Genomic DNA, 56,186 nt, shown 5'->3' with positions numbered 1-56,186 from the left:
CGAGATCGCCCGTCACGGCGTGGTCGCGCTGCTGACCTTCGGCACCGGCATCGGCAGCGCGGTCTTCCACGACGGCAAGCTCGTGCCGAACACCGAGTTCGGCCACCTCGAGGTCGACGGTCACGATGCGGAGAAGAAAGCGGCCGCCTCGGTCAAGGACAACGAGGGCCTCTCGTACCCGCAGTGGGCCAAGCGCGTCGAGCGCTACCTCGGCGTGCTGGAGAACCTGATCTGGCCGGACCTGTTCATCGTGGGCGGCGGCGTCAGCAAGAAGGCCGAGAAGTGGGTGCCGCTGCTGGACATCCGCACCAAGGTCATCGCGGCCTCGCTGCAGAACAACGCGGGCATCGTGGGCGCGGCGGCGGCCGCCGCGGAGGGCATCGAACACTGATCCGCGGCGCGCCTGAGGTGATCGCTTCGCGACGCATCGGCGCATCGTCGTTACAATGGAACACGGCCCACGGCTGCGGCGGAGAAAACCGCAGGCCCAGGGCGTGTTCCCCGAATTTGAGGCAGCTGAGGCCGTCAGGCTTTTGCTCGTCATGATCGACCGCTGCGAAAGGGCGTAAGTGGCAGCCGCAAGAACCGCAACCCGAAGCGGTACGAAGACAACGAGCGCCGCCGGCGAATCCGCTGAGGAGGCCACCGAGACGGCCAAGCCAGCGGCACGCAAACCCGCCGCGGGCGCGAAGAAGGCACCTGCCAAGAAGGCTCCGGCCAAGAAGACCGCCAAGGATGACGCCAAGGGCGATCCCGACGGTCCCGGTGAGCTCGACGAAGCCGACCTGGAAACCCCGGATCTTTCAGATCTGGAGGAAGTCGAGGTCGACGTCATCGATGAATCGGTGAACGACGAGCCGGAAGAGGCCGACGAAGCCGACGACGAGGAGGAGGCCGAGGAGCCTGCCGCCCGCGGCAAGCGCACGGCCGCCACCAGCTCGGCGCAGAAGGACGTCAAGGCGGGTGACAACCCCGACTTCGTCTGGGACGAGGAGGAGTCGGAGGCACTGCGCCAGGCGCGCAAGGACGCCGAGCTCACCGCCTCCGCCGACTCGGTCCGCGCGTACCTGAAGCAGATCGGCAAGGTCGCGCTGCTCAACGCCGAGGAGGAGGTGGAGCTCGCCAAGCGCATCGAGGCCGGGCTCTACGCCGCCGAGCGCGTGCGCAACGCCGAGGAGGAGGGCGAGAAGCTCGCCACCCAGATGCGCCGCGATCTCAAGTGGATCGTGCGTGACGGTGAGCGTGCCAAGAACCACCTGCTCGAGGCGAACCTCCGGCTCGTGGTCTCGCTGGCCAAGCGCTACACCGGCCGCGGCATGGCGTTCCTGGACCTGATCCAGGAGGGCAACCTCGGCCTGATCCGCGCGGTGGAGAAGTTCGACTACACCAAGGGCTACAAGTTCTCCACGTACGCCACCTGGTGGATCCGTCAGGCGATCACCCGCGCGATGGCCGACCAGGCCCGCACCATCCGTATCCCGGTGCACATGGTCGAGGTCATCAACAAGCTCGGCCGCATCCAGCGTGAGCTCCTGCAGGACCTCGGCCGCGAGCCGACTCCCGAAGAGCTGGCGAAGGAAATGGACATCTCCCCGGAGAAGGTCCTGGAGATCCAGCAGTACGCCCGTGAGCCGATCTCGCTCGACCAGACCATCGGCGACGAAGGCGACTCGCAGCTCGGTGACTTCATCGAAGACTCCGAGGCGGTCGTCGCGGTCGACGCGGTGTCGTTCACGCTGCTGCAGGACCAGCTCCAGTCGGTGCTGCAGACGCTGTCCGAGCGTGAGGCGGGCGTGGTCCGGCTGCGCTTCGGCCTCACCGACGGCCAGCCGCGCACGCTCGACGAGATCGGCCAGGTGTACGGGGTCACCCGTGAGCGCATCCGGCAGATCGAGTCGAAGACGATGTCCAAGCTGCGCCACCCGTCGCGCTCGCAGGTACTGCGCGACTATCTCGACTAAAGGTTCCACCGGCGAAAGCCCCGCTCGGCCCCTGGCCAGGCGGGGCTTCGCTCTTTGGGGGTCGTGAGTGTTCCGGCCGGTTCTAACCGGCGATACCACTCACGACTCCTCGCCCAGCAGCTTGTCCAGGAGCCCGGCGTTGTCGAGGATCAGCATCACGTTCTCGACCACGTCGTCCACGACGCGGGTCTCGGTCAGGATCTTCTCGACCATCGCGAGACTCTGCGGGGTGTCGACCGCGTTCGGGCACTCGTCGCCGTCGTAGACCCGGCCGTCGAACGCCGCCAGGCGCCGGTCGATCGCGATGATCAGCCGGTAGTACCGCGAGGTTTCCGGGCCGAGTTCGGCGCAGCCCTCACAGTCGCAGTAGCGCGCGAGCAGACCGGCCACCCGCAGGCAGAGCGGCTCGCAGCCGTCGAGCAAGCGCTTACTTCCGGCGAAGGCTTGGCATTTGCGGAGCCAGTAAGCCGCACGTGGCCCGCCCGCGAGTGAACAGGCCGGGCAGGCACACGTACGTTCCAAAGGATCGATGACAGCGATCCGGCGAAGCGTGGTGCGCCGGTTGCGCGGACCGCGGTTCCTGGGGTGGGCGATGCTCTTGCGCAACGGTCCGCTCCTCGCTTCCGGTGTTTCTTCTTTGAAATCCCGGTTTTTGCAAGTCGCAGCTGAGAGCCGGCTTGTTACGGCCTGCCGGTCAGCGTCGTCCAGGGCACGTGCACGGTGACCCGTTCGCGGAGTTGTTCGTTGATGAGCCACAGTTCGCCGGTCGCGGGCCAGTACGACAGGTTCTGGCTGTTCACCGGCGCCTGGCCGGTCAGCCGCGACGTCGACGCGCCGCCCACTCCCCCGTGCAGGCAAGACGGATGATCATGCGTCGGGTCGGCCGCGTACTCGGGGCAGACGCCGGTGAACACGAAGTATCCGTTGCGCGCGACGGCGCCCTGCACTCCCCAGACCGGGGACAGGAAGCCTTCCGAAGCGTGGGCCAGGCCGTCGGTGCCGGTCTTCAGGCGGGCCGCGGCGCGGTCGAACGGCCAGCGGAGGACGCGGCCGCCTTCCTTGGCCGCGTGTTCGGCGGTGATGAAGGAACTCGAGGACGCGTCGAAGGACAGCGTCGAGATGCACGGGCGGTCGCCGACGGCCGTGGTGCAGCCGCCGCCGGGATACCAGAACGCGCCGATCTGCGGCAGCGCGTAGTCGTAGAACGCGGCGTGGTACTTGCCGTCGGAGCCGAGGCCGACGGTGCCCAGGCTGTCGTCGACCTTCCAGAAGTGGCTGGTGTCGAACACCCGGATCACGCCGCCGGCGGTGGCCACGTAAAGCCGGTTGTCCACCCAGGTCATGCCGTGCCCATGCCCGGTGACGACGGCGAAGTCCGTGTTCGAGGTCGGCTCGACGAGCAGGACGTGGCGGTAGGTCAACGCCGTCGCGTCGGCGAACGACAGCCGGACCATGGTGTCGCCCGGGGTGTGCCAGGACGCGGCGACGACGCGCTTGCCGTCGACCTTGCCGGTCGGCGAGGCGTCGCCGGAGCCGGTGAGCCCCTGCGGGATCCAGTCGTTGGTCTTGTCGTCGTTGGCGTCTTCCCAGCAGAATCCGGCGGGCTTCAGCGCGGAGGCCAGGTACGTGCCGTGGCACAGCGGCCTGGCCTTGCGGTTGGCCGTCTGCAGGATCTCGGACAGGCCGCGCGGTTTCAGCTGGGCGTTGCGCTCGAGCTGCGCGAGGCGGGCGCCGTAGTTCTCGAAGGTCTGCCCGGCGGTCATCTTGAACCCGTCGACGGTGGCCGCGTCGATCCGGGGGAAGCTCGCGGCGGCCGCCGCGGTCCCGGTCGTGAAGAGGCAGGCGACGAGTGCGCACGCCAGCCCGAGTACCCGAAGTCTCATGCGCGCAGTGTCGGTTCCACGCGCACAAGAACCGTACATTTCTCCGGTATATTCGCGGGTTGTGATCACCGAGACCTACCGCTACCCGGACACCGGCGACCGCGTCACGGCCTCGTTCATCGCGCAGCACGAGCCGTACGAAGGTTATTGGAGCGCGAGCGAGGACGCCGCGCTCGCCAGGCTCGCTGAAAAGCTCGAGGCGCTGGGCGGCCGCGACCAGGTCCACGCGCTCGACGCCGGCTGCGGCGAGGGCAGGCTGCTGCCGTGGATCGCGCGCTTCGCCGCCCGGATCACGGCGGTGGACCCGGATCCCGAACGGCTCGGCACCGCGAAGACCGCGAAGCTGCCGGAAGGCACCGAGGTCACGTTTCAAGTCTCGCCGGTCACCGGCGTCCGGGGCGGGCCGTTCGGCCTGATCGTGTGCAGCCACGTCATCCAGCACGTGCCGACGGCTGATCTGCAGCCGCTGCTTGACGGCCTGCGCGCGGTCGCCGCGCCGGGCGCGTCGCTCGTGCTGTCGTTCAGCCGCGCGCCGTTCGGGCGAGGCGGCTACAGCATCGACCGGATCGCGCCCGAAGGCGTGCGCTCGGAGCACGTCGGCCAGACCCGGTTCGACGAGGCGCTGGCCAGCGGTGAGGCGCTGCCGGTGCGGCTCGTCGATCCCGAGCAGCTCACCGCGATGGCGGCGGAGGCGGGCTGGGAGCCGGTGTGGGACTGGACGTATCACGTGCTCGACGACCTCGGCGTGGTCGACGAGCACACCGACCGCGACGAGCTCGTCAACGCCGCGCCCGCGTTGCGGCGGCAGCTCGGGCGGGACATGGTAACGCTCTGGCGGGCAGCTCCGACTAGCACCGAGTGAGCACGCTGCTGCTTTCCTTCGCCTGGGCCGTGCCGCTCTCGCGGGAACAGTCCATTTCGGTCTTCGACCGTGGCATCGAGTCCGGTTTGCTGTCCACAATGGACGGCAAGTTCGGCGAAGACTGGGCCAGCGCGGAGGATTTCCTGGCTCACTACACCGAAAAGCCGAGGCGTTGCGTCCTTTCCGGCGATCCGCTCTCGCTCGAATTCGGCGAGTCGACGCTGCCGTGCCGGGTGATCGTCACCTGGCATCCGGCGTACCACTCGATGACGTTCATCGTCACCACCCCGATCACCGGCGGGCCCGATCTGGCGATCGCGGTGCTGCAGAGCCTGCAGGGCCGCGTCTCCTCCGGCGCGCTGCGCGGGCGCTACCGCGACGAGACGCACTCCTCGGCCAAGGAGTCGGTCACCGCCGCGTTCGCCGAGCTCACCGCGGGCAGCGAGACCGAAGAACTCCACCGCAAGGGGTGGTGTGTCGAGGTGCGCGGCTACGACGGTCATCCCCCAGGAAGAACCGTTGAAGCCGACCCCCGGCCGTTCTACGGCCTCGCCACCAGCGACGAGGGCTGGCGGTTCGTGCCGCGGGATGTCGCCCGCGAGGCACTGGGCCAGCAGTGGGGCACGCGGACGTTCGTCGCCGCGTACGCGATGGCCAACAGCATCGTCTGCCTGAACAGCAAAGGCAGCGAGTACACCGACCACCAGCGCGAACTCGCGCTCACCCTGTTCGGCGAGACCGAGCCCTACTTCGAGATCGACAGCCCGGTCGGCGGGCTCGACCACGGCATGCTGTTCATCCTCGAACGCGTGCTGATCCGGATGGCGCTGGCCGACCAGTGGCTGCACCGCGCGCAGGAGGAGCTCGCACGGTCCCTGTCGAATCCGGACGGCAAGAAGGCCGCGAACCGCAAGCGCCGCCTGCTGCGCGGCTCGCTCGACGATCTGCTCGAAATGCTGAACTCCGTGCTGCCGCCCGAAATCGACTCACTCGAACGCAGGCTGGTCACCACCATGGGCGTCGAGCGGATCATCCAGCAGCTCGACCGGCAGGCCGAGGCGATGGACGACGAGACCAGGTACTCCTACGAAAGCGTGGTCAGCGCCCGCGTCACCCGGCTGACCGTGGTGACCGTCATCCTCACGGTCGTCACGATCATCCTCGGCGTGCTGCAGGTGCTGGTCTCGCTTTAGGCCTTGTTCTTGCGTTTGCGGGCCATGTCGGTGAGCACGAGTGCCGCCCCGAGCACCGCCATCGCGATGCTCGCCGCGATGTGGAACGACGGCGGCAGCACGTGGAGCTGCACGAACCAGCTGTACGACTTGCTCTCGCCGACGCGGTTGATGAACCCGCCGACCCCCTGCACCACCAGCACGATCCCGATGAGTTCGATCATGATCCGACCTTTTCTTCCTTCGGTGAAAGCAGTTGCCACAACGGGCCGAACACGAACCAGAACGCGGTGACGACTCCCATCCGCGGCAACCAGCCCTGCAACGGCTTGGTCTGCTCCGGCGAGCCGACGACGAAGATCAGCAGCACCAGCACCCCGGCCGCGATCCCGCAGGCCAGCACGCATTTGCCCCACTCACGCCACTCGTACCGCTCCTTCTCCGCCTGGGTGCGCCGCGGCTTGACCGGTTTCGGCCCGCCGGCGAAGCGATACGCGAACCGGACGTCGGCCCAGCGGATCATGGCCGGGCCGAAGACCACGCTGAACCCGAGATAGACGGCCGCGAGACCGTGCAGCATCCCGCCCTTGCCGCCGTGCGACAGATCGAGCACGGTCGCGACGAGCACGACCACGTCGATCACCGGGGTCATGGCCAGCAGCACCAGGCTGGTTCGCCGCAGCTTCAGCAGATAGCGGGCGAGCAGCCCCGCCGCGATGAACACCCAGAACCCGATCTCCCCTGCCGCGATCACCGCGGCCATCGGGTTCCCCCTCAGAAACTCCCAGAAGTTCTCCACAGGTAAGACTCTGCGGCCTGTGGGCCGGCCGCCGCGTCGGCGGACCGCAGGAGACGGGCGTCATCAGTTAGGAGGACGCCGATCTTGGTCCGGTGTGCTGGGATGGGGGCGTGCGTGTGAGCCTCCCCCGCTTGTCCCGGCTGCCGGTGTGGCAGCAGGACCTGGTGATCGCGGTCGGGACCTGGCTCTTCGGGCTGTTCTTCTACCTGACCGGCCTGTACCTGATCGCGGGCGGGCCCGACCCGGTGCCGCTGTGGAAGCGGCTGATCGAGCTGACCGCGATCGCCGGGCTGGAGGTCATCCGCCGCAAGGTCCCGCTGGCGCTGATCCTCGGCACGGCCGTGCTCGCGGTGGACATCTCGCTGGGACTGTCGCTGCCGATCATCGTGGTGTACACCGATTTCCTGTACGCGGCGACACTGTACGGGTCGAAGCGGGTGAGCCGCGCGATGATCAGCGTGGCCGCGGTGAGCACGGTCGCGGTCATCACCGCCGCGCTGGTGCTGGCCTCGGACTGGCGCGCGGGCGTCATCGCCGCGGTCGCCGCGCTGCCGTTCCTGATCACGCCGGTGTGGTGGGCGACGAACGTCCGCCAGCACCGCGACATCGCCCAGGCCGAGCGGGCGAACTCCCACCAGCTCGCCAGGATCGCCGAACTCGACCTGGCCGCGGCCGTCGCGGAGGAACGCGCCAGGATGGCCCGCGACCTGCACGACGTCATCGCCGGGCACCTGTCGGCGATCGCCATCCAGTCGGAGGCCGCACTGTCCATGAAGGACCCGACGCTGGCGCAGACGGTGCTGCGCTCGGTGCGGGAGAACAGCGTGCACGCGCTGGAGGAGATGCGGACGATGGTCGTGCTCCTGAAGTCGGCCGACGGCAGCGTCGACGAGACCACGGCGCCCGCGCGCCTCGCGCAGCTGTCCAAACTGATCGATTCGGCACGGGCGAGCGGCATCAGCGTCGACGTCCGGTCCGAAGTGGACTCGGCGGCGCTGCCCGCGGCCGTCGACCTGACCGCGTACCGCATCGCGCAGGAAGCGTTGACCAACGCGGCGAAACACGCGCCGGGCACGCGCGCGGTGGTGGAGATCCGGCACGCCGCCGGAAGACTGATCCTCGAGATCGGCAACGAACTGGCCACACGCCCGAAGCAACCGGGCGGGACGGGAACGGGATTGGTGAACATGCGCGAACGCGCGGCGGCCGTCGGCGGCTCGCTGACGGCGGGCCCCTCGGACGGCGGCTGGCTGGTCCGCGCCGAGCTTCCGGTGCCTGGCGCATGACGATCAAGGTCCTCGTCGCCGACGACCACGGCGCCATCAGGGCCGGCCTGGTGCTGATCCTGTCCAACGCCGACGGCATCGAGGTGGTCGGCGAGGCAGCCGACGGCGCCGCCGCCATCCGCCAGGCCCGCGCCTTGAAGCCGGACGTGGTCCTGATGGACGTCCGCATGCCCGGCGTCGACGGCATCGCCGCCACCCGTGAGCTCACCGCCGAAGGCCTCTGCCAGGTCCTCGTGCTGACCACCTTCGACCTCGACGAGTACGTCCACGGGGCACTGCGCGCCGGCGCGGCGGGCTTCCTCCTCAAGTCGGTCGAAGCCGCCCGCCTGGTCGAAGCCGTCCGCCTGGTCGCGGCGGGCGAAGGCGTCCTCGCACCCCAGGTGACCCGCAAGCTGATCTCGGCCTTCGCGAACTCGGCCCCCGCGCCGGTGGCCGCGCCCGCAGGCCTCTCGGACCTCACCGACCGCGAGCGCGAAGTCCTGAGCTGCCTAGGCGAAGGCCTCTCCAACGCCGAGATCGGCACCCGCCTCTACATCGGCGAAACCACGGTCAAAACCCACGTCTCCCGCGTCCTGACCAAGCTGAACCTGCGCTCCCGCGTCCAAGCGGCCATCCTCGCCCAAGAGGCCGGAATCTAGCGAAAAAATCCCAATGTGGCATTGGTCGGTTTTGAGCTGACGAATGCCACATTGGCTGCCCCGAACCTGACGAATGCCACATTGGGATTTTTTGGCTGGGCTACTTCCAGGTGACGGGCTTGGCCTGGTAGTCGATGTCGGGGGTCGCGGTGCCGGGGTGCCCGTGGTAATCGGCGCCGACGATGGCGTCGCCCCCGGTACGGGAGGCGGCCACGATGCACGAGGTGTAGGTCTTGCCGACCCTCGCGAAGTCGGACGGCGGCTGGGCCCTGTCGCACTTGGCGAAGTCACCGAAGATCGTGACCGGCGCAGCGCGCTTGCCGTTCGGGAGCAGGCCGCCGATCTCGCCGACGAGCGTGTAGAGGTCCGCGTTGCTCTCGTTGGTGATCAGCAGCTTGATGTAGTACGGCGTCAGGCCCTCGAGCTTGCTGCCGTACCGCGCGAAGTCGGCCGGGTCGCCCTTGTCGATACCGGTGACGGTGATCCCGAGCGGGCCGACGTTGCCATTCGCGCTGAACGGGACGATCGCCTTGGCGCCGATCGCCAGCCCGGCGCCCGCCTGCGTGTACTCGACCGGCGGCGCGGGCGGAAGCTCCGAGGACGAAGGGGCCGCCGCCTGCGGGGTCGGCTTCGAGGAACAAGCGGTCAGCAGCAGCGCGGCGACAACGATCGGGACAGCGGCACGGATACGCACAGGAACTTTCTCCTCACCGGGGGATTCGTGCCTCCGACGGACACCGGCCGCGTCCGGTTCCCTCCATACTGCGATCCGCCTGGAGATCTTCTAACGTCTGCGCATGGGCGTACGGCGCATTCTCGATGTGGACAAGGTCCTGGAACGCCAGGACTCCGGTGAGCTCAAGCGGCGGCTGCGCGGCAGGGACCTGATCGGGTTCGGGGTCGGGATCATCATCGGTACAGGCATCTTCACGCTCGCGGGCGTCGAGGCGAAGACCCACGCCGGGCCCGCCGTGACGCTCTCGTTCGTCATCGGCGCGGTCGTCGCCGGGCTCGCCGCGCTGTGTTACGCCGAGCTGGCGTCGAGCGTGCCTACCGCGGGCAGCGCGTACACGTACGCCTTCGCGACGCTGGGCGAGGTGTTCGCCTGGATCATCGGGTGGGACCTGCTGCTGGAGTTCGCGCTCGGCGCCGCGGTCGTCTCACGCGGCTGGTCCGGCTACCTGGCGAACCTGCTCGGGCTGTCGCCGAGCCTGTTCGGGGAAGAGGCGCCGGTCAACATCGGCGCCGTGCTGATCATCGCGGTGCTGACCGTGGTCGCCGTGGTCGGCATCAAGGAGTCCGCGTTCCTGACCAACATCCTCGTGCTCGTGAAGGTCGCCGTCTGCGTGCTGATCCTCGCGGTCGGCGCGTTCTACGTGAAGAGCACGAACCTGACGCCGTTCATCCCGCCGTCACAGCCGTCCGGCAGCGAGGCGGCGACGCTGCACCAGCCGATCATCCAGGCCGCGCTCGGCCTCGAGCAGTCCGTGTACGGCATCGGCGGCGTGCTCACCGCGGCCGCCGTGGTGTTCTTCGCCTACACCGGGTTCGAGGCGCTGGCGAACCTCGGCGAGGAGACGGTCAACCCGAAGAAGGACCTCAAGGTCGGCATCCTCGGCGCGTTGTTCGTGTGCGCCGTGCTGTACCTCGGCGTCTCGCTCGTGCTGACCGGCATGGTCGAGTACACGACGATCGACGTCAGCGCCCCGCTCGCGTCGGCGTTCGACGCGGTCGGCGAGCACTGGGTGAGCGCGCTCATCTCGCTCGGCGCGGTCACCGGGCTGACCTCGGTGATGATGGTCGAGCTGGTCACCATCGGCCGGATCGGCTTCGCCATGGGCCGCGACGGCCTGCTGCCGAAGGCGCTCGGCACCACGCATCCGAAGTGGGGCACGCCGCACCGGATGACGATCGGCGGCGCGGTGCTCATCGCGATCCTCGCCGCGCTGGTGCCGATCTCGGAGCTGTCGGACATGGTCAGCATCGGCGCGCTGTCGGCGATGATCATCGTCGCGCTCGCGGTGCCGGTGCTGCGCCGCAAGCGCCCCGACCTCAACCGCTCGTTCACCGTCCCGTTCTCGCCGGTGCTGCCGGTCGTCGCCGCGCTCGCCTGCCTGTACCTGATGCTCAACCTGGACGTCCTGACCTGGATCCGGTTCGCCGTCTGGCTCGCCGTTGGCCTGGCCATCTACTTCGCTTACGGGCGCAAGCACTCCAAGTTCGCTGAGTAGTTCACCCTGTCGAATGGATGCGCACCGGCCGCGCATCCGTCACCCTGAAGTCATGACGACGCTCACCGCCCTGCCACAGATCAGTTCCGAGCTGCTGCACGACGCGGTGGCCGGCCGTCCGACGGCCGTGCTGCTGGAGACGCCGGAGGAGTACGTCTTCCTCATGCACTGGCGGCCGGTCCAGGAAGCCGTCGCCGAGTACGCGGCGCGCAGCCACTCGATCGATTTCACCCTGCTCGACCTGGTCGACGACAGCACCGACGCCATCCCGGCGCAGCGCGTGCTCAGCCCGATGGGCCGCCACGGCCTCCACTTCGACCGGCCGGCGCGCTGCCGCCGCGGCATGCCGGGCGTGCCGGACATCGCGCTGCGCCCGCACGCGGTGCCCTGGCTGCTCAGCGACGACGGGATGACCGCGATCGCGTTCCCCCGCTAGACGCGCCACGCTTCGGCGCGCAACCCGGCCGCGAGCACGATCGCGCGGGCGGCCGCGGCGTCTTCGACGACCAGCCACAGCCCACGCCCGCGCAGCGCGGCGGCGACCCAGTCGACCGGCTGCGCCTGCTCGCCGAGGTCGGGCAGCTCGGGGTCCACAAGGGACACCAGCATGCCCTCGATTCCCTTGAGGTTGCCCGAAATCCCGACGAACCGTCCGTCACGCCACCGCGACGTCCACAGTGGAGGGACGCCGGTGTCGAGGTAGTCGGTCAGCGCGCGCACCGGCGTGTCGCTCGCGCCGAGCTCGGCCGTGTCGAGGTCCGCGACGATCGTGACCGCCACCGCGTGCAGGCGCTCCAGCAGCGCGGCGAGCGTTTCGGGCTCCCACTCCCCCGTGACGGGCAATGCCGCGCCAGGCCAGGCGGGCATGCGGAAACGGCGGAAGTCCACCCGCACAGTATCGATCACGGCGGTTCGGTGGAGACAGCGTCGTCACGGGTACGCGCGGCGACCCCGGCGACCACCGCCAGCGTCCCGAGCGCCTCCGGCAGGCTCGGCACCTGCCGGAGCATCACCAGCCCGATCACCGTGGCGGTCAGCGGCAGCATCGCGAGCAGCAGCGCGAACGCCGACTGGCCCACCCGGCGCAGCACCACCTGGTCGAGCCCGTACGGCACGACGGTCCCCAGCACGCCGACGCCGATGCCGAGCAACAGCAGCTTCGGAGAGCCCCAGACGGCCTTGGTGCCCAGCGCGAGTGGCGAGAGCAACACCGTCGCGACCACGAACCCGACCGCGAGGCTGTCGAGGCCGTTCCCGCCGAGCGCGACCCGCTTGCCGAGCACGATGTAGGCGGCCCAGGCGACGGCCGCGCCCAGCGCGAACGCGACGCCCGCCGCGCTGCCGTCGAGTTTCACGTCGGCGATGGCCACCACACCGGCCACGACCAGCGCCAACGCGATGAAGTCGCGGAACGTGCGCGATCCGAACGCGGCGACGAGCACCGGGCCCGCGAACTCCAGCGCGACCGCGGTGCCCAGCGGCAGCCGGGCGACCGCCTCGTAGAACACCACGTTCATCCCGGCCGTGACCAGGCCGAACACCGCCGCGAGCAGCAGCTGACGGCCGCGCCACGCCTGCCTGCCCGGCCGCCGCCAGGCGAGCAGCACGATCGCGGCGCCGAGGCAGCGCAGCCAGGCCACCCCCGCGGGGGATGCGACGGGGAAAAGCCCGACCGCGAGCGCCGCGCCGACGTACATCGAAATTCCGCTGAGAACGAACAAGACCGGGGCGGGCAGGCTCCCGAGCCTGGCCTTCGACGTCAACACTCCCACCCCCGCATAGTGCCTTACCAGGGAAAACGTCCTCGCCCCGCACCCTCTGTCACGATCAGGATGGTTGATCTACGACATACGGGGTAATTCCACGTGACCTGACTCGCACGGGCGTGGGAACACTTGCGGCTCCCCGAACGTCTGCAAGAGTGGAGGCACGAACACCAAGGAGCCCGGAGCGACCCCGCCGAGGGAATCAGTGCCGAAGTGGTCGTGGCTGGATCGATGGCATCGGGCAACCGGTGCCGGGACGGAGGGACTCTCATGACTTCACCGACGCTCACCCGCCCCGAACTGACCGCTGTCGACCGTTGCGACCGTTGCGGAGCAGCTGCTCAGGTACGAGCCGTTCTCAGCAGCGGTGGCGAGCTGCTCTTCTGCGGACACCACGCCCGCGCCCACGAAGCCAAGCTCAAGGAATTGTCAGCTCAAATCCAGCGTTAAGGAGCCCCTCGGGGCCCTGGCGGCGAGTGCTCGTGGTGAGCACTCGCCGTTTTTTATGGGCCTAGACGGTGTCGAGGACCTGCTCGAACGCGACCTCGGCGGCGCCCAGCAGCTTCACGTCGGCGCCCAGCACCGAGCTGACCAGCCGCGTTCCGCCGACGGCCCGGCTCACCAGGCTGCGCCGCCGGATCTCGCCGCCGACCCGTTCCAGCACCGAAGCGGGCAGCACGGTCAGCAGGTCGCCCAGCACCAGCAGCTGCGGGCCGAGCAGGTTGACCACGTTCACCAGGCCCAGCGTGAGCCACTCGGCGAACTCGGAGAGCCGTTCCCAGGCCGCCTGCGGGTCACCCGCGAGCTCGCGCAGCTCGACCAGGATCGCGCCGCGCGGGGTGTCTTCGGCGAGCCCCAGCGCCCGGCAGAGCGCCGCTTCGCCGACCTCGGTCTCCCAGCAGCCGATGTTGCCGCAGTAACACGGCCTGCCGTCGGGCCGGATGACCATGTGCCCGATCTCGCCGACGTACCCGGCGGCGCCGCGCAGCGACGAGCCGTCGGAGATCACGCCGCCGCCGACGCCGACGTCCGCGGAGACGTACACAGCGTCCGAGGCGCCGCGAGCGACGCCTCGGAGGTGTTCGGCGACGGCGCCGAGTTCGGCGTCGTTGCCGACCAGGATCGGGATCCGCATCACGCTGTTGAGCCGCTCACCGAGCGCCACGTCGGTCCAGCGCAGGTTGGGCGCCTCGTGGACGTGCCCGTCCGCGCGCCGGACCACCCCGGGCACGGAGACGCCGACGGCGGTCGGCTGGACGCCGAGATCGCCCGCCAGCATCGCCGCCGACTCGATGATGTGGGTGATGACCTCATCGGCCTCGCGCATGCGGCCGCGCAGGTTCCAGCTGTTGCGCCCGAGTATCTGCCCGCCGAGGCCGACCAGCGCGATGGCCACGTGCTCCACCTGCAGGTCGACCGCCAGCACGACGGCCGCCTGCGGCTGCGGGAGCACCAGCAGCGAGGGGCGGCCCGCCCCTCGCCCCGGCCTCGGCACCTTCTCCTCGACGACCCCGGCTTCCGCGAGGCCGTCGACGAGCGTCTTGATCGTGCTGCGGTTGAGCCCCAGCTCGGCCGCCAGCGTCGCCCGCGTGCACGGGCCCGTGACGTGCAGCAACCGGAGCAGGGTCGTGCGGTTGTGCCTGCGCACCTCGTCCGGACGGGCTACAGGTGTGCTGGTCACAGGTTTAATTCTTTCACGGACCGTCAGCGCGGGGATGCCGCGGCGCGCCGCCGCGACAGTGCGTCGACCGTGGCCGCCAGCGCCAGCACGAGGCCGGTGATGATGTTGACCACCGCGGCGGGCTGTTTGAGCAGGCCCAGGCCGTTGGTGACCACCGCGAGCACCGCGCCACCGATGACGGCGTCGACCATCCGGCCCTTGCCGCCGAACAGCGAGGTGCCACCGATGACCGCCGCGCCGACCGCGAACAGCAGCGTGTTCAGGCCACCGGCCTGCGGGTCGACCGAGCCGACCTTCGACGAGTAGACGATCGCGCCGAGCGCGGCCACCGACGAGCAGATCACGAACACGCTCGCCCGGATCTTGCTCACGTTGATACCGGCGCGGCGGGCCGCTTCCTGGTTGCCGCCGACCGCGTAGATGTGGCGGCCGTACTGCGTGCGGTTGAGCACGTAGGTGCCGAGCACCAGCAGCGCCAGCACGATCGGGACCACGTACGGCACGCCCGAGATGACGATGTTCGGGTTCGGCGCGCGGTTGATCGTCAGCAGGTAGGTGGCGACCGCGGCGAACAGCGCCACGGCGCCGACCTTGAACAGCACCAGCGGCGTCGGCTGGGTGACCAGCCCGCGCTTGAGCCGCGAGAAGTGCTGGCCCAGCTGGACGGCGGCGAAGCCACCCGCGGCGATCACGAACAGGATCCAGCTGCCGAGCACGGACAGGTTGCCGTTGGCGACCTTGTCGAGCACCTCGGAGTTGCTGACGTTCAGCGTGCCGCCCTCACCGATGAACTTGAGGATGACGCCCTGCCAGATGATGAACAGCGCCAGCGTCACGACGAACGACGGCATGCCGATCTTCGAGACCAGGAACCCGGTGATGCAGCCGATCGCGGTGCCGACGGTGATCGCCAGCAGCATCTCGATCCACGGGTTGGCGGCCGCGCCGGACAGGATTATCACGATGGCGACCGCGGACAGCGCCGCGCCCGCCCAGATCCGCAGCAGCACCGCGAGCAGCACGGCGAGCGCCAGCACGACGATGAAGGTGATGAACACCCCGGAGCCCATCGAGCCGAGCAGGTTGCCGTTGCGCACGAAGTGCAGCGCCATCACCGCGGCCGTGACACCCGACGCGGTACCGGCGGACAGGTCGATCTCGCCCAGCAGCAGGACGAACACGATGCCCATCGCGATGATCGTCTGGCCCGCGCCCTGCGCGAGCAGGTTCGCGATGTTCGACAGTGAGAGGAAGAACTCGGAGAGCCCGGCGAAGATTCCCACGAGCACGAGCAGGCCGAGCAGCGCGGGCAGCGCGCCGAGCTGGCCTGCCTTGAGGCGGGAGAAGTAGTCGGCGATGGCCTCGCTGGTGGACATCGACGTGGTGTCGATGCCGAAGTCCGTGATGGCGGCGGAAGCCACCGGCTTGGCAGGTGTCTCAGTCATTTTCTCCACGCTCACAGGACAGCGGCTTCGGGGCGGGCGAGGCCGAGGTCACCGGACCGGCCCGCGGTGATGAGTTCCACGACCTGGCCGTGGGTGACGTCCTTGGTGTGCACCTCCGCGACCAGGCGGCCGAGGTAGAGCACGGCGATGCGGTCGGCGACCTCGAACACGTCGGCCATGTTGTGGCTGATCAGCACGACGCCGAGGCCCTTCTCGGCGAGCCTGCGCACGAGGTCGAGCACCTGGCGGGTCTGCGCGACACCGAGCGCGGCGGTCGGCTCGTCGAGCAGCACGACCTTGGAGTCCCACAGCACCGACTTGGCGATGGCGACGGTCTGCCGCTGCCCACCCGACAGCGCGGAGACCGGGGTGCGCACGGACTTGACGGTGCGCACCGACAGCGAGGCGAGCGTCTCGCGGGCGGCCTGTTCCATGCTGGCCTCGTCGAGCAGCCATTTGCTGCCGCGCTCGCGGCCCAGGAACATGTTCTGCACGATGTCCAGGTTGTCGGCGAGCGCGAGGTCCTGGTAGACGACCTCGATGCCGAGCGCGGCGGCGTCGCGCGGGCCGTGGATGTGCGCGTCGGCGCCGTTGAACCGCACGGTGCCCGAGTCGGACCCGTGGATACCGGCGATGCACTTCACCAGCGTCGACTTGCCGGCGCCGTTGTCGCCGACGAGCGCGGTCACTTCACCGGCCCGCACGGCGAAGTCCACGTCGTGGAGGACGTGGACGGGTCCGAAGCTCTTGTTGAGGCCTTGGATGTCGAGAATGGGTTCACTCATGAAACGGCGATCTCTCCTGTGTGGGAACCGGGCCGGGACACGTTGTCGGGGAACGCGTCCCGGCCCGGCTGTCTATATGGGGGATTGTCAGGAGATGCCGAGCTGGGTGCAGACGGCCTGCAGGTCGCCGGCGCACACCTCGGAAGCCTTGACGTAGCCCTTCGTGATGACCTCCTTGACACCGTCCTTGAGGGTCAGCTTGGGCTCGAGCAGCAGCGACTTGACGTCGCGGTTGCCGGTCGGGTCCTTGCTGACGCCCTTAGCGATGGCGTCGGCGGCGGCCTTGTCACCCTTGGCGAGCGCGGCGGCGAGGTCGGCGGCGCCGTTCGCCTCCTCCTCGATCGGCTTGAAGATGGTCAGGTACTGGTCGCCGCGGAGGATGGCCTTGAGGCCGTCGGCGGTGGCGTCCTGGCCGGTCACCGGGACCTTGCCGTTGAGGCCGTTCTTCTTGAGGACGGTGATGACCGCGCCGGCGAGACCGTCGTTCGCGGCGACGACGCCGTCGACCCTGCCGCCGTTGGCGGTCAGGATCTGCTCGAAGGTCTGGCCGCCCTTCTGGTTGTCCCAGTTGTCGATGGCCTGGATCTGGACCTTCTTCAGGTCACCGGAGGCGTACTTCGCGTCGAGGACGCTGGCCTGGCCGTTGGCGAAGAGGGTGGCGTTGTTGTCGGTCGGGGCGCCCTCGATCTGGATGACCTGCGCGCCCTTCTTGTCCTTCAGCGCGTCCGCGAGGCCCTGGCCCTGCAGCGCGCCGACCTTCACGTTGTCGAACGACACGTAGTAGTCCGAGCTGCCGCCGAGGTTCAGGCGGTCGTAGTCGATCGTCGGGATGCCCGCGTTCTTGGCCTTCTTGGCGACGGCCGAGCCGACCTCGCTGTTGATGGCGGCGATGATCAGGACCTTGACGCCCTGGGTGATGAAACCGTCGGCCAGCGTCGAGAACTTCTGGACGTCACCCTGCGCGTTCTGCACGTCGACGTCGAAGCCCTTGGCCTTGAGGGCCTTCTCGAGCATCGGCTTGTCGAAGGCTTCCCAGCGGGCCGAGGTCGCGGTCTCCGGCAGGATCACGCCGACCTTGCCGGAGGCGCCACCGGCGGCGGGCGCCGAGGCGGGGGCCGAGGAACTCGAGGAGGTCCCCGAGTTCGAGCTGTTCGCCCCACATGCCGTCAGCACGAGGCTGACACTCGCCACCGTGGCGAGGAGGGAAAGGGTCTTCGTGCGCATCCTCGGTCCTTCCAGCTCCTGCCGACGAGCGGTGTTCCGGACCTGGCCGGCGCCTCGTCGCGCAAAATGTTGTGGGCGACAACATATGCCGCGATTGCCCGGTACGGAAGAGGGCTGGATCAATTAAGACCCACCCGTGAGACACAGTTTGGCAACGTGCCCGTCACATTGAGCGCAAGAGGCCAAGACGGTGACATGGAAGACCATGGCCGGTCACGCAACGTGACTGGATCGGTGTCGATCCCATCTTACGACAACGATGACTTACCCGAACCCGGCCGAAACCGACCTTTTATCTGGAAAACGACGGTCACCCTGGGTTTGTGGACCGATCAGCCCAGCCCGCCTTGACGGCTCGGAACCCTCGCCGCCAATCGGACCTCCCCGGCCCGTACTCGGCACCGCCGCCGCCCGGGCCTATGCATCAGAAGCCCTGAAAGGTCGCCCCAGCACCAAGTCTCGGCCCGCGCCGACCCTCACCTGCCACAACACCGCCCGCCCCAAGATCAACGCGACCTGCCCATTCATTGGCGGTCTCGATAAATCAAGCCTCACCCAGAAATGATCAACACTCCAAGCCCCGAAACCCCACCCCGCTTCCCCGCCCGAGGCAGTGAAGAACCACCGCAAACCCCGCGAATCCCGTTAACCGGCATCGCCCGAACGGCCCAGTCCCCTGATCAACAGAGCGTGACCCCGCCGCGCCCCGTCACCCTGTGCCCGAACGGCCACCTCCCATACCCAAAAGGTCACCCCACCGCGTGCCCCAACGGTCGCCCCGCGTACCCGAGGAGTCGGCACGCGTACGCGGGGAGCCGGGAGGCGTACCGGGATGGACGACACGCGTGCACAGCCGGACGACACGCGTACCTGGACGGACGACACACCGGCCCGACACGCCGGAACGCGGGACAAACCGCGCGCCGAACGCGGGGCACCCGGTACGGCATGTCCCGCGCCACCCGACGCACGTGTCGTCCGTCTGTGCACGCGTGGCGTCCAGCTGTGCACGCGTGTCGTCCGTCTGCGTACGCGTGGCGTCCGGCTGTGATCGTGTGACGACTCCGCAGGTACGCGTGCTGACTCGCTGGGTACGTGTGCCGACCCGTTGGGTACGGGGCGGGTGAACATCCGTGCGAGAGCGGCAAAGTCGCGGGCGAGAGCGGCAAAGTCGCGTGCAGGTACGGCAAACTCGCGTGCGGGAAGGGCAAACATCGCGGGTGGCGCGGGGGTTACCAGGAGCGGAGGGTGACTATGCGCTCTTCGAGTTGCTCGACGGTGGCCATCGCGGTGGGCGGGCCGCCGCAGACGCGGCGGAGTTCGTTGTGGATGGCGCCGTGGGGTTTGCGGGTGCGGTGGTGGTACATGCCGACCAGTGCGTTGAGTTCCTTGCGCAGCGAGCCGAGGCGCTGGCTGACCGTCTGGGGCTTGGCGACCTGGACGGGGGCTTCCTTCTCGGGCTTGCGCTTCTTGGCGTCGGCGAGCTGCTCCTCCTGGCGCTTGCGCAACAACGCGCGGACCTGGTCGGGCTCCAGCAGACCTGGGAGGCCGAGGTACTCCTGCTCCTCGTCGGAACCGGAGAACACGGCCGTGCCGAAGGAGTTGCCGTCGTAGATGACCTGGTCGAGTTCGGCGGAGGCGCCCAGCGAGGTGAACGCCTTCTCCTCCTCGCCCGGCTCGTCCTCGGTGCGGTTGGCCTCGGCCAGTAGCTCGTCGTCCCAGCCGTCCTTCTCGCGGTGGGGCTTGCCGAGGACGTGGTCGCGCTGCGCCTCCAGCTCGGCGGCCAGCTCCAGCAGCACCGGGACGCTGGGCAGGAAGACCGAAGCCGTCTCGCCCTTGCGCCGCGAACGCACGAAGCGGCCGATCGCCTGCGCGAAGAACAGCGGGGTCGACGCCGAAGTCGCGTACACGCCGACCGCGAGCCGGGGGACGTCGACGCCTTCCGACACCATGCGGACCGCGACGAGCCAGCGTTCGGTGGACGCGGCGTACTCGGCAATGCGGCCGGAGGCCTTGGGGTCGTCCGACAAGACGACCGTCGGCGTCTCACCTGACAAACGTTCCAGGATTTTCGCGTAGGCGCGTGCGGACTCCTGGTCGGTCGCGATGACCAGACCGCCCGCGTCGGGCATGCCGTCGGCACGGAGCTGGGACAGCCGGACGTCCGCGGCCTGCAGGACCGCCGGGATCCACTCGCCCGCCGGGTCGAGCGCGGTGCGCCAGGCGCGCGCGTTCTGCTCGGCCGTGAGCGGCTCGCCGAGGCGGGCGGTGAACTCCTCGCCCGCGCTGGTGCGCCACGACGCCTCACCCGAGTAGGCGAGGAAGACGACCGGGCGGACGACGCCGTCGGCGAGCGCGTTGGCGTAGCCGTACGCGTGGTCGGACTTGCTGCGCAGGTGCCCCTCGCCGTCCGGCTCGTACTGGACGAACGGGATCTGCGAGTCGTCGCTGCGGAACGGGGTCCCGGTGAGCGCGAGCCTGCGCACCGCCGGGGTGAACGCCTCCATGATCGCGTCGCCCCACGACTTGGCGTCGCCACCGTGGTGGATCTCGTCGAGGATGACGAGCGTCTTGTAGTTCTCGGTACGCACGCGGTGCAACGTCGGGTGCGCGGCGACCTGCGCGTACGTGACCGCCACACCCTGGTAGTCCGAGGAGGTGGCGCCCGCGCCGTTGCGGAAGTTCGAGTCGATGGAGATGCCGGACTTGGCGGCGGACTCGGCCCACTGGTGCTTGAGGTGCTCGGTCGGCGTGACGATCACGACCCGCTCGATCGTGCGGTCGCTCAGCAGCTCGGCGGCGATGCGCAGGCCGAAGACCGTCTTGCCCGCGCCAGGCGTCGCGACCGCCAGGAAGTCCTTGGGCTTGCGCATCAGGTACTTGGTCAGCGCGCTGCGCTGCCAGGCGCGCAGCGGCCGCGCGGTGGAGTCCTTTTCCGCTGGTGGCGCGCCCATGACACCGCGCTGGGCCGTCTCGGTCAAGATGGTCCAACTCCCCTCGGCACGGTCCGCCCATACAAAAGCGCCCGTCGAAGGCGCTCCGCCGAGGGTACCTGTCCGCACCGACAAGAGCCGGTACCGACGGGGTGATTCGTGCCTCGCGACGGCGTGCTAGGCGACACTTGCCCCGAACGACGAGCCAAAACCGCGCCGATGCAGCATGCTTGGCCCTGCGATGACCGAGACAGCGGACGACGCGCCGGAGGACGGCGCCGAGCGGGCACCCGAGGTGAGGGTGGTCCGCAAAACCCCGCTGACCTTGCTCAAGCGCACGCTCAACAAAGCCTGGGAGGGCAACATCTTCTCCGAGGCGGCCGAGGCCGCCTTCTGGCAGACGCTCTCGCTCCCCCCGCTGCTGCTGGGACTGCTCGGCAGCCTGGGCTTTCTCGGCGACTGGTTCGGCCCGTCGGTGGTGACCGCGGTGCACGACCAGATCATCCGGTTCTCGAAGACGATCTTCAGCCCGAACGCCGTCCAGGAGATCATCGAGCCGACGGTCAACAGCATCCTCACGGTCGGCAAGGGCGAGATCGTCTCCGTCGGCTTCGTGATCTCGCTGTGGGCGGGTTCGTCGGCGATGTCGTCGTTCGTCGACGCGATCACCGTCGCGCACGACCAGTACGGCGTCCGCAACGAGGTCTGGCAGCGGCTGTTCGCGCTGCTGCTCTACATGGCGGGACTGGTGATCCTCGCGGTCGGCCTGCCGCTGCTGGCGATCGGCCCCGACCTGCTCCCCGAGTTCTTCCCGGCGGACTGGCGGCCGACGGTCCGCGACTGGGTCGGCACGCTCTACTACCCGGCGCTCGGTGTGCTGATCACGCTGGCGCTCGCGACGCTCTACAAGCTCGCGCTGCCGCGCAAACTGCCGTGGCACCGCGGCCTGCCCGGCGCGGTGCTCGCGATGGTCCTGTTCCTGCTGGCGAGCATCGGGCTGCGGATCTACCTGTCGCAGATCACCAAGACGGGTTACACCTACGGCGCGCTGGCCGCGCCGATCGCGTTCCTGCTGCTGATGTTCTTCATCGGGCTGGCGGTGACCGCCGGCGCGTACTTCAACAGCGCGATCCAGGAGCTGTGGCCCGCCAAGATGACCCGGCGCCAGCGTCGCAAGTGGCGGCGGCTGGAGATGGAACGCGCGAACGAGCGGCTCAAGTCCGAGGACAACGGCAAGCTGTGGGAGCGGGCCACCGTGCCGCTGCGGCGGCCCAAGCGCGAGGACGTCGAAGCTGAGGAATCCTCAGCGAACACGAACCACGATCGGGTGGCCGACGAGCCCGCCGAAGCGGGCTCCCCCGAGCCCGAATCCTCGCCCCGAGCTGGGCGTTCTACGCGCTGAAGATCGCTACTCCACCCGGGGTCCACCGTCACCCGTCCGGCGGAGTCATCCTGAAGTCGTACCGGGGTTCCACCCGTGGTGTGAGGCTGTTCCCGCCGTCCCCGTGTCAAGCTCAGCTCGCCCCGGAACCGAGGGGCTTTTCCGTTTCCCGAGGGGGATCACCACCATGTCAGTGCTGGCACGGCTCAGCCTGCGCAACCGAGGCCTGATCGGGCTGCTGGCCATCCTGGTACTGGTCTTCGGCGCGTTCGTCATGCCGAGGATCAAGCAGCAGCTCTTCCCGTCGCTCCAGTTCCCGACGGCCGTCGTCATCACGCCGTACGTCGGCGCTTCACCGGACGCGGTCGACAAGCAGGTCAGCGAGCCCATCGAGGCCGCGCTGCAGGGGATCAAGGGCGTCGAGGAGATCACGTCCACGTCCCGCGCGGGCACCTCGTCGGTGGTGGTCCAGTACCAGTTCGGCACGGACCTCGACGCCGCCGTCGGCCAGATGCAGCAGGCGGTGAACCGGATCAGCACCCGGCTGCCCGCCAACAGCTCGCCGACCGTGCAGGCCGGCAGCTTCGACGACATCCCGACCGTGGTGCTCGCGGTCAGCGGCGACGGCGACCAGAAGCAGCTCGCCGACCGGCTGAACAACGAGGTCGTCCCCGAGTTCAAGAAGATCGAGGGCGTCCGCGCCGCGACGGTCACCGGGGCGCAGAAGCCGCAGGTCACCATCACGCTGGACTACGCGAAGCTCGCGGTCGCGGGCGTCGATCCGCAGACACTGGTCAGCACGCTGCAGGGGGCGGGCGCGGCCATTCCGGCCGGCACGGTCGATCAGGACGGCAAGACGCTCAACGTCGAGATCGGCGGCTCCGACCTGACCGTCGACTCGCTCAAGAACACTTACCTGGCAGGCAAGACCAAGCCGGTGAAGCTGGGCGACATCGCGACCGTCGAGGCGGGCACCGCCACGGCCACGTCGATCACCCGCACCAACGGCAAGCCCAGCTTCGGCATCTCGGTCACCATGGCGTCGGACGGCAACGCGGTGGCGATCTCGAAGGCCGTGCGGGACAAGCTGCCCGAGCTGAGCACGAAGCTCGGCGTGCAGTTCAGCACCGTGTTCGACCAGGGCCCCGAGGTCGAGAAGGCGATCAGCGGCCTGACCACCGAAGGCCTGCTCGGCCTGCTCTTCGCGGTGATCGTGATCCTGCTCTTCCTGTTCTCGCTGCGGTCCACTTTGGTCACCGCGGTGTCCATCCCGCTGTCGGTGGTGGTCGCGCTGGTCGCGCTCTACAGCGGCGATCTCTCGCTCAACCTGCTCACCCTCGGCGCGCTGACGATCGCGGTCGGCCGGGTGGTCGACGACTCGATCGTCGTGCTGGAGAACATCAAACGCCATCTCGGCTACGGCGAGGCCAAGCAGGACGCCGTGCTGAACGGCGTCCGCGAGGTGGCCACGGCGGTGACCGCGTCCACGCTGACCACGGTCGCGGTGTTCCTGCCGATCGCGTTCGTGAGCGGCATCGTCGGCGAGCTGTTCTCGCCGTTCTCGATCACGGTGACCGTCGCGCTGCTGGCTTCGCTGCTGGTCTCGCTGACCGTCGTGCCGGTGCTGGCGTACTGGTTCCTCAAGACGCCCAAGAACCTGGACGCGGAGAACGCCGAAGCGGCAAGGGAAGCAGCCGAGGAGAAGGAGCGCAACGGCGCCCTGCAGCGGGTTTACGTGCCGGTGGTGCGGTTCGCCATCAAGCGCAGGCTGGTCGTGGTGCTCAGCGCGATCGTGATCTTCGTGGTGACCGCCGGGCTCGCCGCCAGCGCGAAGACGGATTTCCTCGGTGACAACGGCGGCACCACGATGTCGATGACCCAGGAGCTGCCGCCGGGCACCAGCCTGGAAGCCGGTGAGGAAGCCGGAAAGCTCGTCGAGACGGCGCTCGCGGCCTCGCCCGAGGTCAAGAGCTACCAGATGACCGTCGGCGGCAACGGCGCCGGCGCGGTGTTCGGGTTCCGCGGTGACGGCGGCACCAGCTTCACCGTGACGATCGCCGAGGGCACCGACCAGAAGGCGTTGCAGGACAAGCTGAAGAGCCAGCTCTCCGGCAAGCCGGGCGCCGGCGTGATCAAGTTCGGTCAGCAGGCTTCGAGCTCCGACACGGTCTCCGTGCTGGTGACCGCGCCGAACGCGGCCACGCTGAAGCCCGCCGCCGACCAGGTGGCGCAGGCGCTGTCCGGGATCAACGGCCTGTCCGAGGTCACCAGCGACCTTTCGAAGGGCTCGCCGCAGCTGAAGGTCGACGTCGACCAGGCCGCCGCGGCGGCCGCCGGGCTCACACCGGCGACCATCGGCCAGCTCGCCGGGCAGGCCGTCGGCGGCCGCGTGGTCACCCAGCTGCCGATCGACGGGACGCGCACGGACATCGTGCTGCGCACCGGGACCGCGCCCGCCGGGGTCGACGCGATCAAGGCGCTGCCGCTGCCGTCCGCGACCGGCGTGGTCCGGCTGGACCAGGTCGCCACGGTGTCCACTGTGGACGGGCCGAGCACGGTCAAGCGGACCGGCGCCGATCTGAGCACGAGCGTCACCGCGAAGAACGGCTCGGACAACCTGGGCGCGGTCACGAAGGACATCGAGGCCAAGCTCAAGGACCTGAAGCTGGCGGGCGGCGCGTCGGCCAAGATCAGCGGGGTCGCCCAGCAGCAGACCGAGGCGTTCGTGAACCTGGGGCTGGCGCTGCTGGCGGCGATCGCGATCGTGTTCCTGATCATGGCGGCGACGTTCCGCAGCCTGATCCAGCCGCTGATGCTGCTGGTGTCCATCCCGTTCGCGGCGACCGGCGCGCTCCTGCTGCTGCGGGCGACGAACACCGCGATCGGCCTGCCCGCGATGATCGGCATGCTGATGCTGGTCGGCATCGTGGTGACCAACGCGATCGTGCTGATCGACCTGATCAACAAGTACCGGTCGGACGGCTACAGCGTGACCGACGCGGTGGTCGAGGGCGGCAGGCACCGGCTGCGGCCGATCCTGATGACCGCGTCGGCCACGATCTTCGCGCTGCTGCCGATGGGGCTCGGGATCACCGGGCAGGGCGGGTTCATCGGGCAGCCCCTCGCCATCGTGGTGATCGGCGGGCTGATCAGCTCGACGCTGCTCACCCTGGTGCTGGTGCCGACGCTGTACACGGCGGTCGAACTGCGCAAGGAGCGGCGCGCGCTCAAGAAGGCGGCCCGTGCCCGGCAGCCGGAGCCCGTCAAGCCCGAGCCCGCCAACGTCTAGGTCCGACGGGATTTAGCGGGCTTTATCCCGGGTGCTTTTCCCGGGACAAAGCCCGCTAAATCCCCACTCCTACTGGCCGAAACGCCAGGTCTTGCTGTCGAACGCGATGCAGATGCTCGGCGACATGACGATCACGCGCAGTGTCCCGTCACGCTCGTCGAAGTCGATGCCCTCGACCTCGAAGTTGCCGCCGCAGCCGCTCTGCAGCGGGAGCTGGCCGAGTGAGGTCACGTGGCCGGTCACGTCGGAGCCGTTGAGCGAAGCGGACAAGTCGACCTGGAGCAGCGGCTTGGTGACGCCGAAGAGCGTGCCGCCCGGGTCGTCCGAAGCGCAGAGCAGCCGCGTGGCGGTCTGGAAGTCACAGCCCTGGATGTCGCGGACCTGGTGGTCGAGCCGGATCGCCGAGGCGTACGGCAGGTTCGCGGCCGGGTTCGTGAAGCGGATGCCCGGCATCGGGTGCACGAGCAGGCGGTCCATGGTGCCCCATTCGCCCGCCACCATCCACTGGCCGTCCGGCGAGACGGCGGCGAACGAGTTGTTGTTGGCTTCCCAGGATTCCAGGTTGTGCTTGTAGTTGGCCCAGCTGCCGTCCGGGGCCTGCACCCGGAAGAGCTTGGCGCCGCGGTCGTCGCGCTGGTACGGCTCGACGTAGTACCCCTTGGCGGTGCCGGGGTCGCCGACGTGGTTCCAGCCCTGCGAGTTCAGGTCGGCCGGGATGGTGCCGATCCCGGTGTAGCGGATCGTCGTCCCCGACGGGCGGACGATGGTGGCCAGGCCCTGGCTCTCGTCGAGCGGCCTCGCCCGGTCCGAACCGAGGGTCGTCCAGCCGTTGACGGCCTCGGCCAGCGCGGGGGACATCGTTGTCAGCAAGGCGGCGAGTACGGCGACAAGGGCGGTTTTTCGCATGGAGGACTCCGTCCCGAAGGAAAATGGCGCCCTAGAGGTACCAGCCTCGTCCGGAACGGACAGCCCCCATGTGAATGATTTTCACCTTAACGGCGGGTTTCCGACAGTGCTCGGCTGTCAGTCGCCCTTCTTGAGCCCGTCATAGATCTTCTTGCAGGCCGGACAGACCGGCGACCCCGGCTTGGCCGACTTCGTCACCGGGAAGACCTCGCCGCACAGCGCCACCACGTGCGTGCCCATGACCGCGCTCTCGGCGATCTTGTTCTTGCGCACGTAGTGGAACATCTTCGGCGAGTCGTCGTCGGTGCTGTCGGTGCCCTCGGGGCGGGTGTCCTGCTTCGGCAGAGTCTGAGTGCTCACCCTTCCATGATAAGACCCGTGTGGACGGCCCCGACCTGGCAGGATCTCCCCCATGTTCCAGAAGGTGCTCGCGAGCTTCGGCTCCGGCGGCGCGCGCGTCGACGCCCGCCTGCTCGACCGTTCCGTCGTGCCCGGCGGGCCGCTGCGCGGCGAGGTCGTGCTGCTCGGCGGCGAGGTCGACCAGGAGATCAACGGGCTGGCGGTCACCCTGATCGCCCGTGTCGAGGTGCCGGGTGAGCGCTCGCCGTCGATCACGGACCTGACTTTCGGCAGCCAGCAGCTGGCGGGCCGCGAGCAGGTCGGGCCAGGACAGCAGATCCGGGTCCCGTTCGAGATCCAGCTGCCCTGGGAGACGCCGATCTCGAGTGTCTTCGGCAAGCCGCTGACCGGGATCGCGGTCGGCCTGCAGACCCAGCTCGACGTGGCGAACTCCGTCGCCGACCCGCAGGACGTCGACGCGGCGGCCATCGAGCCGCTACCCGCGCAGAAGCGGATCCTGGACGCGCTGAGCCGGATCGGCTTCACCTTCCGGGGCGCCACGCTGGAGCAGGGCCGCATCAACGGCGCCAGCCAGCAGCTGCCGTTCTTCCAGGAGATCCGCTTCGCGCCGTCGCAGCGGTTCGCGCCGGTGTTCGACGCGCTCGCGGTGACGTTCCTGTCTGCGGCGGACGAGACGCAGGTGGTGCTCGAGGTGACCAAGCGCGTCCGGGTGAGCAAGTCGGGCGGCTTCGGCGGGCGCGGGCAGGAGTTCCTGGGCATGTTCAAGGTCGCGCACGCGAACCTCGACGGCGTGAAGTGGGAAGCCCAGCTCGAAGGCTGGCTCCACGAGGTGGCCAAGCCGCGCGGGATCTTCGATTGAGCGTACGAAGCCGATGGATCGAGGCCGTCGAACGGCTGGGCGGCTCAGTCGAGGTCGCTGAGAAAGCCGCGCGGGACCTGGAAAACCGCTACAACGAGCCACATCGCCGCTATCACGACCTCGCGCACGCCCATTCCGTCGCGCGGCACGCCGACCGGCTCGCGCGCGCACTCTCCACAGAGGACAGAGCACTGATCACGCTCGCCGCCTGCGCGCACGATGTGATCTACGACGCCAAGCCCGGCGACGACGAGCGGCGCAGCGCCGAGTGGGCCCGCGACTGGCTCACCCGGGCGGGCCTCGTGGCGCGGCACGTCGCCCGGGTCGAGGAGCTGATCCTGACCACGCTCAGTCACGACGCGCCTGCGGAAGATCAGGGTGCGACCGCGCTGCTCGACGCCGATCTCGCCACCCTCGGAGCCTCCGAAGACGTCTACGACCAGTACGCGCGCGACGTCCGCGAGGAGTTCAAGCACGTCGACGACCAGGCATGGACGGTGGGCCGGGCCGCGGTGCTGGAGAAGCTGCTCGCCAAGGATCCGCTGTTCCGGAGCCCGGCCGCGCGCGCCGAATGGGACGCCGCGGCGCGGGCCAACCTGACAAGAGAGCTGACCCGATGGCGACGGCCCGCGACCGATCTCGGATGATGTCCCCTCGTGGCTAGCAAACCTCCCCAGCTGATTCTCACCGACGAGGTGGCCGGCGCGCTGCAGGACGGCGACCCCGTCGTCGCGCTGGAGAGCACGATCCTGTCCCACGGCCTGCCGCCCGGCCGCAACCTCGACGTCGCGCGCCGCCTGGAGCGGCTCGTGCGCGACGCGGGCGCGGTGCCCGCGACCATCGCGGTGCTCGACGGCGTTCCCCGGATCGGGCTCTCCGCCGCCGAACTCGAGCGCGTCTGCGCGCCCGGCGAGGACCTCGACAAGCTCTCGCTGCGTGACCTCGGCCCCGCCGTCGGGCTCGGCCGGTCCGGTGCGACGACCGTGGCGAGCACCGCCTCGCTCGCGGCGGCCGCCGGGATCGGCGTGTTCGCCACCGGCGGGCTCGGCGGGGTGCACCTCAACGCGGCGCAGACCTGGGACGTCTCGGCCGACCTCGGCGTGCTGGCCACGGCCGGCGTCGTGGTGGTCGCGTCCGGGGTCAAGTCGGTGCTGGACATCCCGGCCACGCTCGAGGTGCTGGAGACCAACTCCGTGCCGGTGCTCGGCTACCGGACCGACCACTTCCCGGCTTTCTACCGCCGCTCGTCCGGCCACGAGGTCCCGTGGCGGGTCGACACCCCGAAGCAGGCGGCCGCGGTGATCGCCGCGCACCGGACGTTCGCGAAATCCGGGGTGCTGCTGACCAATCCGATCCCCGAAGAGTCCGAAATGGACTTGGCGCTGCACGACCGGCTGCTCGCCGAGGGCCTGGAGTTGTTGCGGGTCAACAACATCCACGGCCAGGACGTCACGCCCGCACTGCTGGAGCACTTCCACACCGCCAGCGACGGCGTGAGCCTCGACGCCAACGAGGCGCTCGTGTTGTCCAACGCCCAGCTCGCCTCCGAGGTCGCGGTGGCGCTGTCATGAGCGTGATCGTGGTCGGCGACGCCGGTCTGGACGTGGTCGCGCGGCCGCACGGGCCGATCCCGCACGGCGGCGACGTCCGCGCGCGCATCGAGTTCACCGGCGGCGGCTCGGGCGCGAACACCGCGCTGTGGCTGCGCGCGTACGGCGTCGAGCCGACGCTGATCGCCCGCATCGGCGACGACCCCGGCGGCAGGCTCATCCGCGCCGAGCTCGAAGCGGCGGGCGTGCGGTGCGCGTTCACCGTCGACCCGGACGCGGCCACCTGCTGCGTGGTCTGCCTCGTCGACGGCGACGGCCAGCGCAGCATGCTCGCCGACCGCGGCGCGAACGCCCGCTTCGAACCGGCCGACATCGACCCGGCGGTCCTCGCCGGAGCCCGCCACCTGCACCTGTCCGGCTACGTCCTGCTCGACCCCTCGTCGCGGCCAGCCGGGCTGGCCGCGCTCGCCGCCGCGAAGGCGGCCGGGCTGACCACCTCGGTCGACCCGCAGGCGGCGGCGCACCTCACGAAGGACCCGGCCGGGTTCCTCGACGACGTGCGCGGCATCGACCTGCTCATGCCGAACACCGAGGAACTGGTCGCGCTGACCGGGTCCGCCGACCCGGCCGCGGCCCGTGAACTGCTCGGGGTCGCCAGCGCGGTCGTGGTGACCGCCGGGCTCAACGGCGCGAGCTGGGTCGACGCCGACGGCATCACCTCGGTCCCGTCCGAGCCCGCCGACTGCGTCGACTCGACGGGCGCGGGCGACGCCTTCGACGCCGGAGTACTCGGCGCCTGGCTCGCCGGAGCGTCCACTGTGGACGTTCTACGGGCCGGCGTGAAACTGGGCGCCAAGGCGGTCGGCCAAGTAGGCCCCCAGCCCTGACCCGCGTTCGAAAGCCCGAAAGCCACTTTCGTCAGGTCTCATCTGACGAAAGTGGCTTTCGGGCTATCACACCTGACGAACGTGGCTTTCGGGCTTTCCGGGCCCAGCGGACGAAACAAAAGCCCCGCTTGTTCCGCTCAGCGTTCCGAATGCCCCGTCCGTAACGTCCAGGCGAGCCCTCGGGGCTGCGAAATGTCGGACTTGCGCCTTTTGTCTGCCCGCAGGGCGCGGATGAGCGAAGTGAACGCCTCGTTCACAACGTTCAACGTTGTGAACGCCTCGTTCACAACGTTCAGGGGCAGAGGGCCCCGGCGGGGTCGGGCGGGCACACGTGACAAGGGCGACCATTGTCACCCTCAGCGTTGCAAGGGCGGCCCTTGTCACGTCCACTTTCGGGACGGACCGAAGGACGCTTTCGGGGTTTCAGGAGCCTTCGATGATCTGGTGGGTGCCGGACTCGATCTTGGTCTTGTCAGGCGTGTAGCGGTTGACCTGCTCCTTCTTGCGCGCGGGACCGTCGTTGGCGATCAGCACCGCCATCCACGGCAGCGGGATGGAGATCGCCACGAGCGTCAGCGCGAGCCACCACGTCTGGTAGAAGACGCCGGCGAGGATCAGGCACGGGAACCGCAGTCCCATCATGATCATGTACTTGCGCTTGCGGTCGGCCAGCTGGTCGTTGTACGACCGGGCGGCCGCGGTGATGAGCACCGGCTCGTTGGCGGGTCTGGTCACGACACCACCTCCCAATGTCTCCATCCTCCCACTCCCCGTACTCAAGCGACACCCAGGTGACCAAGTGCGCCGACGACCAGTGTCTCGACGCCGGTCCGCAGTGTCGGGTGCAGGACAGGGGCGAACAGCGGCGAGTGGTTCGACGGGATGTCCTGTTCGAACCGGCCCGCGCCGATCGCGGTCAGCACCGTCTCCGCGTCCGCTCCCCCGACCAGCCAGAACACGGACGGGACGCCCGCCGCGCGGCCGAACTCGCTGAAGTCCTCGCTGCCGGTGACCAGCGGCGCCTCCATCGTCCGTTCGGCGCCGAAGTGCGCGCGGAACAACTCGGTGAGGTGGGCGGTCGACGCCTCGTCGTTGGCTGTGACGGGGAAACTGCCGATGCGCTCGATGTCCGGCGGCTTCGGGGCGCCTGCGGTCGCGGCCTCGCCGTTGATGATCCGCTCGACCGCCGCGAGCACCTTGGCGCGCACGGTCTCGTCGAAGCTGCGGACGTTGACCTCCAGCACCGCGTGGTCGGCGATGATGTTGTGCGCGGTGCCCGCGTGCAGCATCCCGACGGTGACCACGGCCGACTCGGTCGCGGAGATCTCCCGCGAGACGATCGTCTGCAGTTTCAGCACGATCGACGCCGCCAGCACGACCGGGTCGACGGTCGTCTCGGGCCGCGAGCCGTGCCCGCCGCGCCCGTGCAGGGTGACGCGCAGCGCGTCGGTCGCGGCCATGATCACGCCGGGCCTGGTGAGCACCCAGCCAGCCGGTCCGGGCACGATGTGCTGCCCCAGCACGACTTCCGGCTTGCCGGCCGTCTCGAAGACGCCGTCGCGGATCATGCCGGTCGCGCCGTCGCCGACCTCTTCACCCGGCTGGAAGACCACCTGCAGCGTGCCGGACCAGTGCTCCCGGCCCGCGGCGAGCAGCCTGGCCGCGCCCGCGAGCCACGTGACGTGCATGTCGTGCCCGCAGGCGTGCATCACGCCGTCGACGGTGCTCGCGTAGTCCAGCCCGGTCTTCTCCTCGACCGGCAGCGCGTCCATGTCGGCGCGCAGCATCACGTTCGGCCCGTCACCGTTGCGCAGCACGCCGAGCACGCCCGTGCCCGCGAGCCCGGCGCGCACCTCGAACCCGTCCGCCGCGAGCCGCTCGGCGACCAGCGCGGCCGTGCGCGTCTCGGTGAAGGCCAGCTCGGGATGCCGGTGCAGATCGAGGTAGAACGCTTCCAGGCCGGGCAAAGCGGCCTCGAGCGGGGCGAGCACGGGTGTCATGCCGTGATTCGACCACATCCTCAGGCGGGAAGCTCTTCCGCGTCGAGCCCGAGATCCTTGCGTATGAAAGCATTACCCGCTGTGAGCACTGATCTTCCTGTCTTCTCCGCCGACCTCTGCGACCGCCTGCGCGAAGCCTTCCAGCGCGCCGGCTATCACGCCGACGGGGTGATCGACGCGCTCGGCGGCGCCGCCAACGCGGCCTTCGGGCGGGGCGAGCCCGAGCTCGCCTACCGCGCCAGCCTCGACGCGGGCGACCTGGGCACGCTGATCAGGCTGTTCCTGCTCGGCGAGACCGAGTCGGAGACGGACGCGAAGTCCGCTTTCGCGCCAGTGAGCATCGATGAAGCGATCGCCGTCGGCCTGCTGCGCCTGACGAGCAACGGCGTGCGCGCCGGGCTGGACGTCCGGCCGCATGGCGACGACGAGGGCGGCGCCTGGTGGGTGTTCTCCGACCTCGACCCCGATCTGCTCGGGCACTCGGTGCCGGGGCATCACGTGCTCGGTGTCGGGCACGCGTCGTTGAGCCTGGTCAGGGCGACCACGCGGCGGCCCGTCGGCACGCTGCTCGACCTGGGCACCGGCAACGGCGTCCAGGCGCTGCACGCGTCGCGGCACGCTCAGCGCGTCACCGCGACCGACGTGTCCGCCCGCGCGCTCGCGCTGGCCGAGGCGACGTTCCGGCTCAACCAGCTCGACGTGGAACTGGTCAAGGGTGAGTGGTTCGCGCCGGTCGCGCGGCGCAAGTTCGACCAGATCGTCTGCAATCCGCCGTTCGTGGTCGGGCCGCCGCGCGTCGACTACACCTACCGCGATTCCGGGCTCGCCGGTGACGACGCGAGCGCGCTCGTCGTCCGCCAGCTCCCGTCCTTCCTCAACGACGGCGGTGTCGGGCAGCTGCTCGCGTCCTGGCTGCACGTCGACGGCGAGGACTGGACCGATCGGGTGAGCCGCTGGCTGCCCGCCGAGACGGACGCGTGGTTCGTGCAGCGTGACGTGGCCGATCCCGGCCTGTACGTGGGCACCTGGCTGCGCGACGCGGGCATCGACCCGCGCTCCCCCGAAGGCCGTGCCAAGTCCGCTGACTGGCTCGATTGGTTCGACGCGAACAACGTGGACGGCGTCGGGTTCGGCTTCGTCACGCTGCGCCGTTCGGGCGGCAAGACGCCGACGGTCGTCGCCGAGGACCTCCGCCAGGCCTACGACGACCCGCTGGGCGCCGAGGCCGCGACCTGGCTCGATCGCGTCGACTGGTTGCGCGACAACGGCGACTCGTTGCTGGAGACCAGCTTCGAGGTGCCCAAGACCGTGCTGCTCGAACGCGTCGACGAGCTCGGCGCCGAGGGCTGGCTCACCACCGTGCGCCGGCTGCACCGCACCGACGGCCCCGGCTGGCAGCACGAGGTCGACGAACTCGCCGCGCGGCTGCTCGCGGGGTGCCAGGGCGCGCTGCCGCTGGAGGACCTGATCGAACTTCTCGCCGCCGCGCAAGGACTCTCCGCCGAGGAGCTCTCCGCGAGCGCGGTGCCGGTGGTGCGGGAACTGGTCCGCCACGGCATGTTGCTGCCGGTCCGATGAGGGCGGTCGTGGCACGGGTCACCGAGGCGAGCGTGACCGTCGAAGGCGAGGTCGTCGGCGCGATCGCCGAGCCCGGTTTGTTGGTGCTGCTGGGAATCCACGTCGACGACCAGCCGGAACAGGCCGTGACCATGGCACGGAAGCTGCACGAGTCGCGCATACTCCGCGACGAGGAATCATGCGCGGACACCGGAGCGCCGCTGCTCGTGGTCAGCCAGTTCACGCTCTATGGGGATACCCGAAAGGGCAGGCGTCCGTCATGGACCAAGGCTGCCCGCCCCGAACCGGCGGAGAAGCTGGTCGACGCGGTGGTCAGTGAATTGCGCACGCGCGGTGCCCGTGTGGAAACCGGACGTTTCGGTGCCATGATGGAGGTACGGAGCGTCAACGACGGTCCGTTCACCGTTCTCATTGAGGTTTAGACCATAAAGATATTCGCATCCGGTCGGGTTTTCTCAGTCAAATCTCAGGTTTCGCTCTCAGCAAAACCTCAGGTTTGATCGAGCAACCGAGGAGAGGTCGCGCCCGTCTCTTTTATTGACGGGCTCGGGAACGAATTGGCAACCCGAGGCGTTGAGCACAGTGTCCGGCCGGCGAGCCGGACTCCCGCCGACCGGGTTTCCACAGGGCTCGGTCAGTGGGGAGAAGTGACGTGGCGCACCGCACCACGTTCAACCCGTGACCGGGGAGGCAGAAATGTCAGTCCAGACGCTCGAACGCGAAGCCAGGGGGATTCGCGAGCGCAAGATTCCTGCGCAGGAGATCATCGACGAGCCGGTTGCCCCCGCCGGTCCGGTGGAGACGGCCGACCTCGACGCCCAGAGCCCCGCCGCTGATCTGGTCCGTGTGTACCTCAATGGTATCGGAAAAACCGCACTGCTCACCGCGGCCGACGAAGTCGAGCTCGCGAAGCGCATCGAAGCCGGTGTTTTCGCCCAGCACGTGCTGGAGACCGCGGACAAGATCACGCCGAAGCGCCGCTCCGAGATGAACGCGCTGGTGCGCGACGGCCACGTCGCCAAGAACCACCTGCTCGAGGCCAACCTGCGCCTGGTCGTTTCGCTGGCCAAGCGCTACACCGGCCGGGGGATGCCGCTGCTCGACCTGATCCAGGAGGGGAACCTGGGCCTGATCCGCGCGGTGGAGAAGTTCGACTACTCCAAGGGGTTCAAGTTCTCGACCTACGCCACCTGGTGGATCCGCCAGGCCATCACCAGGGGGATGGCCGACCAGGGACGCACCATCCGGCTGCCGGTCCACCTCGTCGAGCAGGTGAACAAGCTCGCCCGCATCAAGCGCGACCTGCACCAGCAGCTCGGGCGCGACGCCACGCACGAGGAGCTGGCCGCTGAGTCGGGCATCCCGGCCGAGAAGATCTCCAGCCTGCTCGACCACGCGCGTGACCCGGTATCGCTGGACATGCCGGTCGGCACCGAGGAGGACGCCCCGCTGGGCGACTTCATCGAGGACTCCGAGGCCACCGACGCGGAGAGCGCCGTGATCTCCGGCCTGCTCCAGGACGACCTGCGCCGCGTGCTCGCGACGCTGGACGACCGCGAGCAGCACGTCATCAGGCTCCGTTATGGCCTCGACGACGGCCAGCCGCGCACGCTCGACCAGATCGGCAAGCACTTCGGGCTCTCCCGTGAGCGCGTCCGCCAGATCGAGCGTGAGGTCATGTCGAAGCTGCGGCAGGGCGAACGCGCCGACAGACTGCGGGCGTACGCCAGCTAACGACCTTCGTGATCCAGGTGGTTCCTGGCGGTGCCGCGGGATCATCCTCGTACCGGGGTTGTACTCGGATGGTCCCGCGGTGCCGCCAGGGGCCGCCTGGGCGCGAAGGGGGCTGTGCGCGGTGACGCCGCGCATAGCCCCTCCTTGTTTCGCGCATGCTCAAGAATGCAAGGTGCATGCAAAGTGGTGATTCGTTTTCCGGCGTGTTCACGCAGTGGAATACACGTTCGGCGGCGTTGACTTATGACCTGCGTCACGAGACCGTCTAGGCGGCGACAACGAACTCGGTCTTCTGACCAGCAAGGTCACTGAGCTTCGCGGCCGGGCGTGCGCGTCCGGGCCGCTTTCCCCGGAAGGTCGGGTCCGTCGGGGTGGGCCCGGCCTTCCGACATTTTCCGGGCGGGTATTTTCGAGGCACCGAATTTGCGCGCAAAGGAGCCCGCTTCCCGTGCCACCCACCACGTTCCAGCACACCGAGGTCCTGCCGCTCGGCAAGGACAACCGCACCGAGTACCGGCTGGTCAGCCCGGACGGCGTCCGTCTCGTCGAAGCGGCGGGCCGCAAGTTCCTCGAAGTCGACCCCGAGGCGCTGACCCTGCTGGCGCGCACCGCGATCACCGACATCCAGCACCTGTTGCGCACGTCACACCTGGCGCAGCTGCGCGCGATCGTCGATGACCCCGAGGCGTCCGGAAACGACCGTTTCGTCGCGATGGACCTGTTGCGCAACGCGGCGATCTCGGCGGGCGGCGTGCTGCCGATGTGCCAGGACACCGGCACCGCGATCGTCATCGGCAAGCGCGGCGAAGGGGTGCTGACGGGCGGCGACGACGAGCGCGCGCTGTCGAAGGGCATCTTCGATGCCTACCAGGAGCTGAACCTGCGGTACTCGCAGATGGCGCCGGTGAACTTCTGGGACGAGAAGAACACCGGGACCAACCTGCCGGCGCAGATCGAGCTGTACCACAAGGACGGCCAGGCCGACCCGGCGTACGAGTTCCTGTTCATGGCCAAGGGCGGCGGCAGCGCGAACAAGACTTTCCTTTACCAGGAAACAAAAGCCGTGCTGAACCCGAAGCGGCTCGCGAAGTTCCTCGACGAGAAGCTGCGCAGCCTCGGCACCGCGGCCTGCCCGCCGTACCACCTCGCGATCGTCGTCGGCGGCATGTCGGCGGAGTTCAACCTGAAGGTCGCGAAGCTCGCCTCGGCGCGCTACCTCGACGACCTGCCGACCGAAGGTTCCGCACTGGGCCACGGTTTCCGGGACACGGACCTCGAGCAGCAGGTGCTGGAGATGACGCGCCAGTTCGGCATCGGCGCGCAGTTCGGCGGCAAGTACTTTTGCCACGACGTCCGCGTGATCCGGCTCCCCCGCCACGGCGCCTCGTGCCCGGTCGGCGTGGCCGTCTCGTGCTCGGCCGACCGCCAGGCGAAGGCGAAGATCACCGCCGACGGCGTGTTCCTGGAGCAGCTCGAGCGCGACCCGGCGCAGTTCCTGCCAGACGTGACCTCGGAGGACCTGTCGGACGAGGTCGTCTCGGTCGACCTGAACCAGCCGATGTCCGAGATCCGCGCCCAGCTCGCGGCCCTGCCGGTGAAGACCCGCCTGTCGCTGACCGGCCCGCTGGTCGTCGCCCGCGACATCGCGCACGCGAAAATCGCCGAGCGGCTCGACGCGGGCGAGGAGATGCCGCAGTACCTGCGCGACCACCCGGTCTACTACGCGGGCCCGGCGAAGACGCCCGAGGGCTACGCGTCGGGTTCGTTCGGCCCGACGACCGCGGGCCGGATGGACTCCTACGTCGAGCAGTTCCAGGCGGCCGGCGGCTCACTCGTCATGCTGGCCAAGGGAAACCGGTCCCAGAAGGTGACCTCCTCGTGCCGGGAGCACGGCGGGTTCTACCTGGGTTCGATCGGCGGCCCGGCCGCGCGCCTGGCGCAGGACTGCATCAAGAAGGTCGACGTGCTGGAGTACGCCGAGCTCGGCATGGAAGCCGTGTGGAAGATCGAGGTCGAGGACTTCCCCGCCTTCATCGTCATCGACGACAAGGGCAACGACTTCTTCGCCGCCACCTCCGAGCCCACCCTCCAGATCAGCTTCCGCTAACCCAGGGTCGTGAGTGGTATGGCCGGTTCTAACCGGCCATACCACTCACGACCCCAGCCGGGATAAAGCCCGCTCAACTCCGCGGGATAAAGCGGGCTTTATCCCGTTCTAGAGTCAGGCCGCCGCGAAGCGTTGCTCCAGGCGGGCGAGGGTGCGCTCGATGCCCTGCTTGTTCTTGCGCGGGAAGAAGCTCAGGCTGATCAGCAGCGGCGTGCGCGCGGTGGACCAGTCGAAGGTCTCGGTCACCTCGGTGCCGCCGTCGACCGGGCGGAGCTGCCAGCGCCAGCGGTGGCCGTTGAAGTGACGCCACGCGATGAGGCGGTTCTCTTCGAATTCGACGACCGTGTTCTGGATTTTGTACGGCGCGCCCATTTTCATGTCCATGCCGAACTTCGCGCCGAGTTCGAGCCGCGAAGGGTTACCCGATCGCGCCGCCTGGACCGTTCCGGAGCCGTCGAGTTCCGGATGTTTCGCCGGATCGGCGAGCAGCGCGAAGATCTGTTCCGGCGTGGTGGCGACCGTCTTGGTCACCGAGACCTGACGTTTTCCCATACCGGCAGTATGCCCGCTGGCCACGCCGGAACAGTGTGACGGTCATCGCTTGCGCGGCGCCTCCTGGAGCACGACCGTCCGCTGGCCGAGCGGGGCGCCCAGGGTCGCCGTGACGACCGGGGTCCGGATGTCCATGGTGCACATCTGGTCGGTCTGCGCCTGCGTCTGCACCAGGTTGATCACCACGCGCTTGTCGGTCTGCTCGATCGGCGCCGCGCTGACGTGGCCGCAGCCACCCTCTTGCGCACGGATGTTCAGCACGGTGCCGCCGTTGCTGACCGACACCTCACGCGGATAGTCCGCGGGCAGCTGGGTCGCGTCGATCTGGGCGGGCTGGAGGATCATGCTGTCCTCGGGCACCGCCTGGGTCGGTTTGCCCGGTTTGGCCGGTGGCGGGACCGGGAGATCCTTCGAGGAGGACGGCGCCGGGGACGAGGACGGCGCGGGCGGGGCGAACGTCCCGTTGCCCGCGGCGGGCGCCGCGGTGTCGTTCGCGGCCTGCCCGCACGCGGCCGCCGCGGCGAGGACCATCCCGATTCCGGCCATTTTCGCTAAGTGCCTCATGCCCTCAGGACGGTACGGGTCCGGCTTGGGGTTGCATCGCCGAGCCCGCATCACTTGGGCCGTTCCGCGGTGAGGACCAGGGTGCGCTGGCCCAGCGGCTTGTCGAGGGTGACGGTCAGCGTCACCTCGCGGATGTACATCGGGCACATCTCGCCCGGCCGCGTGTCCAGCTTCACCAGCCGGACGGCGACCTTCTGCTCGGTCTGCTCGATGACGGTGGCCCGCAGCTTCTCGCAGCCGCCTTCCTCGGCCTTGATCAGCAGGTCGTTGCCCGCGGTCGTCACGTTCTTCGGATACTCCGGCGGCAACGCGGCCGCGTCGATCTGCGGCGCCGGTACCGGTCCGCTGACCGGGGGCGCCGTAGTCTCTATCGTCGGTCCCCCGCCTTCGTCGGGGTTGCCGGTTGTCGCCGCATGGCTGGCACAGGCGGTCACCGCAACGAGGATCAGGCCCGTACCGATCAACTTCGTCAAGTGCCTCATACCCTCCGAGACGGAGCGGACGCGCTCCGGGGTTGCACCAGCCCGACGATCACCAGCCCCAGCAGCGTGACCAGCAGCAACACCACGGTGCTCGCGGACGCGAGGAAGACCTGCCCCCGGTCGGTCAGCGCGAAGACGCTCGCCGGGAGCGTCCGCCAGTCGGGCGGGAAGAGCATCATCGTCGCGCCGAGCTCGCCCATGGACATCGCCAGCGCGAGACTGGCCGAGGCCGCCATCGACGGCAGCAGCACCGGGATCCGCACGCGCAGCAGCACCCTGGCCGGGCTCGCGCCGAGACTGGCCGCCGCCAGCGCCAGCTGCGGGTCGGCTCGGCGCACCGCGGCGGACACCGTGCTGTAGGAGAACGGCAGCAGGATCATCAGGTGTCCGATGAGGACGATCCATCTCGTCCCGTTGAGCAGCACCGGAGGCCTGCTGAACGCGACCAGCAGCGCGAGCCCGAGCACCACCGACGGGACCGCGATCGGCAGGTGGAACACGGTGTCCACCCAGCGCCGCAGCCGCCGCGGCGCGTGCTCGGCGGCCAGTGCGGCCCAGGTCCCCAGCAGCACGGAGACCGCCGACGCGATCACGCCCGTCTGCACGCTCACCGCGAGGCTCGCGAACGTCTCGCCGGACAACGCCTGCGCGTACTGCGTGCCGGTCAACGCGCTCGGCAGCACGCCGGTCCAGCGCCCGGCGAAGGACGCGAGCACGATCATCACCAGCGGCGCGAGCACGATGACGGCGAACAGCACGCCGAACACCGTCCACAGTAGAGCCTTGCTACGCGGCTTCCACAGCAGCACGCCTGCCTCCCCATTGATAAAGCGCGATCGAGAACACCACGTTGACCACCGCGATCACGCACGCCTGCGGGAACTCGAAGGTGACGATCCCCTTGGTGTAGATGAGCATCGGCAGCGTCTGGACGTCCTTGGCGCCGATGAACAGCACGATGCCGAACTCGTTCATCGCGAGCAGCATGGTCAGGCACGCGCCGGACACCAGCGACGGCCGCGCCTCGGGCAGGATGACCTGCCACAGCACCCGCCCCGGCTTGGCGCCGAGGCTCGCGGCCACCTCCAGCTGAGCGGCCGGAACCTGACTGAACGCGGCGAGCGCGGGCCGCATCACGAACGGTGTGTAGAACGTGATCTCGGCGAGCAGCACGCCCCATTGCGAGTACAGGAAGCCGCCGGTGCCGAGCAAACCCGCACTGCCATAGAGGAACGTGAACGCCAAGGCGATCAGGAACGAGGGGAACGCGAGCACGGTGTCGACCACTTTGGACAGTGCGCGCGCACCGGGGAACGGGACGAACGCGATGACCAGCGCGAGGAACGTGCCGAGCAGCACACAACCGGCGGTGGCGCCGAGCGCGATCACGATCGTGCGCCAGGCCGCGGTGCGGAACTCCGCCGAGCCGAGCACCTCGGCCCAGGCCGAGAGCCCGAAGCCCGCGTCCGTGGAGAGCGACTGCCAGACGATGAGCGCGAGCGGGTAGCCGAAGAACCCGAGCAGCACGATCAGCGGTGGCAGCAGCCAGCGGATCCTCACCCCGTACCTCCGACGGCGACGAGCGGGCAACCGTCCGGAATGGACACACCGACCGTCTCGCCGACGGCGGGCAGTCCGTCGACGCTCGGCACCTCGGCGCGCACCGGGCACGGCTCACCGCCGAGTTCGAGGTCCAGGTCGAGCCGGAAGCCACTGCCGCGCCACTGCACGCCGCGCAGCCGTGCCGTGTACGCGCCGGTGCCCGGGTGCACGCCGACGCGATGCGGCCGCACGCCGAGCGCGACCGCCTGCCCCGCGCCGAACTCCCCCATCGGCTCGGCGGCGAGTTCACGGCCGCCGAGCCGCACGGTGCCCGCGCGGATCACCTCGACCGGGATCAGGTTCGACGCGCCGAGGAACGCGGCGGTGAATTCGGTCGACGGCCGGTGGTAGAGCTGCTCGCTCGGCCCGGTTTCGACCAGGCGCGCGTCACGCATGACGGCGATCCGGTCGGCCAGCGCGAGCGCCTCGCTCTGATCGTGGGTGACGTAGATCAGCGTGGTGTCCGGCAGCTCGGCACGCAGCCGCAGCAACTCGGCGATCATGTCCTCGCGCAGTGTCGCGTCCAAAGCGGACAGCGGCTCGTCGAGCAGCAGCACGTCCGGCCGGATCGCGAGCGCACGCGCGATGGCGACGCGCTGTTGCTGGCCACCGGACAGCTCACGCGGGAATCGCCGCGCGTAGTCGCCCATGCCGACAAGGTTGAGCACTTCGGACACTCGCGCGGCGATCTCCGCGCGAGGCGTCTTCCGCGCCTTGAGTCCAAAAGCGACATTGTCGTCGACCCTCATGTGCGGGAACAGCGCGTAACTCTGCACGACGACGCCGAGCCCGCGCAGATGCGGCGGCACGTCCGTGACGTCGCGCCCCTCGAGCAGCACGCGCCCGGCGCTCGGCCGGACGAATCCGGCGAGCGCCTTGAGCGCGGTCGACTTGCCGGAGCCGGACGGCCCGAGCAGCGCGAGCGTCTCCCCGCGTGCCACCGAGAGGTCGAGCGGTGCCAGCGCGCACGTCTGTCCGTAGTGGACGGAGACGCCGCGGAACTCGACCGCAGCCGTCATCGCCCGACGGCCTTCTTGTACGCGGCGAGGTCGGCGTCGAGCTTGGCGAGCACCTTGTCCCACTCCGGCTGCCAGATCTCGACACCCCGCAGCGCGGCCTTGATCTTGTCGGCCTTGGGCCCGCTCACCGGGGTGTCGGCCTTCGCGGGCAGGCCGTACGCGTCGACCGCCTTGGCCTGGACGTCGGCCGAGAACAGGAAGTCGAGCAGCTTCTTGGCGTTCTCCGCGTGCGGCGCGTTCTTGACCAGCCCGGCGTAGTACGGGAGCGCGAGTGTCGACTTCTTGCCCTGCGCGTCGGCCGGGAAGAAGACCTCGAAGCCGCCGCTCTTGTCGATCTCGGCGAGGTTCATCTGGACGTCGCCGTTGGCCACCAGGATCTCGCCCTTCGCGGTCTTGGGCTGCAGCTTGCCGGTGGACGAGGACGGGCCGGCGTTGTTGGCCTCCAGCTTGCCGAGGTAGTCGAGCGCGCCCTGCTCGCCGAAGACGTGCTGGAGTTCGAGCAGCACCGCGGTGCCGTCGCCGGCCTCGCCGGGCGTCGAGTACTGGATCTTGCCCTTGAGCTTCGGGTCGAGCAGGTCGTCCCAGGTCTTCGGCGACGCGCCGGGGTTGTGGATGAAGCTCAGGTAGTTGTTCATCAGCACGGACGGCGTGTCGATCAGGCCCTGCGCGGCGACGCGCTGGATGAACGGCGGCAGCGTGACGAGGACGTCGGCCTGGGTGTTGGCCTTCTCCTTCTCGACGCGGGAGGCGACCTCGCCGGAGCCTGCGGTGACGGCCTGGACGGTGATCCCGGTCTGGTCCTTGAACTCGGCGAAGCGCGCGGTGTACCAGTCCTCGAGACCGTCCACTGTGTACAGCGTGACCGTCTTGTCGCCACTGGCGCCGCCCGCCGTGCCACCACAGGCGGACACGAGGGCGAGAAGACCGATCAGGACAAGGGCTTTGAGCTTCATGACACTCCTTTGAGGACGGCGGGGAGATCGCGAACGGAGTCGAGGACGTGAGTGGCTTCGGCGAGGTCGGCGGGCGTCGCGGTGCCGGTGAGGACACCGGCGACCACGGAGGCGCCGGCGCGCAGGCCGGTCAGCACGTCGGACGGGGTGTCACCGGCGACGGCGATCCGCCGCACGTCGGTGACTTCGAGCCGCAGCGCGGCGGCGAGCACGAGGTCGGGGAACGGGCGGCCGCGGACGCCTTCGCCCGGCGCGAGCACGAGGTCGGCGAGATCCCGCCAGCCGAGGACGTCGAGGATCGCATGCTGGGTGGCCGGGGAAAAGCCCGTGGTGAGCGCGACCTTGACGCCGTCTTCGCGCAGCGAGCGGATGACGTCCTCGGCGCCAGGGATCGGCTCGCAGAGGTCGAGCAGCTCCGCGTAGGCCTTCTCGAAGGCGAGATTCGCTTGCTGGGCGGCGTCTTCGTCCTTGAGGATGGCGCGGAAGACGGTGATCTTCGACTGCCCCATGGTCTCCATGACGTAGCCGAGGTGCTCGTCGGATCCCATGGCCTCGACGAAGGCGCGCACGACGAGGCCGTCGTCCGCGACGGTCGTGCCCGCCATGTCGAGCACCACCAGTTCGGTGTTCACAGTCCGGCCTCCTCGGCGGTGTCTTCGGCGATGGCAGGCGAGCAGGTCATGCCGCGCCCGCCCGGCCCGGTGATCAGCCAGGCGTTGTCCGCGACGCGGGCGCGGTGCGCGACCAAAGCCGGGTCGAGCGCCTGCGCGTAGACCCCGGCCCAGCGGCGGGCGATGCGCGGCAGCGGCCGCCCGAGCAGTGCACTCGCGGTCTCGGTCAGGTGGTCGTACGGGTTTTCGGTGACATCGAAGGAAAACGGCTCGTCATATTCGTGCGTGTCGCCGATGGTGAGCGAGCCGTCGAGCCGCTGGACCATGAGCAGCTGCATCGCGTTGGCGGCGGCCACTTCGGACTGCGGATGGGTGTTGAGCGCGTCGAGCGCGGGCCCGCGATAGGCCGGGTAGTAACGGAAGCTGTCCGCGTCGGCGACGGTCGTGGTGAGCTTTTCGGGCAGCGGCTCGGTCTGCGCCATCTGCAGCCGGACGCGGCGCACCGGCGGTTTCCCGGCGATCTCGGTGATCAGGCCGCCGAGCCAGGCGCCCGTGCAGAACAGCACGAGGTCGGCGCCATGCGACCGGCCCTGGTCGTCGCGGACGCCGTTCGCGGTCAGCTCGCGGACCTCACGGCCGGGCAGCCAGGTGTAGCGGCCGCTGCGCTCGAGTTCGGCACGCAGCGCGGGCTGGGCGACGCGCGGTTCGACGGCCGCGTCCTGGTCACACCACAGCGCGCCGAGGAAATCCCCGCGCAGCGCGGGATTGAGCGCTTTGACTTCAGCGGCGTCGAGCAGCTTGAAGCCGCGATCCCCGTTGGCGGCTTCCTGCGCCACAGCGAGTTCGGCCTCGGTCCGCACCACGGTCAGTGAGCCGTTGGCTCGGAACCCGACGCCCGGCACCCGCGCGCCGATCTCCTCCCAGAGCCGCCTCGCCCGCACCGCCGTCTCGTACTCGACGCCGGGCGCCCGGCCCCCGACCCACACCAGCCCGAAGTTGCGCACGGACGCGCCGCGCGCCTCGGGCTCGCGTTCGAGCTGGACCACTTCATGACCACGTTCGACGGCCTGCCAGGCGTGCATGGTGCCGAGCACGCCGCCGCCCACGATGAGAATTCGCACGCCGTGCACGGTCGCCGCCGCCCCCGAACGGACCATGACCATCCGGCGAACCCCACATGAACCCACCCAAAAGGTTCAGATGAGTTACCTTACCGTGACCTAAGCCCTGGGAAAAAAATCCCAATGTGGCATTGGTCAGCTTTGAGGCCGCCAATGTGGCTTTCGTCAGCTGAAACCTGACGAAAGCCACATTGGGATTTTTTTTGGCTAGTCGGCGCGGCCTAGGCGGGTCATGAAGCTGAGGCGGTCGCCGCGGAAGAGGGAGCGGACGCGCTCGAACGGCTTGCCGTCCGGGCCCCATGAGACGCGGTGCATGAGCAGCATGGGCAGCGCCGGGTTGGTGCCGATGAGGAGTGCCTCGCGCGGGGTCGCGAGCACGGTCTCGACTCGCTCCTCGGCTCCGTCGAAGACGACGCCGAGCTGGTCGCGCAGGCAGGCGTAGAGCGACTGCTCGGGGTCGAAGACGTCCATGAGCGTCGGGAAGCGGGCCGCCAGGAGGTAGGTGGACTCGAGGCCGACGCGCTCGGCGTCGGCGAGCAGGACGCGTTCGATGTGAATGACCTCGGCGCCGGGCTCGGCCTGGAGTTCCGCGGCGAGCGCGGGGTTCGCGGGGTGGCGTTCGAGGGTGATCAGATTGCGGCCTGGCTCGATGCCCTGGCGGCGGAGGCCTTCGGTGTAGCTGACGAGCGCGAGCGGCTGGACGAGCTTCGGGCCGGCGACGAAGGTGCCGCTGCCCTGGCGGCGGCGGAGCTTGCCCTCGAGCACCAGCTCGCTGACCGCCTGGCGGACCGTCGCGCGGGAGACGTCGAAGCGCTCGCACAATTCCCGCTCGGTGGGCAACGCGGTGCCCTCGCCGAGCTCGGCGGTCATTTCGAGCAACTCGACCTTCACCGCGTAATAACGCGGGATGCGGCCATGCTCGGGAATGCCGTCGCGGACCGGCCCACTCGGTGTTTGCACAGTGATCGAGCTTAGGCACAATGGCCGCCATGCCCTCCCCCAGCCTGTCCAGGCGGCTCGGCACGCGCGACGCGGTGATCATCGGGCTGGGCTCCATGATCGGCGCCGGTGTGTTCGCGGCGTTCGCGCCGGCGGCGCGATCAGCGGGTTCCGGGCTGCTGATCGGGCTCGTGATCGCGGCTTTCGTCGCGTATTGCAACGCGACCTCGTCGGCACGGCTGGCCACGCTGTATCCGGCTTCGGGCGGAACCTACGTGTACGGCAGGGAAAGGCTGGGCGAATTCTGGGGTTACCTGGCGGGGTGGGGCTTCATCGTCGGGAAGACGGCGAGTTGCGCGGCGATGGCGCTGACGGTGGCGACGTACTCGGGCTTCCGGTGGCCGAAGGCGTTCGCGGTCGCGGCGGTACTGGCGTTGACGGCCGTGAATTATCGTGGCGTGCAACGGTCGGCGCAGGCGACGCGAATCATTGTCGCCTGCACGCTCACCGTGTTGACGTTTTCCGTCGGCATGATGATCTCGGGACCATTCATCGCGGTGGATCCTTTCCGCGATGTGCGATTCGGGGGCGTGCTCGAATCGGCGGGATTGTTGTTCTTCGCGTTCGCGGGATATGCGCGAATCGCCACACTGGGCGAGGAGGTCAAGGATCCGGCCAGGACGATCCCCCGTGCGATTCCGATCGCATTGGGTATCGCATTCGCCGTTTACGCGGTGCTCGCCGTCGTTTTGTTGCTCCGGCTCGGGCCTGACCGGCTCGCCGCCGCGCCGGACCCCATCGCGGCCGCGGTGGCGGGCACCTGGCTCACCCCCGTCGTCCGGGTGGGAGCGTGCGTCGCCGCGCTGGGTTCGCTGCTGGCCTTGATACTCGGGGTCTCGCGGACGACGCTGGCCATGGCACGGGACGGGCACTTGCCGAAGTCCCTCTCCGCGGTACATCCGCGGTTCGGTGTGCCGCATCGCGCGGAGGTCGCGGTCGGCGTGACCGTCGCAGTGCTCGTGTCGATCGTGGACCTTCGCGGTGCGATCGGGTTCTCTTCCTTCGCGGTGCTCGTCTATTACGCGATCGCGAACGCCAGCGCGCTGACGCTGCGCACACGCCGGCTCGTCCCGGCGGCCGGTCTGCTCGGATGCCTGGTCGTGGCGTTCAGCCTTCCGCTCGCTTCAGTCCTTTTTGGTTGCGCTGTGTTCGTGATCGGCGCGGCGCTGTGGGCCATCCGGCGAAACGCGCGCGTAACACGGGGCCATAAGCCACGCGGATAGCCCGCTCACCCGAACGTCGCAATCGGTGAATTCTCGTCCGAAAGATCCGAAGAAAGTCGGTTGTCCGGTGCTTGCCAACCTGATTGAGTTCGTGTTGCCGCCGCAAAAGCGCGCCCGTATCCATTGTGGACACCGGAAGGAATGATCCGTTGAGCAATAGGAAATGGTTCGGCCTGCTCAAAAACACGGCCATCGCGGTCACCGCCGCCGCCACTATGTTCGGCCTTGCTTCCCCGGCTCTCGCTTCCCCCGCTTCCGAACCCCCGCAGACGAACGTCGTCGGCGGAACCCGGGCCGCCCAGGGTGAATTCCCGTGGATGGTCCGGCTGTCGATGGGCTGCGGCGCCGCGCTGTACTCCCGGCAGATCGTCGTGACCGCGGCGCACTGTGTGTCCCGCACCGGCGCGAACACCTCGATCACCGCCACCTTCGGCGTGGTCGACCTGCAGAGCAGTGCGGCCGTGAAGATCAAGTCCACCTACGTGCACCGGTCACCGACCTACGACACGGCGACCGGCGGTGACTGGGCGCTGATCAAGCTGGCCAGCCCGGCACCCGCGTCGATCCCGCTGCTCCCGCTCGCCGAGACCAAGGCGTACGACAACGGCACGTTCGACATCATCGGCTGGGGCGCGGCCAGCGAAGGCGGCGCGCAACAGCGGTACCTGCTGAAGGCGAAGGTCAACTTCGTCACGGACGCCACCTGCAAGGCGGCCGGCGGCTCGTACGCGGACCTGATCGCCAACGCGGAGATCTGCGCGGGCAACATCCCCAACGGTGGCATCGACACCTGCCAGGGTGACTCGGGCGGCCCGATGTTCCGCAAGGACAACGCGGGCGCGTGGGTCCAGGTCGGCATCGTCAGCTGGGGCGAGGGTTGCGCCCGCAAGGGCAAGCCCGGCGTCTACACCGAGGTGAGCACCTTCGCGGCCGCCATCAAGGCCGCCGCGGCGAAACTCTAGCCAGGCACGGTGAAGCGGGCTTTATCCCCGGGTGCTTTCCCTGGGATAAAGCCCGCTTTATCACGTCCGGGGTCGCTCGAGCCTGGGTTCGCCGGGCCCTGGGCTTGGCTTGTATGAAGGGAGCCCTCATACAGGGGGCTGTGTATGAAGGGAGCCTTCATCGCGTATAGCTGTATGAAGGGAGCCTTCATACAGCGCGGCTTGTATGAGGGGAGCCTTCATCCAGGCCTACGTGATGAAGGGAGCCTTCATCCAGGCGGGCTGTTGGGTGAGGGAGGCCCTCACTGGCCGCAACGCTCACGAGGCCCGGTCCGAAGCCCGGGATAAAGCCCGCTTTATCCCGGGGTCAGCCTGCGCACAGCCTCTTCGTAGCCCGTCACCAGCTCGGCCATGACCTCGCTGACCGGCCGCACGCGGTCCATCCGCCCGACGATCTGCCCCACCGGCATCGACACCACCGTCGGATCGTTCGCCGCGTGAATCCGGTTGTGCGCCGGGGAAACCAGCAGATTCTGCAACGGCATCGGCAGCGGCGCCGGGGCGTCCGCCGCGGACCAGGCCTCGGTCCAGCGGGTCTTGAGCAGGCGCGCGGGTTTGCCGGTGTAGATGCGAGTGCGGACCGTGTCGGAGGACCCGGCCTTGACGAGCGCCTCCTGCATGGCCTCGGAGCCGGACATGGTCTGCGCGTATTCTTCGGTCGCGAGCCAGAACGAGCCCATCCAGACGCCGACCGCGCCGAGTGCGAGCGCGGCCGCGACCTGACGGCCGGAGCCGATCCCGCCCGCCGCGAGGACCGGGACTCGGTCGCCCACTGCGTCCGCGATTTCCGGCACCAGCACCATCGACGCGATCTCGCCGGTGTGCCCGCCTGCCTCATATCCTTGTGCCACAACGATGTCGACGCCGTTCTCGACGTGGCGCACCGCGTGTTCGGCCTTACCCGCCAGCGCGGCCACCGGCACGCCGTGCGCGTGGCACTGCTCGATGACGTCAACCGGCGGGGAGCCCAAAGCGTTGGCTATCAAGCGGATCGGGTGTTTCAGTGCGACCTCGACATGCGACCGCGCGACCGAATGCAGCCAGCCGAGCACGCCCGCGCGCTCGTCGACCTCCTCGGGCAGGGGCGGCACGCCGAGCGCGGTCAGCGTGCGGTCGACGAACTGGCGGTGCTCGTCCGGGATCATCTTCGCGAGGTCGACCGAAGTGCCCTCGGCGGGGATCTTCGCGGGCATCACGATGTCCACACCGTACGGTTTGCCGCCGGTGTTCTCGTCCATCCAGCAGAGCACCCGCTCGAGCTCGGCCGCGTCGTTGAAGCGGACGCAGCCGAGCACGCCCAGCCCGCCCGCTCTGCTGATCGCGGCCGCCACGTGCTCGGACGGGGTGAAGCCGACGATCGGCAGGTCGATACCGAGCCGGTCGCACAACGAGGTCCGCATGGGGTCAGCTCCTGGCGGGTTCATGCGTGCGCGCGAACTCCTGCGCCCACGGGTAATCCGGTTTACCGCTCGGCGTCCGGCCGACCTCGTCGGCGAGCCAGAGCGTGCGCGGCACCTTGTAGCCCGCGACCTCGGTGCGCACGTGGGACTCGATCGCGTCGAAGTCCGCGGTGACGCCGGACCGCAGCTGGAGCACGGCCGCGACGCGCTGGCCGAGCCGGTCGTCGGGGATGCCGATGACGAGCGCGTCGAACACGTCCGGGTGCGACTTCAGCGCGCCTTCGACCTCTTCGGGGAAGACCTTCTCGCCGCCGGTGTTGACGCATTGGGAGCCGCGGCCGAGCAGCGTGACCGTGCCGTCCTCCTCATAGCGCGCGTAGTCGCCGGGGATGACGTAGCGGACCCCGTCGACCTCCGCGAAGATCTTGGCGGTCTTCTCCGGGTCCTTGTAGTAGCCGAGCGGGACGTGCCCGCTGCGCGCGATCCGGCCCACCGCACCGGGTTTCGGCTCGACGATCGCGCCGTCGTCGTCGAGCAGCGCGGCCTCCACACCGAAGTTCACCCTCGGCCCGGCGGAATGGTCGGCATCCTTGTTGACCAGGCCCATGCCGGTGAAGCCGCTTTCGGACGAGCCGATGGCGTCGGTGATGACCACATTCGGGAGCATGGCGAGGAAATCCTGCTTGACGCTCTGCGAGAACAGCGCCGCGTGGCTGGAGAGCGCGACGAGCGACGAGGCGTCGTAGTCGCCGGCGCGGTAGGCGTCGACCAGCGGGCGCGCCATCGCGTCGCCGACGATCGTGAGGATCTGGACCTTGTGCTTCTGCACGGCCTTCCAGACCTCGTCGGGGTCGAACTGCGGCACGAACACCACCGGGCCGCCGCCGAAGAGCGCGCCGAAGGTGGCCCACTGCGCGGCGCCGTGGATGAGCGGCGCGGCGGGCAGCCGGACGAGCGCGCCCGCCTTGCCCTGCTCGGCCTGCGTCCACTCGTCGGCGAGGTGCTCGCCGGTGACGAAGTTGATCCCGCCGCCGAGCGTGCGCCAGATGTCCTCATGGCGCCAGAGCACGCCTTTGGGATAGCCGGTGGTGCCGCCGGTGTACAAAATGTACAGATCGTCGGCGCTGCGCTCACCGAAGTCGCGCTCCGGCGAACCTTCGGCCAGCGCGGTCTCGTAGGAGAGCCCGCCGGTGCCCTCCGTGCCGTCTTCGATGACGACAACGTGTTTCACTTTTGGCGTCTCCGGCAGCACGGCCGCGACCTTGTCGGAGTACCGCCGTTCGTGCACGAGCGCGACGAGATCCGCGTTGTCGAACAGGTACTTGAGTTCGGCGTGCACATAGCGATAGTTGACGTTCACCGCGATCGCGCGCAGTTTGTAAGCGGCGAACATGGTTTCCAGCGCTTCGATGGAATTACGGGAATAGACCCCGATGTGGTCACCTTGCCCGACTCCGTGCGCGGCGAGGTGGTGGGCGAGCCGGTTGGCGCGCGCGTCCAGCTGGGCGAAGGTGACCTGCCGGTCACCACAGCTGACCGCGATGCGATCCGGCACGGCGTCGACGGCGTGCTCGAGGAGATCCGCGATGTTGAGTGCCACTCAGCCAAAGTAGAACATGTTATTGTTTTGGGCAATACTCGCGCAGTCCAAGGAGGTGGCCGAGTGGCCGACGCACTCGTCGAACAGCAGGGGCACACCCTCGTCGTCACGATGAACCGGCCTGAGGCCAGGAACGCGCTGACCGGCGAGATGCTCGGCATCATGGTCGAGGCCTGGGACCGGGTCGACTCCGACGACGAGATCCGCGCGTGCGTGCTCACCGGCGCGGGCGGGGCGTTCTGCGCCGGCGCGGACCTGAAGTCGATGTCCCGCAACTCCCCCGCCGAATCCCACAAACGAGGGACGTTCGACCCGGCGCGCATCGAAGGCCTGCTGAAAGGCCGCCGTCTCACCAAGCCGTTGATCGCCGCCGTCGAGGGCGCCGCTATCGCGGGCGGCACGGAGATCCTGCAGGGCACCGACATCCGCGTCGCGGGCGAGAGCGCGAAGTTCGGCGTGTCCGAGCCGCGCTGGGGCCTGTTCCCGATGGGCGGCTCGGCCGTGCGGCTGCCGAGGCAGATCCCATACACGGTCGCGGCGGACCTGCTGCTCACCGGCCGCCACATCACCGCAGCCGAGGCCAAGGAGATCGGCCTCATCGGTCACGTCGTCCCGGACGGCACGGCGCTCGACAAGGCGCTCGAGCTCGCGAACATGATCGCCGCGAACGGCCCGCTCGCCGTCCGCGCCATCCTGCGCACGATCCGTGACACCGAGGGCATGCACGAGGAAGAGGCGTTCAAGCTCGAGTCGCAGTACGGCATCGCCGTCTTCGCGAGCGAGGACGCGAAGGAAGGGCCGCGCGCGTTCGCCGAGAAACGGAAGCCGGAGTTCCGCGGTCGGTAACGAACTGTGGTGAAAAGGTGCGCGGTGAGCCGCTCACCGGCAATCATGAGCGCATGGCGATCCGGTGGGGGTGGGTGGCGGCGCTCCTGGTGCTGACCACGCTGACCGCGTGCGCTCAGCCCCAGGGCAACCCGGCGCAGGTCGCGGTCAGCCCGGTCCTGACCGAGCTCGCCCCGTTACACCCGGTGATCGAATGCACCAGCGGTGAGGCGGCCGACGACATGCCGTGGCACCAGGTCTACCTGACCATGGCGCTGAACCCCGATCCCGAACCCGCGCTCCGCCGCGCGGCGGCCCGCTTCCGCTACCAGCTCGAATCCGACACCGAGACCATCGCGAACCTGAAGAACCTCCCGGACGCGACCCACTTCTGGCACTACCCCACCGGCGACGACGAGTTCCACCCCACCTGGAGTTACCTGCGCGGCGCCACGCACGGCCGCACGCTGGGCATGGTCATCGCCCGCGACGGCAACTTCAACGCCGCCTGCCAGGACGGCACCCGCTCCGAGCCCGTCCCGCTCGGCAAGGCACTGGTCATGCTCTCCATGGCCTTCCCCCCACGCGCGTGATTCAGATGGCCTTGTCGGGCCAGTAGGGGTCGCGGAGGCGGCGTTTGTAGAGCTTGCCGTTGGGGTCGCGGGGCAGCTCGGGGAGGTAGTCGATCGAGCGGGGCAGCTTGAACTTGGCCAGCCGGGTGGCGGCGTAGGCGAGCAGCTCCTCGGTGAGGGCGTCGCCGGGTTCGACGCCTTCGGCGGGCTGGACGACCGCCTTGATCTCCTCGCCCCAGTCCTCGTGGGGGACGCCGAAGACCGCGACGTCGCCGACCTTGGGGTGGACGGCGAGTTCGCCTTCGATCTCGGCCGGGTAGATGTTGACGCCGCCGGAGATGATCAGGTCGGCCTTGCGGTCGTGGAGGTAGAGGTAGCCGTCGGCGTCGAGATGGCCGACGTCGCCGAGGGTGAACAGGTTGCCCACGCGGGCTTTTTCGGTCTTCTCACGGTCTTTGTGGTACTCGAAGGTCGCGTCGCCCATGCGCATGTAGACGGTGCCGATCTCGCCGGCGGGCAGCTCGTTGCCGTCGTCGTCGAGGACCTTGATGACCGAACCCGGCCATGGCAGGCCGACCGAGCCGGGTTTGCGGAGCCAGTCGGTGCCGTTGATGACCGTGCCGCCGCCTTCGGTCGCGGCGTAGTACTCGGTGACGACCGGGCCCCACCAGTCGAGCATCCGCCGCTTGACCTCCAGCGGGCACGGCGCGGCGCCGTGGATCATCACGCGCAGGGACGACAGGTCGTACTTGCCGCGCACGTCCTCCGGCAACGCCAGCAGCCTGCGGAACTGGGTCGGCACCATGTGGCTGTGGGTGACCCGGTGCCGTTCGATCAGGCTGAGCATGTCCTCCGGGTCCCAGCGGTCCATCAGCACGACGGTGTGGCCCAGCTGCAGGGAAATCCCGACGAAGTTGAGCACCGCCGTGTGGTAGAGCGGCGAGCCGCAGAGGTGCACGTGGTCGTCGAACGGGCCGAGGCCGAAGATGCCGAAGAACCAGGTCGACGCGTACGGCACGGCGTCGGGGTCGGCGCCGCTCAGCGGGCGGCGGACGCCTTTCGGACGGCCCGTGGTGCCGGAGGTGTAGAGCATCGGCGAGCCCGCCGTCCGGTGTTCCGGGCGGCCTTCGCCTTCGCGCAGGTCCTCGATGCGCTGGAAGCCTTCGACGTGGCCCACCGCGAAACGTCCGCCCGCCGGGATGCCCGCTTCGTCGGCGGCCGCGATCGCGACGTCGGCGAACCGTTCGTGCGCGAGGAACGCCTTAGCGCCGCTGTCGGCCAGAATGTAGGCGACCTCCGGCCCAACCAGGTGCCAGTTGACCACCACCACGTACAGCCCGGATTGGATGGCCGCGAAGTACGCGGCGAGCATCTCCGGGCAGTTGGGCTGCAGCACGACGACGACGTCACCGGTCTCCAGGCCGATCGCCTGCAGGCCGCGCGCGTAGGCGTTGGCCGTGGCGACGAGTTCGCCGTAGCTCACCTCCGCGCCGTCGGGGCCGACGACGGCGATCCGCTCCGGCTGCCCAGCAGCGATGTTCCACAGTCCGAACGTCTCCGTCGTGGTCGTCATACCCTCGAATCTAGAACGCGTTCCAGTTCAGATCAAGGCTCCGGGCGTGGATCCCTTGCCGCCTGAACGAGAACGTGTTTCACTGCGAAGGTGACCGCACCGCTCTCCGCGCCGCTGGACATCGGCTTCGACTACACGCGCTCGGTCGGCCCCGTGCTCGGCCGTTTCGTCAACGGGCTACGCGAACGCCGGATCGAAGGCGTCCGCGGCAGCGACGGGCGGGTGCACGTGCCGCCGGTCGAGTACGACCCGGTGACCGCCGCCCCGCTCGACGAGTTCGTCACGGTCGCGGCCGAGGGCACCGTCGTGTCGTGGACCTGGATGGCGAAACCCCTTGAGGGACAACCACTTCAGCGCCCGTTCGCCTGGGCGTTGATCCGGCTCGACGGCGCCGACACGACGCTGCTGCACGCCGTCGACGTCTGCCACGACGCCATCCACACGGGACTGCGCGTCCGGGTCCGCTGGGCCGACGAGCTCGTCGGCCATATCCGCGACATCGCGTACTTCGTGCCGGCCGACTCCCCCGACACCGAGCTCACCGAGCCGCCGCCCCCGGTCGCGAAACGCGACGAGGGCGCGCCGGTCAGCGTCGTGATCACCCCGGTGCACCTGCACTATCAGCACTCTGTTTCCCCGGAGGAAAGCCGCTACCTGCGCGCGCTCGGCGAAGGCAGGCTGATCGGCCAGCGCTGTCCCGCGTGCGAGAAGGTCTACATCCCGCCGCGCGGCGCGTGCCCGACCGACAGCGTGCCGACCACCGACGAGGTCGAGCTGCCGGACACGGGCACGGTCACCACCTTCTGCATCGTCAACGTCCCGTTCCTCGGCCAGCGGCTGAAACCGCCGTACGTCGCCGCGTACATCCTGCTCGACGGCGCGGACATCGCGTTCCTGCACCTCGTGCTCGGCTGCGACGCGTCCGAGGTCCGGATGGGCATGCGGGTGCGCGCGGCGTGGAAACCACGGGAAGAGTGGTGGACGTCTTTGGAGAACATCAGTCATTTCGAGCCGAGCGGCGAGCCCGACATGCCGTACGAGTCGTTCGCACACCACCTGTGAGGTCACGATGAACGTCGCCGTGGTGGGCTTCGCGCAGGCCCCGCACGTCCGCGCCACCCCGGGCACGACCAACGGCGTGGAGATGCTCGTGCCCATCTTCGCCGAGGTGTTCAAGCAGACCGGTTTGTCCAAAGAGGACATCGGATTCTGGTGCTCCGGCTCGTCGGATTATTTGGCCGGACGGGCGTTCTCGTTCATCGCCGCGGTCGACGCGATCGGCGCCTTCCCGCCGATCCACGAGTCGCACGTCGAGATGGACGCGGCATGGGCGCTGTACGAGGCCTGGCTGAAGATCCGGATGGGCGAGGCGGACACCGCGCTCGTCTACGGCTTCGGCAAGTCGTCGGCCGGGCAGCTGCGGCGAGTCCTTTCGCTGCAGCTCGACCCGTACACGGTCGCTCCACTGTGGCCTGACTCGGTGAGCATCGCGGCTTTGCAGGCCCGGCTGGGCTTGGACGCCGGGCTCTGGACCGAAAAGGACATGGCCGAGGTCGCGGCGCGCGTCGGCAAGTCCGATCCGGACGGTCCGTTCGTCGCGGATCCGTTGCGGGCACACGACATCGCGCCGATCACCGACGGCGCTTCGGTGGTCGTGCTGGCGTCGGAGGAACGCGCCCGCGACCTCGTCGAGCGCCCGGCGATCATCAGCGGCATCGAGCATCGCGTCGACTCGGCCGTGCTCGGTGCCCGTGACCTGACCCGCTCGCCGTCGACGGAGATCGCCGCGAAGGCACTGGATCTCGACGGCGTCGAACTCGCCGAACTGCACTCGCCGTTCACGCATCAGGAGCTGATCCTGCGGTCCGCGCTCGGGCTGGGCGACGGCGTGCGGATCACGCCGTCCGGCGGCGCGCTGGCGGGCAACCCGATGTTCGCGGCCGGGCTGTCGCGCATCGGCGAGGCCGCGACGGCGATCCTCGAAGGCACAGCGTCGAAAACACTCGCGCACGCGACCAGCGGGCCCGCGTTGCAGCAGAACCTGGTCGCCGTTTTGGAGGCTCGATGAGCAAGCAGCTCGCCGCGGTGCTCGGCACCGGGCAAACGCACCATCGCGCCAAGCGGACCGACGTGTCGATGCCCGGCCTGCTCCGCGAGGCGATCGACCGCGCCATGCTGGACGCGCAGGTCGGCTGGGACGACATCGACGCCGTGGTGCTCGGCAAGGCGCCCGACCTGTTCGAGGGCGTCATGATGCCGGAGCTGTCGCTGGCGGATTCGCTTGGCGCGGTGGGGAAACCGCTGCTGCGGGTGCACACGGCCGGGTCGGTGGGTGGGTCGACCGCGCTGGTCGCGGCCTCGCTGATCCAGTCGGGCGTGCACCGGCGGGTGCTGACGGTGGCGTTCGAGAAGCAGTCCGAGTCGAACGCGATGTGGGGCCTGTCCATCGCGGTCCCGTTCCACATGCCGGTCGGCGCGGGCGCCGGCGGCTACTTCGCGCCGCACGTGCGCTCGTACATCCGCCGCTCCGGCGCGCCCGAGCACATCGGCGCGATCGTCGCGGCGAAGGATCGGCGCAACGGCGCGCTCAACCCGTACGCGCACTTGCAGCAGCCTGATGTCACGGTGGAATCCGTGCAGGCTTCGCAGATGCTGTGGGACCCGATCCGTTATGACGAGACCTGCCCGTCTTCGGACGGCGCCTGCGCGATGGTGCTCGGCGACGAGGCCGCGGGCGACGCCGTCGAGGGTGGCGCGGCGTGGATCCACGCG

55 protein-coding genes (2 of these 55 running past the window's edge) are annotated in these 56,186 nt (G+C 69.1%); 26 read left to right on the top strand and 29 right to left on the bottom strand.

Annotated features, from left to right (window positions below; all coding sequences use genetic code 11):
• Both ppgK and BLV57_RS23700 read left to right on the top strand, forming a co-directional pair.
• Window positions 1–391 carry the 3' portion of a polyphosphate--glucose phosphotransferase gene (ppgK, locus tag BLV57_RS23705; RefSeq protein ID WP_091292244.1) on the top strand. 371 nt of this gene lie to the left of the window's left edge, so the window shows 391 of its 762 coding nt (coding positions 372–762); the start codon falls outside the window, past its left edge; its stop codon occupies window positions 389–391.
• Window positions 392–569: 178 nt separating this feature from the next.
• Window positions 570–1,961, top strand: a complete 1,392-nt coding sequence (locus tag BLV57_RS23700; protein WP_091292242.1) for an RNA polymerase sigma factor — start codon at window positions 570–572, stop codon at window positions 1,959–1,961.
• 99 nt (window positions 1,962–2,060) lie between these two features.
• Here the strand turns inward: BLV57_RS23700 and BLV57_RS42940 are convergent, their stop codons facing one another.
• Both BLV57_RS42940 and BLV57_RS23690 read right to left on the bottom strand, forming a co-directional pair.
• Window positions 2,061–2,567, bottom strand: coding sequence for a hypothetical protein (locus BLV57_RS42940; RefSeq protein ID WP_143047134.1), 507 nt, complete (start codon window positions 2,565–2,567; stop codon window positions 2,061–2,063).
• Window positions 2,568–2,641: 74 nt separating this feature from the next.
• A complete protein-coding gene (locus BLV57_RS23690) occupies window positions 2,642–3,844 on the bottom strand; it encodes a hypothetical protein (protein WP_091292239.1) in 1,203 nt (400 codons plus the stop codon).
• A gap of 61 nt (window positions 3,845–3,905) precedes the next feature.
• On the opposite strand from BLV57_RS23690, the gene BLV57_RS23685 reads away from it, so the two are divergent.
• Both BLV57_RS23685 and BLV57_RS23680 read left to right on the top strand, forming a co-directional pair.
• Complete coding sequence (locus BLV57_RS23685; protein ID WP_091292237.1) at window positions 3,906–4,706, top strand: class I SAM-dependent methyltransferase; 801 nt, start codon at window positions 3,906–3,908, stop codon at window positions 4,704–4,706.
• Entirely contained in the window at window positions 4,703–5,899 is a 1,197-nt protein-coding gene (locus BLV57_RS23680) for a hypothetical protein (protein WP_091292235.1), read from the top strand. Before BLV57_RS23685 ends, BLV57_RS23680 begins: the two co-directional genes overlap by 4 nt.
• On the opposite strand, the gene BLV57_RS23675 is transcribed toward BLV57_RS23680, so the two are convergent.
• Together BLV57_RS23675 and BLV57_RS23670 are read right to left on the bottom strand one after the other, a co-directional pair.
• Window positions 5,896–6,102, bottom strand: coding sequence for a hypothetical protein (locus tag BLV57_RS23675; RefSeq protein ID WP_091292233.1), 207 nt, complete (start codon window positions 6,100–6,102; stop codon window positions 5,896–5,898). The genes BLV57_RS23680 and BLV57_RS23675 overlap by 4 nt on opposite strands.
• The gene (locus tag BLV57_RS23670) at window positions 6,099–6,641 is read right to left on the bottom strand and encodes a hypothetical protein (RefSeq protein ID WP_245757484.1); all 543 of its coding nucleotides are present in this window, start codon (window positions 6,639–6,641) and stop codon (window positions 6,099–6,101) included. The genes BLV57_RS23675 and BLV57_RS23670 overlap by 4 nt, the downstream gene beginning before the upstream one ends.
• 146 nt (window positions 6,642–6,787) lie before the next feature.
• On the opposite strand from BLV57_RS23670, the gene BLV57_RS23665 reads away from it, so the two are divergent.
• Window positions 6,788–7,963 carry a sensor histidine kinase gene (locus tag BLV57_RS23665; RefSeq protein ID WP_091292230.1) on the top strand — a complete coding sequence of 392 codons (1,176 nt, stop codon included), beginning with the start codon at window positions 6,788–6,790 and terminating at the stop codon, window positions 7,961–7,963.
• The gene (locus tag BLV57_RS23660; RefSeq protein WP_091292229.1) at window positions 7,960–8,601 is read left to right on the top strand and encodes a response regulator; all 642 of its coding nucleotides are present in this window, start codon (window positions 7,960–7,962) and stop codon (window positions 8,599–8,601) included. Before BLV57_RS23665 ends, BLV57_RS23660 begins: the two co-directional genes overlap by 4 nt.
• Window positions 8,602–8,701: 100 nt before the next feature.
• On the opposite strand, the gene BLV57_RS23655 is transcribed toward BLV57_RS23660, so the two are convergent.
• Window positions 8,702–9,295 carry a hypothetical protein gene (locus BLV57_RS23655; RefSeq protein WP_091292227.1) on the bottom strand — a complete coding sequence of 198 codons (594 nt, stop codon included), beginning with the start codon at window positions 9,293–9,295 and terminating at the stop codon, window positions 8,702–8,704.
• 103 nt (window positions 9,296–9,398) lie between these two features.
• Between BLV57_RS23655 and BLV57_RS23650 the strand changes: the two genes are divergently transcribed.
• Both BLV57_RS23650 and BLV57_RS23645 read left to right on the top strand, forming a co-directional pair.
• The gene (locus BLV57_RS23650) at window positions 9,399–10,832 is read left to right on the top strand and encodes an amino acid permease (RefSeq protein ID WP_176968777.1); all 1,434 of its coding nucleotides are present in this window, start codon (window positions 9,399–9,401) and stop codon (window positions 10,830–10,832) included.
• Window positions 10,833–10,884: 52 nt separating this feature from the next.
• Window positions 10,885–11,268: a hypothetical protein gene (locus BLV57_RS23645; protein ID WP_091292226.1), complete on the top strand. Its 384-nt coding sequence runs from the start codon at window positions 10,885–10,887 to the stop codon at window positions 11,266–11,268.
• Here BLV57_RS23645 and BLV57_RS23640 read toward each other — a convergent pair.
• Window positions 11,265–11,720: a DUF6885 family protein gene (locus BLV57_RS23640; RefSeq protein WP_091292224.1), complete on the bottom strand. Its 456-nt coding sequence runs from the start codon at window positions 11,718–11,720 to the stop codon at window positions 11,265–11,267. The genes BLV57_RS23645 and BLV57_RS23640 overlap by 4 nt on opposite strands.
• 14 nt (window positions 11,721–11,734) lie before the next feature.
• Entirely contained in the window at window positions 11,735–12,529 is a 795-nt protein-coding gene (locus BLV57_RS23635; RefSeq protein ID WP_091293151.1) for an EamA family transporter, read from the bottom strand.
• Window positions 12,530–12,868: 339 nt separating this feature from the next.
• Between BLV57_RS23635 and BLV57_RS43995 the strand changes: the two genes are divergently transcribed.
• The gene (locus tag BLV57_RS43995; protein ID WP_091292222.1) at window positions 12,869–13,048 is read left to right on the top strand and encodes a DUF7455 domain-containing protein; all 180 of its coding nucleotides are present in this window, start codon (window positions 12,869–12,871) and stop codon (window positions 13,046–13,048) included.
• A 61-nt stretch (window positions 13,049–13,109) separates the two neighbouring features.
• Here the strand turns inward: BLV57_RS43995 and BLV57_RS23625 are convergent, their stop codons facing one another.
• From BLV57_RS23625 to BLV57_RS23605, 5 genes are all read right to left on the bottom strand, one after another.
• Window positions 13,110–14,279, bottom strand: coding sequence for an ROK family transcriptional regulator (locus BLV57_RS23625; RefSeq protein ID WP_176968776.1), 1,170 nt, complete (start codon window positions 14,277–14,279; stop codon window positions 13,110–13,112).
• A 23-nt stretch (window positions 14,280–14,302) separates the two neighbouring features.
• A complete protein-coding gene (locus BLV57_RS23620) occupies window positions 14,303–15,724 on the bottom strand; it encodes a sugar ABC transporter permease (RefSeq protein ID WP_091292219.1) in 1,422 nt (473 codons plus the stop codon).
• 11 nt (window positions 15,725–15,735) lie between these two features.
• Window positions 15,736–16,509 carry an ATP-binding cassette domain-containing protein gene (locus BLV57_RS23615; protein WP_091292217.1) on the bottom strand — a complete coding sequence of 258 codons (774 nt, stop codon included), beginning with the start codon at window positions 16,507–16,509 and terminating at the stop codon, window positions 15,736–15,738.
• 87 nt (window positions 16,510–16,596) lie between these two features.
• Window positions 16,597–17,733, bottom strand: coding sequence for a sugar ABC transporter substrate-binding protein (locus BLV57_RS23610; protein WP_091292216.1), 1,137 nt, complete (start codon window positions 17,731–17,733; stop codon window positions 16,597–16,599).
• A 1,232-nt stretch (window positions 17,734–18,965) separates the two neighbouring features.
• Window positions 18,966–20,687, bottom strand: coding sequence for a DEAD/DEAH box helicase (locus BLV57_RS23605; RefSeq protein WP_091293149.1), 1,722 nt, complete (start codon window positions 20,685–20,687; stop codon window positions 18,966–18,968).
• A gap of 220 nt (window positions 20,688–20,907) precedes the next feature.
• Here BLV57_RS23605 and BLV57_RS23600 point away from each other — a divergent pair, with 220 nt between their 5' ends.
• Entirely contained in the window at window positions 20,908–22,068 is a 1,161-nt protein-coding gene (locus BLV57_RS23600) for a YihY/virulence factor BrkB family protein (protein ID WP_091292214.1), read from the top strand.
• A gap of 166 nt (window positions 22,069–22,234) precedes the next feature.
• On the top strand, window positions 22,235–25,336 hold the full coding sequence (locus BLV57_RS23595) for an efflux RND transporter permease subunit (protein ID WP_091292213.1): 3,102 nt from the start codon (window positions 22,235–22,237) through the stop codon (window positions 25,334–25,336).
• Window positions 25,337–25,405: 69 nt separating this feature from the next.
• Here BLV57_RS23595 and BLV57_RS23590 read toward each other — a convergent pair whose 3' ends face one another.
• The gene (locus BLV57_RS23590) at window positions 25,406–26,242 is read right to left on the bottom strand and encodes a hypothetical protein (protein ID WP_091292211.1); all 837 of its coding nucleotides are present in this window, start codon (window positions 26,240–26,242) and stop codon (window positions 25,406–25,408) included.
• A 117-nt stretch (window positions 26,243–26,359) separates the two neighbouring features.
• Window positions 26,360–26,602, bottom strand: coding sequence for a DUF3039 domain-containing protein (locus tag BLV57_RS23585; protein ID WP_176968774.1), 243 nt, complete (start codon window positions 26,600–26,602; stop codon window positions 26,360–26,362).
• 52 nt (window positions 26,603–26,654) lie between these two features.
• Here BLV57_RS23585 and BLV57_RS23580 point away from each other — a divergent pair, with 52 nt between their 5' ends.
• The 4 genes from BLV57_RS23580 to BLV57_RS23565 are packed head-to-tail and all read left to right on the top strand — an operon-like array spanning window position 26,655 to window position 29,898.
• Window positions 26,655–27,461 carry a sporulation protein gene (locus BLV57_RS23580; protein ID WP_091292208.1) on the top strand — a complete coding sequence of 269 codons (807 nt, stop codon included), beginning with the start codon at window positions 26,655–26,657 and terminating at the stop codon, window positions 27,459–27,461.
• On the top strand, window positions 27,458–28,108 hold the full coding sequence (locus tag BLV57_RS23575) for an HD domain-containing protein (protein ID WP_245757482.1): 651 nt from the start codon (window positions 27,458–27,460) through the stop codon (window positions 28,106–28,108). Before BLV57_RS23580 ends, BLV57_RS23575 begins: the two co-directional genes overlap by 4 nt.
• Before the next feature lie 9 nt (window positions 28,109–28,117).
• Complete coding sequence (locus tag BLV57_RS23570) at window positions 28,118–29,032, top strand: pseudouridine-5'-phosphate glycosidase (protein WP_176968773.1); 915 nt, start codon at window positions 28,118–28,120, stop codon at window positions 29,030–29,032.
• Window positions 29,029–29,898, top strand: coding sequence for a carbohydrate kinase family protein (locus BLV57_RS23565; RefSeq protein ID WP_176968772.1), 870 nt, complete (start codon window positions 29,029–29,031; stop codon window positions 29,896–29,898). The genes BLV57_RS23570 and BLV57_RS23565 overlap by 4 nt, the downstream gene beginning before the upstream one ends.
• A gap of 423 nt (window positions 29,899–30,321) precedes the next feature.
• On the opposite strand, the gene BLV57_RS23560 is transcribed toward BLV57_RS23565, so the two are convergent.
• On the bottom strand, window positions 30,322–30,657 hold the full coding sequence (locus BLV57_RS23560) for a DUF3099 domain-containing protein (protein WP_091292206.1): 336 nt from the start codon (window positions 30,655–30,657) through the stop codon (window positions 30,322–30,324).
• 17 nt (window positions 30,658–30,674) lie between these two features.
• Window positions 30,675–31,898: an amidohydrolase gene (locus BLV57_RS23555; RefSeq protein WP_091292205.1), complete on the bottom strand. Its 1,224-nt coding sequence runs from the start codon at window positions 31,896–31,898 to the stop codon at window positions 30,675–30,677.
• Window positions 31,899–31,961: 63 nt separating this feature from the next.
• Here BLV57_RS23555 and BLV57_RS23550 point away from each other — a divergent pair, with 63 nt between their 5' ends.
• From BLV57_RS23550 to BLV57_RS23535, 4 genes are all read left to right on the top strand, one after another.
• A complete protein-coding gene (locus BLV57_RS23550) occupies window positions 31,962–33,476 on the top strand; it encodes a DUF7782 domain-containing protein (RefSeq protein ID WP_091292203.1) in 1,515 nt (504 codons plus the stop codon).
• Window positions 33,473–33,898 (top strand): D-aminoacyl-tRNA deacylase, encoded by a 426-nt coding sequence (gene dtd, locus BLV57_RS23545; protein WP_091292201.1) that lies wholly within the window; start codon window positions 33,473–33,475, stop codon window positions 33,896–33,898. The genes BLV57_RS23550 and dtd overlap by 4 nt, the downstream gene beginning before the upstream one ends.
• Window positions 33,899–34,172: 274 nt before the next feature.
• Window positions 34,173–35,210 carry a sigma-70 family RNA polymerase sigma factor gene (locus BLV57_RS23540; protein ID WP_091292200.1) on the top strand — a complete coding sequence of 346 codons (1,038 nt, stop codon included), beginning with the start codon at window positions 34,173–34,175 and terminating at the stop codon, window positions 35,208–35,210.
• A gap of 448 nt (window positions 35,211–35,658) precedes the next feature.
• Window positions 35,659–37,317, top strand: a complete 1,659-nt coding sequence (locus BLV57_RS23535) for a fumarate hydratase (RefSeq protein WP_091292198.1) — start codon at window positions 35,659–35,661, stop codon at window positions 37,315–37,317.
• A gap of 114 nt (window positions 37,318–37,431) precedes the next feature.
• Here the strand turns inward: BLV57_RS23535 and BLV57_RS23530 are convergent, their stop codons facing one another.
• The 10 genes from BLV57_RS23530 to BLV57_RS23485 form a co-directional block, all read right to left on the bottom strand.
• Window positions 37,432–37,869 (bottom strand): SRPBCC family protein, encoded by a 438-nt coding sequence (locus tag BLV57_RS23530; RefSeq protein ID WP_091292197.1) that lies wholly within the window; start codon window positions 37,867–37,869, stop codon window positions 37,432–37,434.
• Between the two features lie 42 nt (window positions 37,870–37,911).
• On the bottom strand, window positions 37,912–38,433 hold the full coding sequence (locus BLV57_RS23525) for a hypothetical protein (RefSeq protein WP_245757481.1): 522 nt from the start codon (window positions 38,431–38,433) through the stop codon (window positions 37,912–37,914).
• 50 nt (window positions 38,434–38,483) lie between these two features.
• A complete protein-coding gene (locus BLV57_RS23520; RefSeq protein ID WP_143047133.1) occupies window positions 38,484–38,906 on the bottom strand; it encodes a hypothetical protein in 423 nt (140 codons plus the stop codon).
• 5 nt (window positions 38,907–38,911) lie between these two features.
• Window positions 38,912–39,724, bottom strand: coding sequence for an ABC transporter permease (locus BLV57_RS23515; RefSeq protein ID WP_091292192.1), 813 nt, complete (start codon window positions 39,722–39,724; stop codon window positions 38,912–38,914).
• Window positions 39,702–40,475 carry a 2-aminoethylphosphonate ABC transporter permease subunit gene (locus tag BLV57_RS23510; RefSeq protein WP_245757480.1) on the bottom strand — a complete coding sequence of 258 codons (774 nt, stop codon included), beginning with the start codon at window positions 40,473–40,475 and terminating at the stop codon, window positions 39,702–39,704. Before BLV57_RS23510 ends, BLV57_RS23515 begins: the two co-directional genes overlap by 23 nt.
• Window positions 40,472–41,536, bottom strand: a complete 1,065-nt coding sequence (locus BLV57_RS23505) for an ABC transporter ATP-binding protein (RefSeq protein ID WP_091292188.1) — start codon at window positions 41,534–41,536, stop codon at window positions 40,472–40,474. Before BLV57_RS23505 ends, BLV57_RS23510 begins: the two co-directional genes overlap by 4 nt.
• Complete coding sequence (locus BLV57_RS23500; RefSeq protein WP_091292186.1) at window positions 41,533–42,489, bottom strand: 2-aminoethylphosphonate ABC transporter substrate-binding protein; 957 nt, start codon at window positions 42,487–42,489, stop codon at window positions 41,533–41,535. Before BLV57_RS23500 ends, BLV57_RS23505 begins: the two co-directional genes overlap by 4 nt.
• Window positions 42,486–43,121 (bottom strand): HAD family hydrolase, encoded by a 636-nt coding sequence (locus tag BLV57_RS23495; protein ID WP_342741216.1) that lies wholly within the window; start codon window positions 43,119–43,121, stop codon window positions 42,486–42,488. The genes BLV57_RS23500 and BLV57_RS23495 overlap by 4 nt, the downstream gene beginning before the upstream one ends.
• Window positions 43,118–44,221, bottom strand: coding sequence for a TIGR03364 family FAD-dependent oxidoreductase (locus BLV57_RS23490; protein WP_091293141.1), 1,104 nt, complete (start codon window positions 44,219–44,221; stop codon window positions 43,118–43,120). The genes BLV57_RS23495 and BLV57_RS23490 overlap by 4 nt, the downstream gene beginning before the upstream one ends.
• Window positions 44,222–44,428: 207 nt before the next feature.
• Complete coding sequence (locus BLV57_RS23485) at window positions 44,429–45,181, bottom strand: GntR family transcriptional regulator (protein WP_245757479.1); 753 nt, start codon at window positions 45,179–45,181, stop codon at window positions 44,429–44,431.
• Between the two features lie 29 nt (window positions 45,182–45,210).
• Here BLV57_RS23485 and BLV57_RS23480 point away from each other — a divergent pair, with 29 nt between their 5' ends.
• Both BLV57_RS23480 and BLV57_RS23475 read left to right on the top strand, forming a co-directional pair.
• Window positions 45,211–46,443: an APC family permease gene (locus BLV57_RS23480; protein ID WP_091293138.1), complete on the top strand. Its 1,233-nt coding sequence runs from the start codon at window positions 45,211–45,213 to the stop codon at window positions 46,441–46,443.
• 215 nt (window positions 46,444–46,658) lie between these two features.
• The gene (locus tag BLV57_RS23475) at window positions 46,659–47,405 is read left to right on the top strand and encodes a S1 family peptidase (protein ID WP_425426037.1); all 747 of its coding nucleotides are present in this window, start codon (window positions 46,659–46,661) and stop codon (window positions 47,403–47,405) included.
• 335 nt (window positions 47,406–47,740) lie between these two features.
• On the opposite strand, the gene BLV57_RS23470 is transcribed toward BLV57_RS23475, so the two are convergent.
• Complete coding sequence (locus BLV57_RS23470) at window positions 47,741–48,844, bottom strand: NAD(P)H-dependent flavin oxidoreductase (protein WP_091292181.1); 1,104 nt, start codon at window positions 48,842–48,844, stop codon at window positions 47,741–47,743.
• A 4-nt stretch (window positions 48,845–48,848) separates the two neighbouring features.
• On the bottom strand, window positions 48,849–50,444 hold the full coding sequence (locus tag BLV57_RS23465) for an acyl-CoA synthetase (RefSeq protein WP_091292179.1): 1,596 nt from the start codon (window positions 50,442–50,444) through the stop codon (window positions 48,849–48,851).
• A gap of 63 nt (window positions 50,445–50,507) precedes the next feature.
• Between BLV57_RS23465 and BLV57_RS23460 the strand changes: the two genes are divergently transcribed.
• Entirely contained in the window at window positions 50,508–51,290 is a 783-nt protein-coding gene (locus BLV57_RS23460; protein ID WP_091292177.1) for a crotonase/enoyl-CoA hydratase family protein, read from the top strand.
• Window positions 51,291–51,343: 53 nt separating this feature from the next.
• On the top strand, window positions 51,344–51,862 hold the full coding sequence (locus BLV57_RS23455) for a hypothetical protein (protein ID WP_143047132.1): 519 nt from the start codon (window positions 51,344–51,346) through the stop codon (window positions 51,860–51,862).
• Window position 51,863: 1 nt separating this feature from the next.
• Here BLV57_RS23455 and BLV57_RS23450 read toward each other — a convergent pair whose 3' ends face one another.
• The gene (locus BLV57_RS23450) at window positions 51,864–53,414 is read right to left on the bottom strand and encodes an acyl-CoA synthetase (RefSeq protein WP_091292174.1); all 1,551 of its coding nucleotides are present in this window, start codon (window positions 53,412–53,414) and stop codon (window positions 51,864–51,866) included.
• A gap of 90 nt (window positions 53,415–53,504) precedes the next feature.
• Between BLV57_RS23450 and BLV57_RS23445 the strand changes: the two genes are divergently transcribed.
• The 3 genes in view from BLV57_RS23445 to BLV57_RS23435 are tightly spaced (at most 7 nt apart) and all read left to right on the top strand, a layout consistent with a single transcriptional unit that may run on beyond the window.
• Window positions 53,505–54,476: a Zn-ribbon domain-containing OB-fold protein gene (locus tag BLV57_RS23445; protein ID WP_091292172.1), complete on the top strand. Its 972-nt coding sequence runs from the start codon at window positions 53,505–53,507 to the stop codon at window positions 54,474–54,476.
• A gap of 7 nt (window positions 54,477–54,483) precedes the next feature.
• A complete protein-coding gene (locus tag BLV57_RS23440) occupies window positions 54,484–55,482 on the top strand; it encodes a thiolase domain-containing protein (RefSeq protein ID WP_091292171.1) in 999 nt (332 codons plus the stop codon).
• Window positions 55,479–56,186 carry the 5' portion of a thiolase domain-containing protein gene (locus tag BLV57_RS23435; protein WP_091292169.1) on the top strand. It continues 459 nt past the right edge of the window, so 708 of the gene's 1,167 nt are visible here — the first part of the coding sequence; the start codon lies at window positions 55,479–55,481; its stop codon lies off the right edge, out of view. The genes BLV57_RS23440 and BLV57_RS23435 overlap by 4 nt, the downstream gene beginning before the upstream one ends.

The organism is Amycolatopsis xylanica, assembly GCF_900107045.1.
GTDB lineage: Bacteria > Actinomycetota > Actinomycetes > Mycobacteriales > Pseudonocardiaceae > Amycolatopsis > Amycolatopsis xylanica.
This window is presented reverse-complemented; position numbering and strand designations above follow the sequence as displayed.

Bases quoted from the DNA above. Each gene is read 5' to 3' on its own strand.
- BLV57_RS43995 (WP_091292222.1), top strand. From the start codon at position 12,869: ATGACTTCACCGACGCTCACCCGCCCCGAACTGACCGCTGTCGACCGT.
- BLV57_RS23550 (WP_091292203.1), top strand. From the start codon at position 31,962: ATGAAAGCATTACCCGCTGTGAGCACTGATCTTCCTGTCTTCTCCGCC.
- BLV57_RS23620 (WP_091292219.1), bottom strand. From the start codon at position 15,724: ATGACTGAGACACCTGCCAAGCCGGTGGCTTCCGCCGCCATCACGGAC.
- BLV57_RS23470 (WP_091292181.1), bottom strand. From the start codon at position 48,844: ATGCGGACCTCGTTGTGCGACCGGCTCGGTATCGACCTGCCGATCGTC.
- BLV57_RS23635 (WP_091293151.1), bottom strand. From the start codon at position 12,529: ATGTACGTCGGCGCGGCGCTCGCGGTCGGGCTTTTCCCCGTCGCATCC.
- BLV57_RS23560 (WP_091292206.1), bottom strand. From the start codon at position 30,657: ATGGAGACATTGGGAGGTGGTGTCGTGACCAGACCCGCCAACGAGCCG.
- BLV57_RS23615 (WP_091292217.1), bottom strand. From the start codon at position 16,509: ATGAGTGAACCCATTCTCGACATCCAAGGCCTCAACAAGAGCTTCGGA.
- BLV57_RS23645 (WP_091292226.1), top strand. From the start codon at position 10,885: ATGACGACGCTCACCGCCCTGCCACAGATCAGTTCCGAGCTGCTGCAC.
- BLV57_RS23650 (WP_176968777.1), top strand. From the start codon at position 9,399: ATGGGCGTACGGCGCATTCTCGATGTGGACAAGGTCCTGGAACGCCAG.
- BLV57_RS23450 (WP_091292174.1), bottom strand. From the start codon at position 53,414: ATGACGACCACGACGGAGACGTTCGGACTGTGGAACATCGCTGCTGGG.
- BLV57_RS23455 (WP_143047132.1), top strand. From the start codon at position 51,344: ATGGCGATCCGGTGGGGGTGGGTGGCGGCGCTCCTGGTGCTGACCACG.
- dtd (WP_091292201.1), top strand. From the start codon at position 33,473: ATGAGGGCGGTCGTGGCACGGGTCACCGAGGCGAGCGTGACCGTCGAA.
- BLV57_RS23525 (WP_245757481.1), bottom strand. From the start codon at position 38,433: ATGAGGCACTTAGCGAAAATGGCCGGAATCGGGATGGTCCTCGCCGCG.
- BLV57_RS23565 (WP_176968772.1), top strand. From the start codon at position 29,029: ATGAGCGTGATCGTGGTCGGCGACGCCGGTCTGGACGTGGTCGCGCGG.
- BLV57_RS23500 (WP_091292186.1), bottom strand. From the start codon at position 42,489: ATGAAGCTCAAAGCCCTTGTCCTGATCGGTCTTCTCGCCCTCGTGTCC.
- BLV57_RS23505 (WP_091292188.1), bottom strand. From the start codon at position 41,536: ATGACGGCTGCGGTCGAGTTCCGCGGCGTCTCCGTCCACTACGGACAG.
- BLV57_RS23670 (WP_245757484.1), bottom strand. From the start codon at position 6,641: ATGGCCGCGGTGATCGCGGCAGGGGAGATCGGGTTCTGGGTGTTCATC.
- BLV57_RS23610 (WP_091292216.1), bottom strand. From the start codon at position 17,733: ATGCGCACGAAGACCCTTTCCCTCCTCGCCACGGTGGCGAGTGTCAGC.
- BLV57_RS23440 (WP_091292171.1), top strand. From the start codon at position 54,484: ATGAACGTCGCCGTGGTGGGCTTCGCGCAGGCCCCGCACGTCCGCGCC.
- BLV57_RS23530 (WP_091292197.1), bottom strand. From the start codon at position 37,869: ATGGGAAAACGTCAGGTCTCGGTGACCAAGACGGTCGCCACCACGCCG.
- BLV57_RS23605 (WP_091293149.1), bottom strand. From the start codon at position 20,687: ATGGGCGCGCCACCAGCGGAAAAGGACTCCACCGCGCGGCCGCTGCGC.
- BLV57_RS23595 (WP_091292213.1), top strand. From the start codon at position 22,235: ATGTCAGTGCTGGCACGGCTCAGCCTGCGCAACCGAGGCCTGATCGGG.
- BLV57_RS23475 (WP_425426037.1), top strand. From the start codon at position 46,659: ATGTTCGGCCTTGCTTCCCCGGCTCTCGCTTCCCCCGCTTCCGAACCC.
- BLV57_RS23600 (WP_091292214.1), top strand. From the start codon at position 20,908: ATGACCGAGACAGCGGACGACGCGCCGGAGGACGGCGCCGAGCGGGCA.
- BLV57_RS23580 (WP_091292208.1), top strand. From the start codon at position 26,655: ATGTTCCAGAAGGTGCTCGCGAGCTTCGGCTCCGGCGGCGCGCGCGTC.
- BLV57_RS23660 (WP_091292229.1), top strand. From the start codon at position 7,960: ATGACGATCAAGGTCCTCGTCGCCGACGACCACGGCGCCATCAGGGCC.
- BLV57_RS23540 (WP_091292200.1), top strand. From the start codon at position 34,173: ATGTCAGTCCAGACGCTCGAACGCGAAGCCAGGGGGATTCGCGAGCGC.
- BLV57_RS23555 (WP_091292205.1), bottom strand. From the start codon at position 31,898: ATGACACCCGTGCTCGCCCCGCTCGAGGCCGCTTTGCCCGGCCTGGAA.
- BLV57_RS23480 (WP_091293138.1), top strand. From the start codon at position 45,211: ATGCCCTCCCCCAGCCTGTCCAGGCGGCTCGGCACGCGCGACGCGGTG.
- BLV57_RS23690 (WP_091292239.1), bottom strand. From the start codon at position 3,844: ATGAGACTTCGGGTACTCGGGCTGGCGTGCGCACTCGTCGCCTGCCTC.
- BLV57_RS23590 (WP_091292211.1), bottom strand. From the start codon at position 26,242: ATGCGAAAAACCGCCCTTGTCGCCGTACTCGCCGCCTTGCTGACAACG.
- BLV57_RS23675 (WP_091292233.1), bottom strand. From the start codon at position 6,102: ATGATCGAACTCATCGGGATCGTGCTGGTGGTGCAGGGGGTCGGCGGG.